This window comes from Arthrobacter burdickii (assembly GCF_030433645.1).
In the GTDB taxonomy this organism is placed as follows: Bacteria; Actinomycetota; Actinomycetes; order Actinomycetales; family Micrococcaceae; genus Arthrobacter_D; species Arthrobacter_D burdickii.
This window is the reverse complement of the sequence record NZ_JAROCG010000001.1, coordinates 1,193,163-1,250,833: the sequence shown is the minus strand read 5'-3', so window position 1 is coordinate 1,250,833 and position 57,671 is coordinate 1,193,163. Positions and strand designations below refer to the sequence as shown.

The window sequence follows — 57,671 nt, the reverse complement described above, 5'->3', positions numbered from 1 at the left end:
TGGACCCTCTGGCAGGACGTCGACCTTCCTGCCGGGAAGGTGCTGGTTCCCGGCGTCGTCTCGCACGCGACCAACGTCGTCGAACACCCTGAGCTGGTCGCCCAGCGCATCGAGCGGTTCGCCGCACTCGTCGGTCGGGAGAACGTCGTGGCCTCCACCGACTGCGGGCTGGGTGGCAGGATCCACCCGCAGATCGCCGCCGCGAAGCTCGAGTCCCTGGGACGCGGCGCGCAGATCGCGTCGAACCGGCTCTTCGCCCGCTCCGGAACACTCGCCTAGCCTCCGGTGGCCACCCTCGTCACCAGGGTGACGGACCCGGCTCGGTGGTCCGGATGGTCTCCGGACAGCCGAGCCGGGTCGTTCCGCGCCGGGGCGGATACCCCGGAAATAGAGAAACCGACGGATGCTAGGCGGTCTGCTCCAGGGGTGCTGACTGGACGGTCTCGCGTTCCTCCAGAGCTCCGGTGACCGAGGCCGTGAGGCTGTTGGCGATGTGGGTGCGGGCGAGTTCGGCAGCGCCGACGCCGTCCCCGGCAACGACGAGCTCGAGTATCTGGTGGTGCTGGTTCAGGTCTATCGTTCGGGGCTCATCCCCGGAGGGGAGTTCGAGGCCGATGCGGCGGTAGCGGTCGGACTTGTCCCACAGATCATCCAGGAGCTTGATCAGGACATGGTTGTGCGAGGCGGCGTAGACGGCCCGGTGGAATTCCCGGTGCACCATGATCGCTTCCTCGCCCCAGACCCGCGTGACGGGCAGGAGCTTCTCGGCGGCTGCGCGCATTGCTGCTATGTCGGCGTCAGTCCGGCGGGAGGCTGCCAGTTCTGTTGCCGATGGTTCAAGTGAGAGACGGACTTCCAGGAGTTCCCGTGCTTCCGAGGCACTCATGGTGGCCACCCTGGAATCCCGATGGGTGTCCATGATGATCAGGCCCTCGCTCGAGAGCCGGCGGATCGCTTCACGCAGGGGCGTGATGCTCATGTGCATGTTGTCGGCCAGCTCGTACTGCGAGATGCGCGAGCCCGGGGCGAGGCCACCGGAGAGGATCAGCTGACGGAGTTCGTTGTACGCGAGACTGCCCTTGCTGGAAAAGACGTTCGTGGTGCTCATCTCACGCTCCGATTCCGAAACCGAGGCGTTGCCCCCGTTCTTCACAGTGTAGTTCCTTCAGGACATCTTATAAGAAGTTCCCCGAGAGGCTTGTGCTTCGCGTCACTGCCGGGCTAGCCTTGATGTAGGTCTTATAAGATATTCGCCTGGCCCTCCCAATCCTGCTTTCAAGGTCAGCCTCGGCACCTCAGTCTTATAAGAAATAAGAAACTACTCAGGAGAGATTCGAAGATGAAAATTGTTTCCGCCCACGTCGGCACCATCCCCATCAGTTCCTCGATCAGGAACGCTTTCATCGACTTCACCAAGATGGACTGCACGATCCTCGCTCTGGTCAGCGACGTCTTCGTCGATGGAGAACCTCTGGTCGGCTACGGCTTCAACTCCAACGGTCGCTACAACGCAACGGGCATCCTGAAAGACCGCATTCTTCCGCGCATCATGGATGCTCCGTCCGAGGATCTTCTCGACGAGGACGGCCAGCTCTCGCCGGAGAAGGCGTGGGACCTGATGATGTCCAACGAGAAGCCGGGCGGCCACGGTGAACGCTCGGTCGCTGTCGGTGTGGCCGACATGGCCCTGCACGATCTCGCCGCGAAGATCGCCGGCGTCCCGCTGTACCGGTGGATCTCGGATCACTACGGTGACGGAAACCCGGACAAGGACGTCTTCGTCTACGCCGCCGGTGGCTACTATGCACCCGGCAAGAGCCTCGAGGACCTCCAGAACGAAATGCGGGGCTTCCTGGCCAAGGGCTACAACGTGGTCAAGATGAAGATCGGAGGAGCCGACCTGGCCGAGGACCTCCGCCGCATCGAAGCCGTGATCGAGGTACTGGACGGCGACGGTTCCCGCCTGATGGTGGACGTCAACGGCAAGTTCGACCTGGAGACGGCGCTGGCGTACGGCAAGGCCATCGACCAGTACGGGCTGTTCTGGTACGAGGAAGTCGGCGACCCGCTGGACTACGCCCTGAACGCCACGCTCTCCGAGCACTACCGCAATCCGATCGCGACCGGGGAGAACCTGTTCTCCCTTCAGGACGCCCGGAACCTTGTCCGCTACGGCGGAATGCGCCCTGACCGCGACTTCATCCAGGTCGATCCGGCCCTGAGCTACGGCCTGACCGAATACCGCCGGATCCAGGACATGCTCGCCCAGCACGGCTGGTCCTCACGCCGCTGCATCCCCCACGGCGGACACCAGTTCTCCCTTCACATCGCAGCAGCCCTCAAGCTCGGCGGGAACGAGTCCTACCCGGGTGAGTTCCAGCCCACCGGCGGCTTCACCGATGACGCCGTGATCGTCGACAGCCGGGTGGCCCCGGGCGATCTGCCTGGCATCGGGCTTGAAGGCAAGGCCGAGTTCTACAAGGTCCTGCGCGCACTCCACAACTGACCAGTGCCCCGGTCCCGGGTGGTGTCACTGCCCGGGACCGCACCCCACCAATATCTTCAGTCCGACGTGCAAAGGAGCACCACGATGTCGTCCCACATCATGCAGAACCCGCAGGATTCCGCCCAGCCCCAGCAGCGATCCCGGTTCGGCCGGCTGATTCGCGAACTCTGGTTCCAAGTCGTTCTGGGCGCCGTCCTGGGCATCGCCGTCGGCCTGTTCCTGCCCTCCGTCGGCAAACAACTCACACCGCTCAGTGACTGGTTCATCGCCCTAGTGAAGATGATCGTCATTCCCGTGGTGTTCTGCGTCGTGTCCCTTGGCATCGCGTCCATGGACAGCCTGCGCAAAGCCGGCCGCATCGGGGTGAAGGCGCTGGGCTACTTCCTCGCCCTCTCGCTGGTGTCCATGCTGATCGGCCTGGTCGTCGCCAACGTCTTCCGCCCCGGGGACGGCATGAACATCGATCCATCGCAGCTGGACTCCAGCAAGGTTCCCGAGGCCGCCAACAAGAGCTTCGATGGCATCGAATTCGTCAGCAACATCATTCCGGAATCACTGTTCGGGGCCCTGACCGGCCACACCATCATCGCCGCACTGATGGTCTCCATCGTGTTCGGTGCCGCCATGAACGTCTCCGGTGACGCCGGTGCCTTCCTCACCCGGGGCATCCAGGCACTGTCCACGGTGATCTTCAAGATCGTCAGCTGGGTCATGCGCCTTGCCCCCATCGGAACGTTCGGCGCGCTGGCGGCCGTGGTGGCCAACTACGGCACCCAGAGCCTGCAGCAACTGGGCTATCTCGTCCTGCTGTTCACCGCGACCTGCGTCCTCTACGTCCTGGTAATCCTGGGCCTCATCGCCCGTGCCTGCGGGCTGAACATCTTCACGGTGATGCGCTATTTCAAGGCAGAACTGCTGATAGCCCTGAGCACCTGCTCCAGCGAAGCGGTGCTTCCGCAGCTGATCAAGAAGCTCGAGGCCATGGGCGTCGGCAAGTCCACCGTCGGCATCGTGATCCCGTCGGGGTTCTCCTTCAACCTCGACGGGTCCGCCGTCTACCTGACCATGGCCTCGGTGTTCCTGGCCCAGGCCGTCGGCATGGACCTCTCCTGGGAACAGCAGCTCGTCATGGTCGGCGTCATGATGCTCACCAGCAAGGGCACCGCGGGCATCGCCGGCGGCGCGTTCATCGTCCTGGCCAGCACCTTGAGCTCGGTGGGAGGAATCCCGCTGGCGGCCCTCGCCCTCATCGTCGGCATCGACCGGCTCCTGAACGAAGGCCGGGTGTTCATCAACGTCCTCGGCAACGTGATGGCAGCCGTGGTCGTCGGCAAGTGGGAGAAGGACTACGATCCGGAACAGGCCCGCAAGGCCCTGCACGCCCAGGCCCCGAAGAAGAACGCAATCGGAGCAAAGACACCGCCCACCGTGGAAACCGACAAGGTCGACGTCCACTGATACTGCACCGGGCAGGGCCGCCGCGCACCGCGGCGGCCCTTCCGCGTGACCGACTGCCGCTGCCGGAAACGCATCCGCACCCTATACAAAGAGGACCTGACCGCACCGTGACCGCCCGCATCCTGATCACCACCGACTACCTCCACCCGGGAGATACCGTTGACCAGCTCCTGCGCGACCACGGTCTCGCGCCGGTCTACTCTCCGTACCGGGGACCACGGACCCTCGAGGAACGCCGCTCGTTGTTCGACGGCATGTCCGGAGCGATCCTCGCCGGCGAACCGGTCACCGCCGACATGCTCACCGATGCCCCTGCCCTGCAGGTCATCGCCCGCAGCGGGGTGGGGTACGACTCCATCGATGTACCGGCCGCCACAGCCCGAAGGATCAGGGTATGCAACGCCCCCGGAACGAACCACCACTCGGTCGCTGAACTGACCATCGGGCTCGTCATCATGGCCGCACGCCGCCTCCCCGAAGTCACCACCGCGGTCCGGCAAGGCCACTGGCCCCGCGAAGCCGGCCATGAACTGCGCGGTTCCACCCTGGGCATCATCGGCTACGGCCCCAGTGGACGCGCCACGGCGAGCCTCGGCGCAGCCCTCGGTATGAGGGTCCTGGTCAGTACCACCCACCCCGATCGCGATAACCCCGCGGTCCAGTTCGCTGATGTCGACACCGTCCTCCGCGACGCCGACTACCTCTCCCTGCACACCCGCGCAGGCCAGGACACCGGCAGACTCATCGATGCACCCCGTCTACAAAGGATGAAATCCACCGCGGTCCTCATCAACACGGCCCGCGGTTCACTCGTGGATGAAGAAGCCCTGGCCGCCGCACTGTCCGACGGCACGATCGCCGGTGCCGCCCTGGATGTGCTCGAGACCGAACCCCTCCCCGGCGACAGCCCCCTTCGGGGACTCGACAACGTGGTCATCACCTCGCACCTCGGCGGACAGACGATCGAGGCACGGGCGCGGGCCGGGCTCGCAGCCGCACGGGCCGTCATCGACGTCCTCGAAAACCGAGAACCCGCACACCCGGTCGACCGCTGAACTCGGACACCGGCGAGGATGGTCCCTCATGCCGGACGGGCTCCACCCCGGATTGTCCAGACAGCGTCTGGACAATCCGGGGTGGAGTCGCCTTGCGACTGCTCCCCATTGCACCTCCAAGAGGTGCAATGGGGAGCAGGACAGCGCGGCCTAGACGAGTTCGGTGGACGCCAGCGATCTCGTCTCGGCGGAGTTCCGCGACGGAGGTGCTGGTGTTGCGGCTGCATGCCCGGCGAGGACACCCGTCCGGTGCCGAAGCTTCAGTCGGTACATCAGGACGCCGGTGATGATGACGGCAGCGACGAAGAGAACCCCGCCCCACTGCAGGTACCACTCGAACGGCGGCACGGAGTTGTAGATCTCCGAGCGCGGCCAGATGAGGTTCAGTGTCATGGCGCCGCCCCACAGGACCGCGAGGATGTTCACCGGCAGTCCCCACTTGCCGAGGCTGAAGCCGGGTTCGGTGCCGTCATCGGGCAGCGGCCACTTCCTGGTCAGGCGGTTCCGCAGCATGGGCACAGTCACCAGCAGGTAGGAGAGGTAAATCAGGACGATGCTGATGCTGGAGAGGATGGTGAAGATGGCCGGCTGGGAGACGTTCACGATCAGCGGGATGACCGCGATGACGCCGATCACGATGGCGGCGACCGTCGGAGTCTTCCGGACGGGGTGCACCTTGCCCAGGTGGCGGCTGAACGGAAGGTTGTTGTCCCGGGCCATTGCGAACATCATGCGGATGGCGGCTGCGTGGACGGCCAGCGTGCAGACCATGACGGCCACCACGATGCACAGCAGGAAGGCTTTGCCGAAGGGGCCGCCCAGCACGGAGAGCACGATGTATTGCAGGCCGCCGTCGGCCGAGCCCAGCTTGGGATCCTTCAGGTCCGGGGCGGCGAGGAGTCCGGTGAGCAGGATCAGTCCGCCCAGCACGAAGGATGCGGTGATAGCCCGCAGGATGGCCTTGGGTGCCGTGCGCTTGGGGTCCTTGGTCTCCTCGCCGAGGGAGCTTGCAGTATCGAAGCCGTACATCACGTAGCCCGATGCCATGGCGCCGATGATGAAGACTCCGAAGAAGCCCAAGGGGTGGTCGGTCCCGAATCCCGTGGTCTCGAAGAGCACGCCGGGTCCGCGGACGATATGCCATGCCAGTGCGAGGATGAGCAACACCGCGGCGACGAGTTCGACGAAGACGCCCACGCTGTTGATCTTGGTCATGAGTTTCACGCCGAAGGCGTTGATGAGGGTGGAGATGCCGATCATGGTGCTCGCGAGGATCACCCCGTTGAGGGCGAAGTCGTAGGTGCCGGTGCCGTCACCGATGAACTGGAACCCGGACCAGATCTGGGGCAGTGTGAGCTGGAGTGCCAGCGCCACGGCGCCCAGGGCCATGATCGAGGAGATCAACAACAGCCACCCGGCCAGCCAGGCGACGGTGCCGGAGGAGAGCCTCTTGGCCCAGTTGTAGACCGAACCGGCCACAGGGTAACGCCCTGCCAGTTCGGCGAAGCACAGGGCCACCATCAGCTGCCCGACGAAGACGATCGGCCAGGACCAGGCGTAGGCCGGGCCAGCCATGGAGTAACCGAAATAGAACAGTTGAAAAACGCCGGTGAGGATGGAGATGTAGCTGACTCCGGCCGCGAAGCTGGCGAACTTGCCGATGCTCCGGTCCAGGGTCTGGGCATAGCCGAACTGGTCCATGCCGCTTGAATCAGTACTCTTGCTGGGTTCCGCCAATTGAAACTCCTAAGTCAGAAAAGCACGATGGTGGCCTGCGACCGCCTTTGGGCGCAGGCGAGACCGGGCGCCGCGCCGTTGCGGCGCCCGGCTGTTTCCCCAATGCTGTTGCCTACTCGGCCGCGCCCTCCCCCGTTTCCTTCGGAGCCGGAGCCGTGCCGAACCAGCCGCTGGGCGCGGGCTGGATGTTCTGCCAGATGTGCTTTGCCTCGCGGTACTCGTTGAGGCCCGCCTGGCCGAGTTCACGGCCGATCCCGGACTTCCCGAAGCCGCCCCACTCGGCCTGCGGTACGTACGGGTGGTAGTCGTTGATCCACACGGTTCCGTGCCGGAGGGCGCCGGCGACACGCTGCGCTTTGGAGGCGTCCGAGGTCCATACCGCGCCGGCCAGGCCGTACTCGGTATCGTTCGCGATCGCGACTGCCTGATCCTCGGTCCGGAACGTCTCGACGGTCAGCACGGGGCCGAACGATTCGTCGCGCAGTACGCTCATGCCGGAGCGGCAGTTGCCGAGTACGGTGGGCGGGTAGAAATAGCCGTCGGCGAGCGGCCCCTCGTCGGGGATGTATCCCCCGCACAGGAGCTCGGCGCCCTCCGCGATGCCGGCCTGGACGTAGGCGTGGACCTGGTCCCGGTGCTTGGCGGAAATGAGTGGCCCGGTCTCGGCGTCGGGATCGAACGGCCCGCCCATCCGGATCTTCTTCGCCCGGTCCACGACCTCGGCCACAAAACGGTCCGCAATCGACTCCTCGATGACGAGCCGCGCCCCTGCCGAGCAGACCTGCCCGGAGTGCAGGAAGATGGCGGTCAGGGCGTTGTCGACGGCGGCGTCCCAGTCCGCGTCCGCGAAGACGACGTTCGGGTTTTTTCCACCAAGTTCGAAGGCGACGTTCTTGACTGTCTCCGCGGCCGCAGCCATGATCGTCTGGCCCGTGGCCAGGCTTCCGGTCAGGGAGACGAGGTCGACGCGCGGGTCGGAGCTGAGTGGGCCGCCCACTGTCGAGCCGGATCCGGTGACGAGGTTGGCGACGCCGGCAGGGACGCCTGCCTCTTCGAGGGTTTCCATCAGGAGGATCGACGTGGACGGCGTGAGCTCGCTGGGCTTCAGCACGAACGAGTTCCCGGCGACGAGTGCCGGCGCCACCTTCCAGGCGGCCTGGAGGAGCGGGTAGTTCCACGGTGCGATGAGGGCACAGACGCCCAGCGGCTCATAGACCACGCGGCTGATGGCGTTCGGCCGGCCCGTGTCGATCACCCTGCCGGCATCGAGGCCGGCGATCTTTCCGTAGTAGCGGAAGCAGGCAGCGATGTCGTCCATGTCGTACTCGGCCTCGACGAGACGTTTGCCGGTGTCGAGCGCCTCCGCCCGGGCGTAGGCGGCCTTGTCCCGCTCGAGCAGGTCGGCCACGCGCAGCAGCACGGCACCCCGCTCGATATCCGTGAGCCTGCGCCACGGGCCACCATCGAAAGTTGCCCGCGCGCTGGCGATCGCCCGCTCGGCATCCTCCGCGGTGGATGCCGCGACGACTGCTACTTCGCGCCCGTCTGCCGGGCAGCGCACGGATGCGGTGCCGCCGTCGGACGCCTGCTGCCAGGTTCCGCCGATGTAGAGGCCCTTGATGGCCTGCGATGTCCCGGCCTGGTGGACGTGCTCAGCCGTGGCAGTCATTGTTTCTCCTTCTAGTGTGTGCATCCGGCATTCCTAGCCCCTGGCCGCAGGGGCGGCGTCGCCGGTGCGCTCCAGCGGGCTGACGCCGTGCCGGTAGAACTCCGCGTGCTGCGGCGCCAGTGGGGTCTTGCCGGCGATCAGGTCGGCCGCCTTCTCGGCGAGCATCATGACCGGCGCGTAGATGTTGCCGTTCGTGACGTAAGGCATGGCGGACGCGTCCACCACGCGGAGGCCCTTGGTGCCGTGGACGGTCATGTCCAGGGGGTTCACGACGGCCATGGGATCGGACTCGGGACCCATCTTCGCCGTGCAGGACGGGTGCAGGGCTGTCTCGGCGTCGCGGGCGACCCAGTCGAGGATCTCCGCGTCCGTCTGCACGGACCGCCCCGGAGAGAGCTCGCCCCCGTTGAAGGGGCCCATGGCGGACTGGCCCAGGATGTCGCGAGCCACACGGACGGCCTCGACCCATTCGCGGCGGTCCTGGTCCGTGGAGAGGTAGTTGAAAACCATGGACGGGTGCACGGTGGGATCGGTGGACGTAATCTTGAGGGTGCCGCGGGCGTCGGAGTACATGGGGCCGATGTGCACCTGGTAGCCGTGCTTGGCATCGGCCTTCTGGCCGTCGTAGCGGACGGCGACCGGGAGGAAATGGAACATCAGGTTCGGGTACGCGACATCCTCGTTGGAGCGGACGAAGCCGCCGCCCTCGAAGTGGTTGGTGGCGGCCGGTCCCTTCCGGCCCAGCAGCCACTGCATGCCGATCCACGGCATACGCCAGACATCCAGGGCCGGCTGCATGGACACCGGCTGGGTGCAGGCGTGCTGGATGTAGACCTCGAGGTGGTCCTGGAGGTTTTGCCCGACGCCGGGCAGGTTGGCCACGGAGTTGATGCCCAGGGAGTTCAGGTGGGCGGCGTCGCCGACGCCGGAGAGCTGGAGCAGCTGCGGGGTGTTGATCGCGCCGCCGGCCAGGATCACCTCACCCGCGTTCACCTGGTGGGTTTTGCCGTTGCGACGGTATGTGACGCCGGTAGCCACGTTGCCCGTGAAGTTGATCTTGGTGGCCAGTGCCCGGGTGAGGACGGTCAGGTTGTCCCGGCCGAAGTTCGGCCGCAGGTAGGCGCGGGATGCCGAGAGCCGCTGGCCCTTGTGCACGTTGCGGTCGAAGGCCGCGAAGCCTTCCTGGCGGTACCCGTTGACGTCGTCCGTCAGCGGGTAACCGGCTTCCTGGGCGGCGGCGAAGAAGGCCTGGAACAGCGGGTTCGTGGCGGGGCCGCGTTCCAGGACCAGCGGGCCGTCATGCCCGCGGAGCTCATCATCCGGGTCGGCGGCGAGTGCGTTCTCCATCCGGTTGAAGTACGGCAGGCAGTGCGCGAAGTCCCAGGTCTCCATGCCGGGGTCGGCGCCCCAGCGCTCGTAATCCAAAGGGTTGCCGCGCTGGAAGATCATGCCGTTGATGGAGCTCGAGCCCCCCAGGACCTTGCCCCGGGCATGTGCCACGCGGCGGCCGTCCATATGGGGCTCCGGGTCCGACTCGTAGCGCCAGTCATAGAGCGGGTTGCCGCTGGGGAAGGTGAGCGCGGCCGGCATCTGGATGAAAAGGTCCCAGGGGTAGTCGCTTCGTCCGGCCTCGAGGACCAGGACGCTGCTCTGGCCTCCATCGCTCAGACGGTTGGCCAGTACGGAGCCCGCGCTTCCGCCGCCGACAATGACGTAGTCGTAGCTGGTTTTTGTCATGCTGCAAACTCTCCTTCTACCTCGCGCCGGTCACAGTGGCCAGGGCGGGTCGTTGTTCTTTCGAAAGCGAAAGGTTGACCATGTCAGCCGGAGGATCCGCGGTATCCCCTGATGTGGCGTAGGTCATATTCAGGGAGAGTAGTGCACCTTGAACGACTGTTCAACAGAAAAACTGGACAAGCGTTCAAAATTTACGGTCATGAAACATCAGGCCTGCGCTGAGGTGCGGGAATGCGCCCTTGCCCTTTCCGTGTGTCGCGCTTCTGCCGGTATGTGACGGGACCTGAGTCAGGCATAACCTCAGGGATTGCATGGTGCCGCCGTGCCGGAGAGTGGTGGTTCGCGGCCGCTATGCCGCGAAGGCGATCTCCTCGGTGCGGGCGATGCTCCGCCGAATGGATTCTTTGTCCACACCGAGGAGCGCGGTCAGCCACATGCCGTTCTGCAGGACGACGATGTCGGCGGCCCGCTCTTTGCATTCCTTGGCAGGCAGCCCAGGCTTGGCCTCTCCTATCAGGGCGGCAAGCCCGTCCAGGTACCGGTCGAAGGCCGCGGCGTTGATCAGGGCGAAATCATCGTCCGCCTTGGCAAGCGCCCACAGATGAAGGCGCAGGGACAGGTACCGCGTGGTCAGGAGTTCCGGGCCCGCAACCCGGCGCAGGGCATTCCGGAGCTGTTCGTCCGGGGGCAGCGCCGGGTCCGGCGCAACCAGAGCGAGGTCGTGTTTGTCCACACTGTGCAGGGCCGCACGGATCAGGCTCATCTTGTCTTCGTAGTAGTAGTTCACCAGCCCGAGAGCGACGCCGGCTTCCCGGGCCACCGCGCGCATATTGACACCTGAGATGCCGTGGCGCGACAGCAGCTCGAGCGCCGCTTCGAGAATGCGCGCCTGCCTGTCGATCTGTTGGCCGGACTTCACGGTGTTTGTACTCACTCGGCCAGAGTATGGCCAAAGGGGTGACGGTGCATCCCGCCGACAGCGGCGCCCCACCCTGCCGCACACGACGGGTTCCGGCGCGGTGGCCGGGCGGGTAGCGGGGCTGCCTCCCGAAATCCACTGATGCCGTTGCCGTCTCCCGCGTGTGCGCTGGTCACCTCTAGTTGATCGGCGCGGGTGGTCGTTCGTCGCTGAGCACGGCGAGGGTGTTGTCTGCTGCGAGCATTGCCATGGCGGTACGGGTCTCCACGGTGGCGGAGCCGAGGTGTGGGACGAGCACGACGTTCTCGAGTTCGAGCAGTCCGGGGTGCACGCGGGGCTCGTTCTCGAAGACGTCGAGTCCTGCGCCGGCGATCTGTTTCCCGCGAAGGGCGGAAGTGAGGGCTGCTTCGTCGACGATGGGTCCGCGGGCGGTGTTGATGAGGTAGGCCGAGTCCTTCATGGCCGCGAGTTGCTCGGCGCCGATCAGGTGGTGGGTGGCAGGCCCGTAGGGGCAGTGGAGGGAGACGATGTCGGAGATACCGAGCAGCTCGTCGAGGTCGACGCGCCGGGCGCCCAGCTCTGCGGCGATCCTCGGATCGATCTCGCTGCGCGACTGGTAGACGATGTCCATGCCGAAGGCTTTGGCCCGGAGTGCGGTGGCCCGGCCGATGCCGCCCATGCCGACGATGCCGAGGGTTTTGCCCTGCAGGCTGCTGCCGAGCAGGAAGGACATGCCCCACTTCCAGGGCTGGCCGGAGCGGATGAGCCGTTCGCCCTCGCCGAGCCGGCGGGTCGCCAGAAGGATCAGGCCGAACGCGATGTCGGCTGTGGCGTCCGTGAGGACGCCAGGGGTGTTGGTGGCTACGATGCCCCGTTCTGTACAGGCCGGCACGTCGATGTTGTCGTAGCCGACGGCCACGTTCGCGACCACCCTGAGCTGGGGGCCGGCGGCGTCGAGCAGCTCGGAGTCGACGCGTTCGGTGAGCAGGCTCACCACGGCGTCGGCACCGGCTACCCGGCGCAGGAGCTCCTCGCGTCCGATCGACTCCTGACCCTGCCAGGCGTCGACCTCGTGCTCGGCGCGAAGCTTCTCGATAGCGGCTTCGGGTACGCGTCCCGTGACGACGACCCGGCTCATGCCGTCTCGATCCACTTGCGCAGGCGGCCGAGGCCGTCGCGGATGTCGGCGACGTCGATGCCCGAGTAGGCGAGCCGGATGTATTGCCGCTCTTCGCCCGGCTGGCGGCGTCCGAAGTGCTCACGGGTGCAGAAGGAGACACCGGTCTCGTGGAGAGCTGTGGAGGCGAAGTCGCCGACTGCCGTGTACCCCATGCGCTGCATGGCCTCGGTGACGTCGGGGAAGAGGTAGAACGTCGACTTCGGCACGGCGACCTGCACGCCGGAGATGTCGTTCACGAGTTCGCAGGCGGCATCGCGTCGCTCGCGCAGGATCTCGAGCATCTGCTGTACGGGTTCCTGGGTGCCACGGAGGGCTTCGATACCGGCCCACTGAACGTAGTGCGTCGTACACGACTCATCGTTGGTGTTGAGTGTGCTCAGAATTCTGGCGATCTCGACCGGGGCGACGGCGCAGCCCAGGCGGGATCCCGTCATGGCGAACTTCTTGCTGAACGTGTAGAGGATCACGGTGCGCTCCATCATGCCGGGGAGCGAGGCGATGGAGCTGGAGACACCCTCGTAGCGCGTCTCGAAGTACGCCTCATCGGAGAGTACCCACAGGTCGTGCTCCTGGGCGAGCTGGGCGATCGCTTCCCGCTCGGCCGGCGTCGATTCAGCCGAGATGGGGTTCTGCAGGTCGTTGTAGATGATCGCGACAGTCTTCGGGGTGATCGACGTGCGCACCTGGTCGAGGTCGATCGCGAAGCCCTCGCTGGTGGGCAGGTAGCGGTACGGCACCGCTGTGCCACCGAGGTACTCGATCTGCGATTCGTAGATCGGGAAGCCGGGGTTGGGATAGAGCACTTCCTGGCCGGGGTTCATGACCGCCTGCAGGAATTTCGTGATCACGGGCTTGCCGCCCGTCATCACCACCACGTTGTCAGGGGTGAACTCGATACCCCGACGGCCCCCGATGTCCTCGGCGAGTGCCTCGCGCAACTGCGGGATGCCGGGACCCGGGCAATAGCCCGTATGGCCGTCGGCGATGGCCCGGTTCATGGCTTCGACGATATGCGGGGCCGTCGGGATGTTGATGTCACCGAGATGGAAGGGGTACACGAGGTTCCCCTTCGACTTCCAGGCCGCTGCGGCCTGGGCGACGCTGAAAGCGGTTTCGGTGCCCAGACGTTCGAGCCGGTTCGCGAGTTGCTGCATGCTGTCTCCTCATCGAGATCGTGATCGATTTTTTTTAGTAATGATTTGCTGCTTCTGCGTCATGGCGGCAGCGGGTGGGCATCTCCTGCCGGCTTCGGTGGATACCAGAGCGGGTCACCAGGCGTCGTACTGGAACGTGAAGTACAGGATGACCGACATGAGCAGAAGGGCAGTGAGAGCGACGAAACAGTCCGTGACCTGTTGACGTCCACGCGGTGCCCGCAAGCGTGCTTCTACGGGTGGTCTCGGGCGCGTGCCCCGACCGACGAGATTCTCATGCCTTGTCATCGCTGTTCAGCACTCCACCACGTTGACGGCCAGCCCACCCATGGCCGTCTCCTTGTACTTGGAGCTCATGTCCTTGCCGGTTTCCCGCATGGTGATGATGACTTCGTCGAGGGACACCCGGTGTACGCCGTCTCCCCAGAGCGCCATTTTGGCGGCATTGATCGCTTTCGCCGCGGCGATGGCGTTCCGTTCGATGCAGGGCACCTGGACCAGACCACCGATGGGATCGCAGGTCAGGCCGAGGTTGTGTTCCATGGCGATCTCGGCCGCGTTCTCGACCTGGGACGGGCTGCCGCCCATCACTTCGGCCAGGCCGGCGGCAGCCATCGACGACGCAGAGCCCACTTCGCCCTGGCAGCCCATCTCTGCGCCAGAGATCGAGGCCTGTTCCTTGTAGAGGACTCCGACAGCACCGGCGGTCAGGAGGAACCTGACCACCACGTCGTCGCGATCGCGCTGGTCGGCGTCCTGCATGCCGGGCGCGAAATGCAGGGCGTAGTACAGCACTGCGGGGATGATGCCCGCCGCTCCGTTGGTCGGAGCGGTGACCACCCTGCCCCCGGAGGCGTTCTCCTCGTTGACGGCAAGAGCTATCAGGTTCACCCATTCCTGCCAGTACGCGGGGTCGTGGTCCTTGTCTTCCTTCAGCAGGCGATCATGCCAGTCGGGGGCGCGCCGACGGACCTTGAGCCCGCCGGGCAGCAGTCCCTCACGGGTGAGGCTGACCTTTGCGCAGCTCTCCATGACCGAATAGATGTGGAGCAGTCCCTGCCGGATCTCCTCCTCCGTGCGGCTGTCCTTCTCATTGGTCAGCATCACGTCGCTGATACCGAGGGAGGTCCGACGGCAGTGTTCCAGCAGCTCTGCAGCGGTGCGGAACGGGAGCGGAAGTTCTTTTTTCGAGGTTTCGAGTTCCTGCCGGGCGGCGTCCTCCTCGCCGTCCCGCACGATGAAACCTCCGCCGACCGAGAAGAACGTGGCCGTATGGAGAACCTGCTCCGCCGGACCGTAGACGGTGAAGGTCATGCCGTTGGTGTGCCGCGGCAGGATCGTCAGGGGGCGCAGGACCATGTCCCCGACCCCGTAGGGCAAGGACACGCTTCCACCGAGCTGCAGGATGCCGGTGCCGGCGATGGTTGCCAGCCGCTCCTCCACTTCCTCGGGCTGGATCACCTCGGGGTGGAAACCCTCAAGGCCGAGAAGGATCGCCGTCATGGTTCCGTGCCCGTGCCCCGTCGCAGCGAGGGACCCGTAGAGGTCGACCCGCAGTGCTGCCACATCGGCAAGGATGCCGGAGGCCTTCAGTTCTTCGCTGAACACCGCGGCGGCCCGCATCGGTCCGACAGTGTGCGAGCTCGAAGGTCCTATCCCGATGGAAAAGAGATCGAAAACTCCTACAGCCATGGTGCAGTTCCTTCGTGTCCAGGGGTCGGCAGATGATCCTGCCGGAAAAGAGCATGGGCGATCCACCTGACCAGGAGCCACGAGAACCGCCGGACGGATCACACGTCCGACCTGTCGCCCGTCGCGGTGGCACCGAGCGATCCGGACAGCTCGGCCGGGACTGGGGACCGTCAGGGGACCTCGGGGGAGGCGTACTCGCGCATCGCATCGAGGAGCCACCGGCCCAGGAAGTCCGCGAAGGAGGCGCGGGGGAAGATCCGGAAGCTCTCCTCCCCGGTCTTCTCGAGGACTACCGGGATGTTGCCCACCTCGGTGCTCAGTGCTGTTCCCGTGGGGAAGCTGCGCGGGTGCAGGTCCAGGGGGCAGCCCTTCTCCAGGACGGCACGGGCCCGGGCGCCGGAGAGTTCGAACGTGGTGCGGTTCGCGGACAGGTCCACCACCTGGCCCGGGGCCCCGCCCAGGGCGGCGGTGAGGGAATCGATGAGGGTTCCACCGAGCGAGTCGTGGGCGTCCTCCGGTGCGACCACCAGGAACTCGGACGGCCCCAGCCAGAGGACCCGAACGCCGTCGGTGCCGCCCACGTCACCGCAGCGGACCGGCAGGCTGCCGGCGACGGCGGCGACCCGTGCGCCCTCCTCGGAGCGGGGGTTCACGCGGAGGCCCACCATGGTCTGGAACGGGCCCTCCTGGAGGACCACCGTCCCCTCGATGGAGCCGGCCTCCAGCGCGGCGGTCAGGTGGGAGGCGGGGCTGCGTCGGATGTCCCGAAGTCCATTGATGCCGTTGAGTGCTGCTGTGTTAGCCATCCTTGCGGGTCCCTTCGGGGTCGAAAAGTACGGTTTCGGCGACGACGACGTCGACCAGCCGGTCGCCTGCGGCGGCCACCAGGGTCTCGCCGATGCGGTTGCGGCCGTTCTTGATCAGCGCCAGGGCGAAGGTCCGCTCCAGGGCGGCGCTGTGGTAGCTGGAGGTGACGAAGCCCTGCATGGGGACGGGACCGGAGGCAGGGTCGGTGCTGATGCCCTGCTCCACTAGCTGGGTGCCTTCGGGGAGCCGGAAGGAACGGTCCACGGGCAACACGCTGACCAGGTGCTTGCGGTCCTCGCGCCCGGCATCGGCCCGGGCATAGGATCGCTTGCCGATGAAGTCCTTGGCCTTGGACACCACCCATTCCATGCCCGCGTCCTGCGGTGTGACGGTGCCGTCGGTGTCCTGACCGACGATCGGGTAGCCCTTCTCGGCGCGGAGTACGTGCATGGTCTCGGTGCCGTAGGGGGTGATGCCGAATTCGGCGCCTGCGGCTGCCACTGCTTCCCAGGTGTTCAACCCGTACCAGGACGGCACGTTGATCTCGTAGGCCAGTTCGCCGGAGAACGAGATGCGGCAGACCCGGGCCCGCACGCCGGAGGCGAGGGTGGTTTCGCGGAAGGTCATGAACGGGAAGGCTTCCGCCTCCAGCCCCCCGTCCGCCTCCAGCTCCGGTGCCAGCTTGGCGATGACGGCCCGGGATCGGGGGCCGACGACGGCGATGGTGCTCCACTGTTCGGTCACCGAGGTGCAGTGCACGTCGAGGTCGGGCCATTCGGTCTGGAGCCATTCCTCCAGCCAGTCCAGTACCTTGGCGGCGCCGCCGGTGGTGGTGGTCATGAAGTAGCGGTCGTCATCGAGACGGAGGGTCACGCCGTCGTCGAAGATCATGCCGTCCGCCATGCACATGACCCCGTAGCGGGCGGAACCCGGGGCGAGCTTCTTGAAGGCGTTGGTGTAGATCCGGTTGAGGAATTCACCGGCGTCCTTGCCGCGGATCTCGATCTTCCCGAGGGTGGTGGCGTCCATGAAGCCTACGGAGTCGCGGACGGCCGCGCACTCGCGCAGCACGGCTGCGTCCATGTCCTCGCCGGCGTGCGGGTAGTACCAGGGACGCTTCCACTGTCCCACGTCCTCGAACAGGGCACCGTGCGCCTCGTGCCACGGGTGGATGGACGTCTTGCGTGCGGGGTCGAACAGTTCGCCGCGCTGGCGGCCGGCCAGTGCCGCGAAGGCGACGGGGGTGAACGGTGCGCGGTACGTGGTCGTGCCGATGTCGCCGATCCCACGGGACGCTTCGCCGGCGGTGCGAAGTGCCGCGGCGATGACGCCGATCGCGTTGACGCCGGAGGTCTTGCCCTGGTCGTTGGCGGTGCTGATGGAGGTGTAGCGCTTGATGTGTTCCACCGAGCGCATGCCGGCGCCGGTGGAGCGCAGGACATCGGCCACGGACTGGTCGCGCTGGAAGTCCACGAAGTGGGAGTGCCACTGGTCCGGCGTACCGGCCTGGCCCGGGACCAGCCACAGCTGGCGGGTCGGGGCGGAGGACTTCGGCTCGCCGATGGCGGACGGCTGCGTGGCGGACTCGAAGCCGGCGGCGGTGGCGGCGGTTACGCCTGCGGAGATGCCTTCGGCCAGGACATCCTCGAGTTCGAAGCTGCCGCGGCCGGAGCCGATGGTCTGCTGGTTCGGGACCACGGTGCTCGGCACGAAAGCGGCCAGCTCATCGTCCCAGCGCAGCTTGCCCTGCCGCTGGGAGTGCAGGTGCACCAGCGGACTCCACCCGCCGGAAACCGCCAGCAGGTCGCAGGCTATCTCTTCGACGGCGTCGGTGAGTTCGCCGTCGTCGGTGATGCCGCGGACGGTGACGGCGGTCAGGCGGCCGTCACTGCCTGCCGTGCCGTCCGCGGTGGTGTTCGCCACCGCGCTGCCGGTCAGCACCCGGGTGCCGGCGTCGGCGGCGGCGGCTGCCACGTCGGTGAGGCCCGGGCGGGCGTCCACGACGGCCGCCACCTCGACGCCGGCGGCGCGCAGGTCCGCCGCGAGGGCGTAGGCGCTGTCGTTGGTGGTGCTGATGACCACGCGCTGTCCGGCGGCGACGGCGTAGCGGTTGAGGTAGCTGCGGACGGCGGAGGCCAGCATGATCCCTGGGCGGTCGTTGTTCTCGAAGACCAGGGGGCGTTCGTGGGCGCCCGGGGCCAGCACCACCTGCGCGGCACGCACGTGCCAGATACGCTGCCGGGAGACTCCGGGTGCTGCGGGGCTGGAGAGGTGGTCGGTGCGGTTCTGGACGGCGATGACGTAGTTGGCGTCGTAGGCGCCGAACGCGGTGGTCCGGTTCAGGACGGTGGTTTCGGAGCCCGAGACGAGTTCGGCTTCGATGTCAGCCACCCACTCCAGGGCCGGCTTGCCTTCGATGACCTCGGCCAGGCCGGGAGCCGTGGACCCCGAGAGGAGGGATCCGCCGAGCTCGGGCTGGTCGTCCATCAGCATCACCCGGGCGCCGGTGCGAACGGCCTCGCGGGCGGCGGCCAGGCCGGCGGGACCGCCGCCGATGACCAGGACATCGGTGTGGACGTACTTCTTGTCGTACTCGGCGCGGTCATCCTCCGGGTCCAGCTTGCCCAGTCCGTTGAGCAGCTCCGCCTTCAGGCCGTCCACCAGGGTGACGGTCGTGGCCGGGAGCATGGACTCGGCCACATGGCCGGGGAACCGTGGGTGCACCTTCACCAGGGCGTTCGATTCCTCGACTCCGGCGGACATGATCCCTCGGGGGCGGTCCTCGTACAGCGAGTTGCCGACGGCGATCCGGCCGTTGGCGAGCAGCGCCGAGGCGAGGGTGTCCCCGGGATGCCCGGTGAACTCCTCGCCGTCCACGGTGAAACGCCAGGAGATGGTGCGGTCGATGCGCCCGCCGGTGGCGAGGCGGGCGTTCTGGGAAGTCACTTGGATGCTCCTTCCGGGGCGGTGGTGCCGGCTGCTGAGGTGGCGGGGGCCGTGCTCGTGCCGGAGATGTCGGGAGCCGCGGTCCCGGTGGTGGTGCTGTCCGGGGCGGTGCTGGCGGTGCCGGACTCAGGTGCCGCGGCGGCCCTGTCCGGACGGGCCGCGCCCATGGGGTAGACGGCCTGGATCTCGTAGGTGACCGTGTCACGGAGCATGTTGAACCACTGGCGGCAGCCGGTGCTGTGGAGCCAGCGTTCGGCGAAGGCACCCTTGGTGTTGTCGCGGTAGAACAGGAACTCGGCCCACTGGCGGTCGTCCAGCGCTGCCGGATTCTCGGGGTAGGGCACGTGGGCCTGGCCACCGTAGTGGAATTCGGTCTCGTCGCGGGAGCCGCAGTTGGGGCATGAGATGAGGAGCATGTCCGGACTCTCTTCTAGTGGGCCACGGCGGCCGCGCCGTGTTCGTCGATCAGGGCGCCGGTCTCGAACCGCTCCAGCGCGAACGGCTTGTTCAGTTCGTGCGGCGTCCCCGTGGCGATGGTGTGGGCAAAGGTGAGCCCGGCCGCGGGAGTTCCCTTGAATCCGCCGGTCCCCCAGCCGCAGTTGACGAACATGTTGTCCACCGGCGTCGTGCCGATGATGGGTGAGGCATCGAGCGTGGTGTCGACGATCCCGCCCCAGGTCCGCAGCACGTGCGCCCGCGCGAAGATGGGGAACAGCTCGACGGCGGCAGCCATCTGGTGTTCGATCACGTGGAAGGATCCGCGCTGGCCGTACCCGTTGTAGGAGTCGACGCCGGCGCCCATGACCAGTTCGCCCTTGTGGGCCTGCGAGACGTAGACGTGCACGTGGTTCGACATGACCACGGTGGGGTGGACCGGTTCGTGCAGTTCGGAGACCAGTGCCTGCAGGGGATGGGACTGGATGGGCAGCCGGAAGCCTGCCATCTCCGCCAGGACCGAACTGTGGCCGGCGGCGCACAGCCCGACCTTCTCGGTATGGATTGTCCCCCGGGTGGTCTCGACGCCCACCACGCGGTTTCCGTCCTTCAGGAACCCCGTGACCTCGCAGTTCTGGATGATGTCCACGCCGAGCTCGTCGCATTTGCGCGCGAAGGCCCAGGCCACGTGGTCATGCTTCGCGATGCCGGCGCGCGGCTGGTACGTGGCGCCCATGACCGGGTAGCGGATGTTGTCGCTGATGTTCAGGATGGGGCACAGTTCCTTGACCTGCTGGGGGTCGAGCCACTCCGCGTCCACGCCGTTGAGCTTGTTCGCTCCGACCCGGCGCATGCTCTCGCGGACATCCCCCAGGGTGTGGGCCAGGTTCATCACACCGCGCTGGCTGAACAGGAAGTCGTATTCGAGCTCTTCGGGCAGGATCTCCCACAGCTTGAGGGCGTGCTCGTAGATGGCCGCGCTCTCGTCCCAGAGGTAGTTGGAGCGGATGATGGTGGTGTTCCTGGCCATGTTGCCGCCGGCCAGCCACCCCTTCTCCAGGACGGCGATGTTGGTCATGCCGTGGTTCTTGGCCAGGAAGTAGGCGGTGGCAAGCCCGTGCCCGCCGCCGCCGACGATCACCGCGTCGTAGCTTTTCTTGGGCTCGGGGTTGTGCCACAGGAATTCCGGGTGCTCCGGAAGAAGATCGGCCATCATGCCACCTCGGTCGCGTCGGAGGAGAGGTTGGGGTAGAGAGGGAACTTGCCGGCCAGGATCTCGACCCGCTGCCGGAGTTCCGCGACGGTCTCGTCGCTGAACTCGCGCTTGAGTGCCGCGGCGATGATGTCCGCGACCTCGGTGAACTCCGTCCTGCCGAAGCCACGCGTGGCCAGCGCCGGTGTGCCGATACGGAGACCGGAGGAGACCATGGGCGGACGCGGGTCGAAAGGCACGGCGTTGCGGTTGACGGTGATGCCGATCCGGTGCAGACGGTCTTCGCCCTGTTGGCCGTCCAGTTCCGAATTGCGCAGATCCACCAGGACCAGGTGCACGTCCGTGCCACCGCTGACCACGGTCACACCTGACTCCGCAACATCGGCGGACAGCATGCGTTCCGCGATGATGCGGGCGCCTTCCAGAGTGCGTTCCTGGCGGTCGCGGAATTCCGGCTCGGCAGCGAGCTTGAACGCGACAGCCTTTCCGGCGATGACGTGCTCCAGCGGGCCGCCCTGCTGTCCGGGGAACACCGCGGAGTTGACCTTCTTGGCGATGGCGGCGTCATTGGTCAGGATCACACCACCGCGCGGGCCGCCGAGGGTCTTGTGGGTGGTGCTCGTGACGATGTGGGCGTGCGGCACGGGGCTGGGGTGGAGTCCTGCAGCCACCAGACCTGCGAAATGTGCCATGTCCACCATCAGGTAGGCACCTACCCGGTCCGCGATGCGGCGGAACTCGGCGAAGTCCAGCTGCCGGGAGTAGGCGGACCAGCCGGCGACGATCAGCTGCGGCTTGTTCTCGACCGCCAGGCGCTCGACCTCGGCCATGTCGATCAGGTGGTCTTCTTCACGCACCCCGTACGGGACGACCTTGTAGAGCTTGCCGGAGAAGTTGATGCGCATTCCGTGTGTCAGGTGACCACCGTGCGCGAGGTTCAGCCCCAGGATGGTGTCGCCGGGCTGGATGAGGGCGAACATCGCCGCTGCATTGGCCTGGGCACCTGAGTGGGGCTGCACATTGGCGAATTCGGCGCCGAACAAGGACGTGAGGCGGTCGATGGCCAGCTGCTCGATGACGTCGACGTGCTCGCAGCCGCCGTAGTAGCGCTTGCCCGGGTAGCCTTCGGCGTACTTGTTGGTCAGGACGGATCCCTGCGCCTCCATGACCGCAGTCGGGGCGAAGTTCTCGGAGGCGATCATCTCGAGAGTGCCCTGCTGGCGTAGCAGTTCCTGCTGCACGGCGGCGTGGACCTGCGGATCGGTCTCTGCGAGCGAGCGGGTCAGAACGTCGACCATCGTTTTCTCCTAAGTCTGCAACTAATATCCGGTTGATATATTAGTGATTGGACACAAGTATTCTACCGACCCCGAAGGGTGTCAACAGCTGGCGGACGGTTCGGGGAATCCGGGCTAGGCGGCGAACAGCGCTTCGCGCACCGCGTGCTCGAAACCACTGACATGGACCCGCGCGAGCTCCGCGGCCCGGGCCTCGTCGCCGTCGATGACCGCGCGCAGCAGGTCTACATGCTCATGCACGTGGCGGGAGAGGTCGGGAAGGCGGTCCAGGACCATGCACCAGATCCGCGTCGCCAGATTGTCGTAGCGGATCAGGACGTCTTCGAGGTGGGGGTTGCCGGCGGCCGCGTAGATGCCCTGGTGCACGCGGGCGTCCAGGCGCAGGGTCTCGACCACCGAAGCGGCACTCGTGTCGAAGGACTCGACCGCGCGGATCACGGCCCGCAACTGCTCCTTCATCGACTCCGACGCCACCCGCGCTGCCCGGGAGGCGGCAAGAGGCTCGAGCTGGGTACGGATCTCGGAGATGAACGCGAGATCGGTGACCTCCACCCTGGTGGCAAAAGTACCCCTCCGCGGATAGGAGACGACGAGGCGGTCCAGCTCCAGCCGCTTCAGGGCTTCACGCACCGGGGTCCGGCCGACGCCCAGCTCCTTGGCGAGGTCGTCGTCGTTGATGAGGTCGCCGGGCCTGATGTCGAGCATCAGCAGCCGGTCCCGGATGCGCTCGTAGGCTACGTCAGCCAACGACCTCTTGGCCGCATCAGCGATTGCCAGAACTTCGAACGCCATGGCGTGAACCCCTCTCCCCTTCGAACCGGGAAGGCTCTTGACCCTTCCCGCGAAACCAGTATACGCTCTCTTCCAGTCCTAATATATCAGTCGTAGACATTGGAATATATCCAGAAGGAGGGGACATGACCCTAGTGGCGACAGATTCATCGACCAGCACGCTGCCTCAGTCGGAGGCCCACGTGGAAGACCAGACGCAGAAGTTCGTACTAACCTTGTCGTGCGTCGAACGTGCGGGCATCGTCCAGGCGGTCACCACCTTTCTCTTCGAACGTGGTTTCAACATCGACGAGCACCAGCAGTTCGATGACGGCCTCCGCCAGACACTGCATCTGCGCTCCGCCTTCTCGGGCTCCTCTGCCTACAACCCGGAGCGGCTCCAGGAGGAGTTCCGCCCGATCGCCGACCGCTTCGACATGAAGTTCAGCTTCCATGACCAGACGAAGCAACGCATCCTCGTGATGGTGTCCAAGTTCGGCCACTGCCTGAACGACCTGCTCTTCCGCTGGCGCGGCGGCAGCCTGGGGGGTGAGATCGCCCTCGTGGTCTCCAACCATGAGACCCACCGGGCGATGGCCGAGGCCGCCGGCCTCCCCTTCATCTACCTCCCGGTCACTCCTGAGACGAAGGCGGCTGCTGAACAACGCCTGCTGGAACTGGTGGACGAGCATGACATCGACCTCGTGGTGCTCGCCCGGTACATGCAGGTCCTGTCCGACGACCTCTGCCGTGCCCTCGAGGGCCGTGCGATCAACATCCACCATTCGTTCCTTCCTGGGTTCAAGGGTGCACGCCCCTACCACCAGGCCTACGATCGCGGCGTCAAGCTCGTCGGCGCAACGGCCCACTACGTGACCGCGGAACTGGACGAAGGACCCATCATCGAACAGGAAGTCATTCGGGTCGACCACAGCTATGGACCGACCGCCCTTTCGACGGTCGGCCAGGACGCCGAAGCACTGGCACTCTCACGCGCGGTGCGGTGGCACTGCGAGCACCGCGTGCTGCTGGACCGGACCAGCACCGTCGTGTTCCGGTAAGCACGAACCACCAGACCAGCAGAGACAACCCATGGATATCAGCAGGAGAAGCCACATGGCATCGACGCCAAACATCGTCATCATCGGAGCTGGCATCGTCGGCACGAACCTCGCCGACGAACTGGTCACCCGGGGGTGGAACAACATCACGGTCCTGGACCAGGGGCCCCTGAACATGCCCGGGGGTTCCACGTCCCATGCCCCGGGTCTCGTCTTCCAGACGAACCCCTCGAAGACCATGGCCGCTTTCGCCAAGTACACCGTCGAGAAGTTCCTGTCCCTGACCGAGGACGGCGTCAGTTGCTTCGACCAGGTCGGTGGCCTCGAAGTCGCCACCACCGAGACCCGCCTGGCTGATCTGAAGCGGAAGCTCGGATACGCCGCTTCGTGGGGGATCAGTGGAAAGATCCTCTCCCCCGCTGAGTGCAAGGAGCTCTACCCGCTCCTGAACGAGGAGGACGTCCTGGGCGGGCTCCACGTCCCCACCGACGGCCTGGCGCGCGCCGCCCGTGCCGTGCAGCTGCTGATCAAGCGCACGGAAGCAGCAGGCGTCACGTACCGGGGCAACACCACGGTCACGGGCATCCAGCAGTCGGGACGTCGCGTCACCGGCGTCGAGACCTCCGAAGGTGTCATCCCCGCCGACATCGTGGTCTCCTGCGCAGGCTTCTGGGGCGCCAAGATCGGCGAGATGATCGGCATGGTCGTCCCCCTCCTCCCCCTGGCCCACCAGTACGTGAAAACCACTCCGGTTCCGGCCCGCAAAGGCCACAACGAACTTCCCAACGGAGCGTCGCTGCCGATCCTGCGTCACCAGGACCGGGACCTCTACTACCGCGAACACGGCGACCGCTACGGCATCGGTTCCTACGCGCACCGTCCGATGCCCGTGGACCTCGAGGACCTGGGCTCCTACGACCCGGACAGCATCAGCGATCACAACATGCCCTCCCGTCTCGACTTCACCCTGGAGGACTTCCTCCCGGCCTGGGAGGACACCAAGCAACTGCTTCCGGCGCTGCGGGAATGCGAGATCGAGGACGGCTTCAACGGCATCTTCTCCTTCACCCCCGATGGCGGGGCCCTGGTGGGTGAGTCCAAGGAGCTCGACAACTTCTTCGTGGCCGAAGCCGTCTGGGTGACCCACTCGGCCGGTATCGCCCGGGCCGTCGCCGAGCTCCTGACCACCGGCAAGTCCTCCATCGACCTGGGTGAATGCGACATCCACCGTTTCGAAGAGGTCCAGCTGACCCCCGAGTACGTCAGCGAGACGTCCCAGCAGAACTTCGTGGAGATCTACGACGTCCTGCACCCGCTGCAGCCCAAGCTGTCCCCCCGCAACCTGCGCGTCAGCCCTTTCCACGCCCGCCACAAGGCACTGGGAGGGTTCTTCCTGGAGTCCGGCGGGTGGGAGCGCCCCTACTGGTTCGAAGCCAACGCGGACCTGCTCAAGGAGATGCCGGCCGAGTGGCAGCCACCCGCCCGTGACGCCTGGTCCGCGATGTTCAGCTCGCCTATTGCAGCCGCTGAAGCCTGGAAGACCCGTACCGCGGTGGCCATGTACGACATGACCCCCCTCAAGCGCCTCGAGATCTCCGGCCCGGGAGCACTGAAGCTGCTGCAGGGGCTCACCACCGGGGACCTGTCGAAGAAGCCCGGCGCAGTCATCTACACCCTCCTGCTGGACGACGCCGGCGGCATCCGAAGCGATATCACCGTGGCCCGGTTGAGCGAAGACACCTTCCAGCTCGGAGCCAACGGAAACATGGACACCGCGTACTTCGAGCGGGCCGCACGCCACCAGACCGAAAGCGGAACCGCCGGCGACTGGGTGCAGGTGCGCGACACGACAGGCGGCACCTGCTGCATCGGCTTGTGGGGCCCCCTCGCCCGGGACCTGATCAGCACTGTCAGCAGCGACGACTTCTCCAACGACGGTCTTCGTTACTTCCGGGCCAAGCAGGTCGTCATCGGCGGCGTCAGCGTGACCGCGATGCGCCTGTCCTACGTCGGCGAACTGGGCTGGGAACTGTACACGAGCGCGGACAACGGCCAGCGCCTCTGGGATGCCCTGTGGAAGGCCGGGCAGCCCTACGGCGTCATCGCCGCGGGCCGGGCCGCCTTCAGCTCGCTGCGCCTGGAGAAGGGCTACCGCTCGTGGGGTACCGACATGACCACCGAGCACGATCCCCTGGAAGCCGGCCTCGGATTCGCCGTGAAGATGACCAAGGAGGACTTCGTCGGAAAGGCCGCCCTGGAAGGCCGCACCGAGGAGAACTCCGCCCGCCGCTTGCGCTGCCTGACGGTCGACGACGGCCGGAGCCTCGTGCTCGGCAAGGAACCGGTCTTCTACAAGGACCAGGCAGTCGGTTACGTCACCAGCGCCGCGTACGGCTACACCGTCGCCAAACCGATCGCCTACGCGTATCTTCCTGCCGAAGTCAGTCTCGGGGACTCGGTCGAGATCGAGTACTTCGGACGGCGCATCCAGGCCACGGTCACCGCGGATCCGCTCTACGACCCCACGATGACCAGGCTCCGCGGCTGATCCACCCGCCGGACCATTCCACGGGCACGCGGCCCGGACTCGTTCCCTCGCAACCGGAGTCCGGGCCGTTGCTCGTCCAGGGCAGCCTCAAACCCTGCCGGTCGACCCAAGCTTCAGCCCAGGAGGACACATGATCAGGTCAGAAACGATCGACGCTTACCTCGCACGGCTTGCCTCGCGCGAACCGACCCCAGGCGGCGGTGCGGCGGCGGCGCTCCACGCCGCCCAGGGGGCAGCGCTCGTCGCCATGGTTGCCAGATACACCACAGGCCCCAAATACGAGCAGCACGACGAACTCGTCCGACGCATCATCAGCGCCTCCGACTCACTGGTCATCGAGGCCCTGGGTCTGGCGGATGCCGACGAGAGTGCGTTCCAGGGTGTCATCGATGCGTATCGACTTCCGTCCGGGACGGATGAACTCCGAGCCGCACGGACGACGTCCATCCAGGAGGCGCTCATCCTGGCGGCGCAGACACCCGCCCAGCTCATCAGGCTCGCCGGCACCATCGTGGAGCTTGCCACGGAGCTCTTCGAGGTCGCGAATGCCACGGTGATCAGCGACGTCGCTGCTGCCGCCGACGCAGCCCGCGCAGCCGCAACCACCGCGCGCGTGAACATCGACATCAACGTGGTGGCCATCAAGGACGTCGCAGCCCGATCGCGGTTGGCCGACCAGACCGACGGCCTCGAGGAGAAGGTCGTCCTGGCAGCGGACTCCCTCATGGGGCGCGTGCGTGGCAGGATTCTCGGTTGAGCGCCGTACTCCTCTCCGGAAAACAGCTGGCACAGACGATTCGGGAGAAGGCCCACCAGGCGGCCCGGGATCTCGAAGCCGACGGGCTCCGCCCCACGCTCGCAGTGGTCGTCGCCACCGACGACGGCTCCACGCACTGGTATGTCCGGTCCATCGAACGTGCCGCCGGCAGTGCCGGCATCGGGTGCCGCATCGTGGACCTCGGCCCCGATGCCACCGAACAGGTCCTGGCCTCGGTCCTGCAGGACCTCAGCGGGGATCCATCCGTTTCCGGCATCATCCTGCAGACACCTCTGCCTCCCGGCGTGGGAACAGATGAACTGGTCGGCCACATCGCCCCGGAGAAGGACGTCGATGGCGCGAACCCGTTGAGCCTTGGCCGTCTTGCCGTGGGCCGTCCCTCGTTCGCCCCGGCTACTGCCCGCGCCGTGATCGAGATCCTCGACCACTTCGACATTCCGCTGGCAGGCCGGAACGTGGTCGTCATCGGCCGTTCCGCCGTGGTGGGAAAACCGCTGTCCCTGCTGCTGCTGGAGCGCGACGCCGCAGTCACCGTCTGCCACTCCAGGTCGGGTCCGCTGGAGAAGTACACCAGGACGGCCGACGTCGTGGTCGTCGCGGCCGGGCGCACGGGACTGCTGAACGGCGGCCACGTCTCGTCCGGGGCCGTCGTGATCGACGTCGGCACCAACGTCCTTCCCGACGGATCCCTCGTCGGGGACGTCGACGAGGGCAGCGTGCGGGGCATCGCCGCGGCCCTGACTCCTGTCCCGGGCGGCGTGGGCTCCGTCACCACGTCCCTGCTCCTCCTGCACACGGTCGCGGCCGCGCGGGAACAGGCGCGTACCCTGGTTCCCGGATCGGCCGGATGATCCATCCCGGGCACGACTGTCACCCCGCGGAACCCGTCATCATCTCCACCGAAGGCCTGGAATCACGTCGAGGGCGGGCCTTCCTGTCCGCCCTCGTGCAACTGCTGGAGCCCTTCTGCACGGTATGGGCTCATTCCGACCGGGAAGCCGACAGGGCTGTGCCGCACGCGCCCGGCGAATGCCCCGACGTCGTCCTCGTGACCGGCCGGGGCGATGCCGGGCACTGCAGGCTCCGGATCCTCCCCGGACCGCAGGACTCCCTCGGAGACGCACCGACGGAGATCACCGTCCTGGATCCGTCGCACCCGGACGCGCCGCTGCACGCTGCTCGGGCCATGGCGCAGCTTCCCGCCCTCGCCGCGGTCCGCGGTCTCGGGCAGCTGTCCGTCCCCCCGTCCCTCCACTGTGTCCCGCTTGCCGCCTATCCCGATCCGGAAGCGGCCTTCCTCGAATTCCATGGGCTCTCCAGCCACCGCGTCTGGCTGGACAGCTCGAACGCTGCCACGGACCCCGTGGCCGGACGCAACCGCTACAGCATCATGGCTGACGATGCGGGCAGCCGTGGACTGAGGGCACAGCATGCGAACGGCGTGACGACCGTGGAATCGAAGCTGGTGGTCACCCGGATCCCGGGTCCCTTCTTCAGCTGGCTGGAAAGGAACTGGCCCAGCGATCAGGCACCGGATCCGGGGGGTCTTCCCGGGCTGGGGTTCGCCCTCGGCTGGCTGGGTTACCTGGGGTACGAGCTCAAGCGGGAGTGTGGCGGGAATACGGTGGAATCACCGCTGCCGGATGCCTCGTTGATCCGCTGCACCCGGGCCGTGGTGTTCGACCACGAAGCACGGTGCGTGTTCCTTCTGGCGGAAGCCGGTCCGGAAGGCCTGCAGTGGTGCAGGAACGCCGCCCTACGCATCCGGAGCCTGCCCTCGGCGCCCCGCCGCCTCAGCAGCCGGTTGCCGGACGTGAAGTTCAGCGCAGCGGATTCCAGCCGGTTCTACCTTCGGAAGATCGCTGCATGCCAGGACGAGATCGTGCAGGGGAACTCCTACGAGGTGTGCCTCACGACCCAGATCTTCGACGATCTCCACGAGAGCCTGGATCCGCTGGACTTCTATCGCCGGCTCCGCCGGGCCAGCCCAGCACCGTTCGCCAGCTTCGTCCAGCTCGGCGCAGTGGCGATCGCGAGCTCCTCGCCAGAGCGGTTCCTCAGCATCACGGCCGAGGGCCACGTACGCGCCGAACCCATCAAGGGGACCCGACGACGGGGTGCGTTCCACCAGGCGGACGTGCAGCTGAAGCATGAGCTCAAGACATCGCCGAAGGACCGGGCGGAGAACATCATGATCGTGGACCTGATGCGGAACGACCTCTCCCGGCATGCAGAACCGGGAACGGTCTCGGTCACGCGGCTCTGCGACGTCGAGACGTACACGACGTCGCACCAGCTGGTCAGCACCATTGAAGCCACCATCGCCCGGGACGGTTCGAGGACGGCCGTCGTCGCGGCTGCATACCCGCCCGGTTCGATGACAGGGGCTCCCAAGATCAGCAGCATGGATATCCTCGACCGATTGGAATCCCTCCCGCGCGGGCCCTATTCGGGTGTGGTGGGCTACTTCTCCCCCGGCGGCGCCGCGGACCTGTCCGTCACCATCCGTAGCGCCGTGTTCTCCACTCCTCCCGGGGACGTCCAGCGGCTGTCCGTGGGTATCGGCGGGGCCATCACGGCCGACTCCGACCCTGCGGATGAGCTGGCAGAGATCCACACCAAGGCCACCGCCATCCTCGGGGTCCTCGGGGCCACCTTTCCCGTATCCGCCGGCGCCGAGCGGGTATCCGCCCGGGCTACAGCACAGCCCGGATGTGGTTCTCGAAATCGGTGACGTGCCGGGTGGTCAGCCGCGCAGCAGCGTCGGAGTCCCCGGCCGCGATGTATTCGAGCAGCTCGATATGCTGCGCGATGTGCTCGGACACCGGCGGGAGCTTCTCGAGCACAAGACTCCAGATCCGCGTCGCGAGGTTGTCGTACCGGATCAGGACGTCTTCCAGATGCCTGCTCCCGGTGGCCCGGTAGATCATCCGGTGGACCCGCAGGTCCAGACGCATGAGATCCTGCTGCGACTGCATCCCCGGCAACAGCTGCCCGACTTCCCGCGCGAAGTCCCGGAGCTCGCTCCGGAGCTGCGGCGAGGCATGTCGCGCAGCCCGCGCAGCTGCCGCCGGCTCCAGGAGCTGTCTGATCTCGGCGATCTCGGCCAGGTCCGTGATGTCCACGCCGGCGGCGAATGTTCCGCGCCGGGGGTAGGCCACCACCAGATGGTCGCTCTCGAGCCGTTTCATGGCTTCGCGGATCGGCGTCCTGCCGACGCCGAGTCGCCGGGAGATGACGTCGTCGTTGAGGGGCTCGCCCGGCTTGATGTCCAGGACGATCAGTTCGTCGCACAGGACCCGGTAGGCGAAGTCGGCGAAGGACTCGTCGTCCTGCCTCAGCGGCGCCGACGGAACCCCCGCCTGCACCGGTGCTCCGCCAGCGTCTGCCATCTCCAGGTCTCCTCCCGATGAGCCCCGGGTCTCGACGCCCCAGCTCCCGATTCATCCTATTCCCGCGCCTGAGCTATAGACGCGGATCCAGTCAAGCGCTAGAGTACCACTGATATATCAAGCATCGTGGGCAGAACATATCAGCGTTAATCCCCTGAACACGAAAGAAGCGTGTGCACGAAACATGAGCCCCCGAAGGTGGAAGGGGTGAACCCACCCCGTTTCCATCGTCGCTGGCGCACTCGTGACTGTCGCACCAGCCAAAGCCGCACCGTTCCGCTCGGTCCAATTCCCGAGCGCCGCGGCCACTCGCAGACTCATGCCTCACCGAGCAAAGGACCCGCTCATGGCTTTTGATAGTGACCTGAAATCCCACGTACCCGAGGAATCGCCTGCGGACAAAGGCATCGGAGGAGACAGGAACCCTGCCGTCCTCGATCCGGAGGAAGGAGGCGCACCGCCCGAGCCCGACGCCGAGTACGAAGAGATTCTCGAAGAGCTGCGCCATGCCAAGACCGAGCAGGCAGTTGCCGATCGCCGGAACCATAGGCTCGTGCTCGACAAGGCCACGTTCGGGATCACCGGCGCCATCGCCATCGCCTTCGTCATCTGGGGCTTTGCCGGACGCGACAGCCTGTCCGAGACGTCCACGGGAGCCCTCAACTGGGTCATGGAGTACACCGGATGGTTCTTCATGCTCACGGCATCTCTCTTCGTGGTCTTCGTCCTGTGGCTGGCCCTGGGCAAGTTCGGCGACATCCCGCTGGGCAAGGACGGCGAAAAGCCCGAATTCCGCACTGTCTCCTGGGTCGCGATGATGTTCGCCGCGGGCATGGGCATCGGGCTGATGTTCTACGGCGTGGCCGAACCGCTCTACCACTACATCTCTCCCCCGCCCGGGACAGTGGATGGAAGGACACCCGCAGCAATCCAGACGGCCATGGCCACCTCGATCTTCCACTGGACCCTGCACCCCTGGGCCATGTATGCCGTCGTGGGTATCGCCATGGCCTACGGGACCTACCGCCTGGGCCGCAGGCAACTGATCTCCGTCGCCTTCACGTCGCTCTTCGGCGTTCGAACGGTCGAAGGGCCGGTCGGGAAGTTCATCAACATCCTGGCCATCTTCGCCACCCTGTTCGGGACCGCCGCATCGTTGGGCCTGGGCGCCCTGCAGATCGGCAGCGGCATGACCTCCAATGGTTGGTTCGGTGAAATCGGCACCCCCGTGCTCGTGGCGATCGTCGCCGTCCTGACCCTGTGCTTCGTCGCTTCGGCCGTCTCGGGCATCAGCCGCGGCATCCAGTGGCTCTCCAACATCAACATGATCCTGGCCGTCGTCCTCGCGTTGATCGTCTTCCTCGTCGGACCCACCCTTTTCATCCTCAACCTGATCCCCTCCGCGGTGGGCGACTACGCGCGGGACCTCGCCGAGATGTCGTCCCGGACCGAAGCGGTCGGTGATGAGTCACTGCGGAGTTGGATGTCCAGCTGGACCATCTTCTACTGGGCCTGGTGGGTGTCCTGGACGCCTTTCGTAGGCCTCTTCATCGCCCGCATCAGCCGCGGCCGCACGATCCGCCAATTCGTCACCGGTGTGCTGCTGGTGCCCAGCCTCGTCAGCGTCATCTGGTTCGCCATCTTCGGAGGCGCAGCCTTCGACGTCCAGCAGAAAGCCGACGCAGCCAACACCCCCGGCCTGGTCACGATGGTCGACGGGACACCGTCTATCAACTTCGACGGAGCACTCTTCGACCTGATCAAGAACCTGAGCATGCCTGGCTGGGCTACCGCTGCCGTCATCGTGCTGGCCATGGTCCTGGTCGCCATCTTCTTCATCACGGGCGCCGATGCTGCCTCGATCGTGATGGGATCGCTCAGCTCCAATGGCGCCGAGCACCCCCGTCGGGGAGTGGTCATCTTCTGGGGCTGCCTCACCGGCACCGTGGCGGCGGTCATGCTGCTCGCCGGCGGCGATCAACCATCGGAAGCTTTGAACGGTCTGAAGCAGATCACCATCGTGGCAGCTCTACCGTTCGTCATCGTCATGCTGCTGCTCTGCTTCGCCCTCACCAGGGACCTGCGTCGGGATCCTCTCTCCCTGCGGCGCCGCCTGGCCACCTCCGTCGTGGAGCGGGCCATACGTACCGGCGTGGAACAGCACGGCGGCGCGCAGTTCGACCTCGTGACGAAGCACGAGTGCGCGGAAAAGTGCTCCGACTCGGATTGTCCCGGAGGACCCGCGACGGGGATCATCCCAACCGTCGAGCCCCGGCGTTCCGGTTCGCACACTCAATAACTGCGCACCTCGAGTAAGCAACCCACCTCGGCGGCATGCGGCCTGCTCCGGCCCGTGCCGCCGAGGCGCGTCCGCCCTCCGACGCCGGGCAAAGGCTCCGGACAGGCGGGCATGTCGCCGCCACCTGTCGCTTCCGCGACGACCTCCTGGACCTGCCGGCCCGTCGGCAACGAATCGCGTCCATGGAGTCTCAGTGGTCGTCGTCGGGCCGGGCGGTGAGTATCCGATCGGCCCTGACCTGCAGGATGCCGAGCGACTCCTGGATCAGGGGCGATGCGATGCTGCCCCTACGTACCGCAGCGACAATGCGCCGTGAGGGTTTCCCTCTCCCCGTGATGCGCATCCGGACCACGTTCTCGGCACCATGCAGGGGTGCCAGTCGCGGCAGCAGGCCCACGCCCAACCCCGCACCGACGAACGCGATCAGGGTCTCCCATTCAACGGCCTCATGGGCGACCCGCGGTGTCGCCCCGACCGCCGTGAACGCCGCGGTGAACAGGGAATGGTAGGTGGACCCGGCCGCCTCGGTGATCCAGGGTTCCGACGCCAGCTCGTCGAGCGTCACCGCCTCCCGCGACGCCAACGGATGGTCGGAGGGAATGATCACGTCCAGGGGATCGTCGAGCAGAACAGTCTGGTCGAAGCGCGGATCGTCCTCGACATGGGCGTCCGAATGGGCGTCGGACTGCATGGCGACGACGACCGCGAGGTCGATCCGCTCGGCAACCAGCAAGTCGAAGCAGCGGTCCGGTTCGGCCTCGAGTACCTGTACCTTCAGCAGGGGGCGTGTCGAGCGCAGGGTGGCGGCCAGTGGCGCGAGCAACTGGGCGGCCGCCGTGGAGAATCCGCCGAGGCCGAAACTGGACTGGACCTGGTCGCCGGCTTCCAGGGCCGCGGCGCGCAGGCTCTCCCATTGCGCAGTGAGAGCGTCCGAGCCTGCCACGAGGAAGCGACCCGTGGCGGTCAGCCGCACGCCCCGGCCGTCCTTCGTCAGCAGCTGCATTCCCAGTACGCGCTGGAGTTCACGCAATTGCGCGGAGACGGCGGAGGGAGAGAATCCGGTGAGCTCCGCGGTTGCGCCGACAGTGCCGCACCGGGCGAACACCCGCAGTGTTGTGAGCCGGGGATCGATCATGCACCTATTGTGCACTGTTATCTCCAGAATCTTGCGCTTTTGTTGCAACGCGATTGTGACTAATCTCATGCCAACACCATCTTCGGTAACGCCCTTCGTGCCCACTGGCCCGGTGCCTCCACGAAGCGCATACTTGCCCAGCCCTCTCGGGAGGAACCCATGTCTGCTCCAGTGAACGCGCCGCTCAACCCACGCGGGAAACTCGTATCCTCCTTGCCTGCCGAGCAGCTGGCCGAGATCACCGAGTTGTTCGATTTCCGGCGTGTGGGATATTCCCTCGACGCCCCCTTCTACACGGATCCGACGATCTTCAGCGTCGACATGCAGGCCATCTTCGGCCGGCACTGGATCTTCGCCGCCAGCATCGCCGAGCTCCCGGAGCCGGGCGACTACGTCACCGTCGACTACGGGCCCTACTCCCTGATCGTGCTGCGCAATGACGACGGCGGCGTGAACGTCCTGCACAACGTGTGCCGCCACCGCGGCGCCCGCGTCCTGACCGAACCCGCGGGGACCACGGGAAACCTGGTGTGCGGCTACCACTCCTGGACCTACTCCACCGACGGTAACCTGATCCACGCCTCCGCACCGGGGGAGACGAAGTTCGACAAGGGCTGCTTCGGCCTCAAGCGAGCCCACAGCCGCGTGGTCGCCGGACTCGTCTTCGTCTGCATTGCCGACGAACCGCCGACGGATTTCGACGAGACCTCCAAGATCTTCGAGCCCTACCTCGCACCCCACGATCTGGCGAAGACGAAAATCGCCTACCAGCAGAACATCATCGAAGAGGGCAACTGGAAGCTCGTCATGGAGAACAACCGTGAGTGCTACCACTGCGACGGCCACCCGGAGCTCGCTTGTTCCCTCTTTCCCACCTGGGGCCTGACGGAGGGGCTGATCCCGGCCCACCTCGAGGAGGTGTGGGACCGCAACAAGGCAGCGCAGTCCTCGCTCGAGGAGCGTTGCCGCCGCTATGGCCTTCCCTACGAGGTCGTCGAGGAGCTCGACACCCGCGTGGCGGGAATCCGTATCTCCAGGGAATCGCTCGACGGCGACGGCGAATCGTTCTCCCCCGATGGGCGCAGGCTCTCGAAGAAGCTGCTCGGTGACCTGCGGGACTTCCGCCTCGGTCGCTGCTCGATGCACCTGCAGCCCAACAGCTGGTTCCATTTCCAGGGGGACCACGTCATCACGTTCGCCGTCTTCCCCGTCAACGAACATCAGACACTGGTACGCACCACCTGGCTGGTGGCCGACGACGCCGTGGAAGGCGTCGACTACGACCTGGAGAAACTCACCTACACCTGGAAGCAGACGAATCTGCAGGACAAGGCGTTCGTGGAACTGTGCCAGAAGGGCGCCGGCAGCCCCGCCTACGAGCCCGGCCCGTACATGAAGAGCGAATACCAGGTGGAGGCGTTCATCAACTGGTACGTGCAGCGCGTGCAGGAGCACTTGGCATGACCGAACTCCTCACTGACAGGGCAATCCGGGAGCCACAGCGCATCCGCGGTCTCGAGATGCCGTGGAATCGGGTGATGGGGAGTACCGAGGGACCCGCCCGCGCCGCCCACGCCCTGGGCCCCTGGCATCCGCAGGAGTTTCTGGCCGAATGCGTCGAGACCGTCCCCGAGGTGGGCGGCATGATGACCTTCGTGTTCCGCCGCTGCGACGGTGCACCCCTCGCGTTCCGTGCGGGCCAGTACGTGAACATCGCCTTTCCCGTGAACGGCGAGGACCAGGACGCGGTGGACCGCAGTTACTCCCTGTCCAGTTCGCCCACCCAGCCGTGGACCTTCGACATCACGGTCAAGCGCGACACTACTGGACTGGTCTCACCCTGGGTGCACGAGAACGTTCGACCCGGCACCGTCCTCGAGATGCTCGGACCGGTCGGGGCATTCCACCTGCCGGACGCGGACCGCCGGGCACGGTATCTCCTGCTGGCCGCCGGTGCAGGCATCACCCCCATCATGTCGATGGTGCGGACCATCCACTCGCTGCCCGGACAGGCCGATGTCGTGGTGCTCTACCACGGAGCCGAGGCCGGAGGATTCGCCTTCCACCAGGAGCTGGCCTACATCGAGTCCGTCGACTCGCGCGTGAAGGTCTTCTACGCCCTGGGCGACCGCAGTAGACCCGAAAGTTGGGAATGGCTCAGCGGGAGGCTGACGGCGGCCATGCTCGACGAGGTGGCGCCCGATGCGAATGGCCGCCAGGTCTATGCCTGCGGCCCCGAGGGCTACCTGAACACCGCCACCGAACTCCTGCGGAAGGTCGGCGTCGACGACACCTCCATCAACATGGAATTCTTTTCCGGAGACCGCCAGACGCTCCTCGAATACCAGGCAGAGGTCGCGCTTGCAGGGGACATTGCCGAGGAAATCGCCGAGGAAATCGCCGATTCCGCTGAGGACTACTATGAAAGCCAGCCCTCGGCCTTCGGGCTCTACGAGCCCGGCTACGACGCCGACGGAACCCTGAAGGCCACGGGGCTGCCACTGGAAACCGTCGACCCGGGCGAGCCCCGCCCCGGAGCCCCCGAGGGCGGGCCGGACGCGGAGGGCGGCTCCCCCGATGTCTCGAGCTTCGACACGGTCGGAACTGGAGACCTCACCCTGTCCTTTCTGCGCACCGGCATCAACGTGCGCATCGACCCCACGGAACACATCCTCGGGGTGGCCCAGCGTGCGGGCGTTCGAATCGGCGCGAACTGCAAGGAAGGCATGTGCGGCTCCTGCAAGATCGTCAAGCTTTCCGGGGAGGTCGAGATGAACCACCAGGGCGGAATCCGGGCACGGGAAATCGATGCAGGCAAGTTCCTGCCCTGCTGCTCGACCGCGCAGACCGATCTGGTGATCGACGCGTAGGGGCTTCTAACCGCTTCAGGGCCCTGATGGCGGACCCTCCCGCCGGACGCTACATTCGACACTGTCCGGGCAGGCAGCCAGAACACGAACGGGCCGTCCTGCGCGAGGCATCAGTGCGTTCCGCGACAAGGAAGCGAGTGGCATGGCGAAGCTCGATCTACGGACGAGGCTGATCGGCAAGGCGATCGCCGGGCTGTCCCCCGCCGGCAGCAGTGATGAGCGGATCATCGCCGGCCAGCAGCGGTCCATCGGCCACAACCCCCTGATCGACTGGCTCCTGGGAGGTCTTGCGCCCGGCGTGACCGTTCGTGAGGACACTGCTGCTGGGGCGGCCGGGAGGATCCCCGTACGGGTGTACCGCCCGGCGGGCCTCGCCCGGCCCTTGCCGCTCGTCATCCTCATGCACGGCGGTGGCTGGGCGACCGGCACGCTCGACACCTATGACTGGCTGGCGAGCAGCATGGCCCAGCAGGCACAGGCCGTCGTCGTGTCCCTCGACTATCGCCTCGCACCTACGCACCGGTGGCCCGCCGCCGCGGAGGACTGCTATGCCGCCTTCCTCGAGATCGTCGACCGTGCCGCGGAGTGGGAAGCGGACGCGACCAGGGTCGCAGTCGTCGGAGACAGTGCCGGGGGAAACCTGGCAGCGGTGGTCACGCTGATGGCGCGGGACCGTTCAGGTCCGGCGATCACCTTCCAGGGCCTGATCTATCCTGCGACGGACCTGACCCTCGGCAGCAGGTCGATCGAGGAGAATGCGACCGCGCCGATCCTGACCAAACGGGACATCACCGCATTCCGGGACCTCTACGCGCCGGACCCGCAGGACCACTCCAACCCCTACGCCTCGCCCCTGTTCGCAGATGAATTCAGCGGCCTGCCGGCGGCGTTGGTCCAGGTCGCCGAGCACGACCCGATCCGGGACGACGGACTGCGCTATGCTGCCGCGCTCACGGAGGCCGGCGTCCAGGTGCGTGTCACCACGTATGTCGGGATGCCGCACGGCTTCCTCGCGTTCCCGCGCATCTGCCGGAGTGCCCCGCAAGCCCTCGAGGAATTGTGCGCCGAGCTGCGCCGGCACCTCAGCACCGCAGATCGAGGGCACTTCGCGGATTCCGGCTCCGACACGCCCTGACGCACGGACTCCGGGAAGCCCGTCGAGCCCCCGCTGGAGCGTCGGCTCCCCCGCCCTGCCGGTAGCCTTGGGGGTGATGGAGCCACAAGCACAGACCCCCGACCAGCCGCACCGCACCCAGCCGGTTTCCTTCGTCCGGCGGGGTTCGCGCCTCCAGGGCAGGCGCCGTGAGGCCTGGGACGAACTCGCGGAAGCCTTCCTGATCGACGTGCCGCGGGTGGAGAACGCCGACACCTCGGTGGCCCCCGGCTTCGTGCTCGACGTCGAAGCGACGTTCGGGCGGTCCGCGCCCCTGGTCGTCGAGGTCGGTTCAGGGCTGGGCGAGGCCATCACACATGCGGCCGAACTCGATCCGGACCGCGACTACCTCGCCCTGGAGGTCTACCGTCCGGGTCTCGCCCAGACCATGCTGCGCATCAGCCAGAAGGACCTGACCAACGTGCGGACCGCCCAGGTGAACGCCGCGGAGGCCTTTGCGGGCATGATCCCAGCGTCGTCCGTCGCCGAGCTCTGGACGTTCTTCCCCGATCCCTGGCACAAGGCACGCCACCACAAGCGCAGGCTCGTCAAGGACGACTACGTGGACCTCGCGGCCCGGGTCATCGAACCCGGCGGCATCTTCCGCCTCGCCACGGACTGGTCCAGCTACGCGGTGCAGATGCGTGCCGTCTTGGACGCGAGCGGGCAGTTCGAGAACCTGCACGACGGCGAGCGCTCCGGTGCCGACAGTCCCCTCACCCAGGTGTGGGAGAGCGGGGTGGAGTCCGTGGTGGGCGGCGCCCCGGTGCGGGAGGGCCGCGATCCGGTGAGCACCGGCAACACAGGCGTCAACGAGGGGGTCGACGAGCTCGGTGGGTGGGCCCCCCGCTTCGAGGGCCGCACACTCACGAGTTTCGAGAACAAGGCGATCAAGGCCGGGCGGATGGTCTTCGACCTCACCTACCGCCGCCGCTGAGCGGGCGGCATGGGATGGTGCAGCCGCACGGCGTCCGGCCGTGGGGAAAGCCGATGACGGACGCCCCCTGGTCGGGCCACCCGAAGAATTCGCCCGCCTACCGGCGGATCCTGCTCGCCCTGCTGTTTGCCGGGCTGGCGACCTTCGCGCAGTTGTACTCCCTGCAGGGAGTACTGACCGGGCTTGCGTCCGAATTCAGGGTCTCGCCCGCGGAGGCGGCGCTCTCGGTCTCCGCGGCGACACTGGGCCTGGCGCTCGCCGTTCTTCCCTGGTCCGCCGTCGCGGACCGTGCGGGGCGCAGGCGGACGATGACCTGGGCCATCGGCGCCGCCGTCGTCCTCGGTTTCCTCGCCGCCCTGGCACCCACCTTCGGCCTGCTGATCGCCCTCCGCTTCCTCGAGGGCGTGGCGCTCGGCGGTGTCCCCGCCACCGCGCTCGTGTACCTGCACGAGGAAGTACAGAAGCTCCATGCCGCTGTGGCCGCGGGCACCTACATCGCCGGCACGACGCTGGGCGGACTGGCAGGACGACTCGTGGCCGGGCCCGTCGGGGATGCGTTCGGGTGGCGGGCAGGCGTGCTGAGCGTCAGCATCATGGCGGGAGGCGCCGCCGTCGCCTTCGTCCTGCTCGCTCCCCGGCCGCGCGGTTTCCACCCCGTCGTCCGGGGGCAGGGCCCGTCACTCGTCCGACGTGTCGCCACCAACCTGCGCTCCCCCCGGCTCCTGGCCGTCTACGCGCAGGGGTTCCTCCTCATGGGCGGATTCGTCGCGGTCTACAACTACCTCGGATTCCACCTCGAGGCACCGCCGTTCCTGCTGCCTGCATCCCTGGTGAGCCTGCTGTTCCTCGCCTACCTCTCGGGCACGGTGACCTCGCGGCTGGCCGGAGGCCTGAGCGTCCGGTTCGGACGCCTTCCCGTCCTCCTCGCGGCGGTTCCCGTGATCCTGGCCGGGCTCGCGATAACACTCGCGGGGTCCATCCCCCTGGTGGTCCTCGGCCTCGTGATCTTCACGGGCGGCTTCTTCGCCGCCCATTCCGTCTCCTCCGGCTGGACACCCGTCCTTGCGAGCACCGGACGTGCCCAGGCGTCCGGGCTCTACAACTTCGCGTACTACGCCGGGTCGAGCCTCCTCGGCTGGCTGGGCGGCCTGTTCTTCGGCCAGTCCGGCTGGCCGGGGGTTGCCGCGTTCAGCGGCACACTGGCCCTGGCGGCAGGCCTCCTCGCCGTCATCGGGTTGCGTGGTGCGCCCGGCAGCGCCCCTCCCGCCCGCCGGACCGCCTGACGGCACTCCCCCCGCCCGTCGGACCGATCGACGGCACTCCCCTCGCCCGTCGGCGGTCGCTCATCCCGGCTCCGTCGGAGTAGATTCACTGGAGTCGGAGCGACCGGGCGATCCGGGATGCGAGCACCAGGAGAACGCAGGACCATGGGTATTTTCAGGCGCCGGGCCGCCGCGGGCCGGCGCATCGGCAGGGGAATCGGCAGGGACCCCATTGCGGACTTCTGGCAGTGGTGGGCCGACGACGGCGAGGACCTGCTGACTACCGCGACGCGTGCCGGCGACTTCGACGCGTACGTCGATGTGATGACCACCCGGGTCAAGGCGATCGCCCGCGGCCTCGAATGGGAGACGCGGACGGGCACCGAGGCGGAGCACACCCTCTGCGTCTCGAGCGGCGGGAATCCGTCGCTGCGCCCTGTGGCTGAGCGCTGGTACCGGGCATCGCCCCCCGCGAGCAGGCGGTGGGAGTTCGTTCCCGCCCGCAGCGCCAAACCGGACATGCTCGAGTCCACCATCACCTACCGCGGCAGGTCGTTCGACTTGCGCCGCACCCGGATCCACACGTCCCTGACCCGGGCCGGCGACGGTTTCATCGTGTCCGTCCACAACCCCGGTTTCACGGGCCAGTGGGACGACGAGCACGGCCTCTGCGTTCTGATGCTCGAATGGCTCCTGGGAGAGGATGACGTCGAACGCTGGGTCCGCCGCGTGGACTGCATCGTCCACGACGTGGTGGACAGCATTCCGGCGGCCGACCTGCCCGCCCGGGTGGCCGAGCTCGCCCGTACCGCACCCGAGCCGGGGTGGCTCCTGATGGAGGGGAAGCTGGGCTCGGGCCATCCCATCCTGGTGCGTGTGCTGCGGCCGCTGCGCTGGATCGACCATCCGAACTTCGACCTGCACTCGGGACTGCGCGTCGCGTTCGACGCCGATGAGCGGGGACTGCCGCGGCCTGCGGTCCTAGCGGAGCTGGACGATCTCGAGGATGGGCTGGTACAGGCCCTCGGGCAACGCGGCATGCTCGTGGCCGCCGAGACCTCGAAGGGTGCCCGGACGTTCCACTTCTACTCCGATTCGGAGGACCAGAACGGGCGGGACGTCTTCGACACCGCAGCTCGCGGCCGCCGTTCCGTCACCGCGAGGCACACGCTCGACCCGGGCTGGCGGAAAGTGCAGGATTTCGCGTGATGGCAGGTGCTGCCGGCATCGGGCACAGCCATCGGCTACACGCCGGCGATGGCGCAGCGGCGCCCAGCGCACACCGTTCCCTGCATCACGGAATGCGGACTCCCGCAAGGGCCACGGCGCATCCTGCTGCCCGTGGAAGAATGCGCAGGTACCGCACGCGACTTCGCTCGGGACGATGAGGCGGGGTGAACCTGGTCTTCAACGGGGAGGAAGTGCGATGGTAGGAGCTGCATGAGGCTGGATGTTGTGACGCTACAGGTTGCGTTCGGGGTGATCGCACTGACCCTGCTGGTCCTGTTCTACGGGGTCGGCGTACGTCGCAGCCACTCGACCTACAGCAGGTGGTGGTGCGCGGCAATCGCCTGCTTCCTCACCGGGACCGGTCTCTATCTGTTCGACGGCACCCCCCATCAGGTCTGGGCGAACCCGGTCGGCAACGCCCTGCTGGTGGCAGGCTCCGCATGCGTGTGGGGCGGCGCACGGGCCCTCCGGGGGACGGCACCCGGACCATGGCAGATCCTGCTCGCGCCGGTCATGACGGTTGTCGCGTCAGCGTTCGACAGCCCTTCGACCAATACCTGGTCCGGCGGAGGTTTCCTCCTGGCGTTCATGACGGTCTTCATCGGCCTGGCCGCCACCGAGATATGGCGGCTGGACCCGAACACGACTACCACGCAACGCCCCCTGGCGGTCGCTTCCGGCGCCCTGGGGCTGTACTACCTCTGCCGGTGGGTTGCCTTCCTGACCGCCGGCCCTTCATCACCGGTCTTCCAGTCCTACTTCGGGACCATCCCCACCACGCTCTTCACGATGGTCCTGCTGATCGTGGTGTCCTTCACCATGGCGACACTCAGCAACGAACAGGCCCTCAGGGAACTACGGGCGCAAGCCAGCCATGACGAACTGACCCAGATCCTGAACCGCCGGGGGTTCCTCGAGCTGGCAACATCCGAGATTCGCCGCCTCCCCACCAGGAACACACCCTGCACCCTGGTCCTGGCCGACATGGACCACTTCAAACAGGTCAACGACACGCACGGGCACCCCGCAGGAGACGCTGTGCTCCAGGCGGTCGCAGCAGCCTGCATCCGATCGGTGCGATCCACGGATCTGGTGGGACGCTACGGCGGGGAGGAGTTCATCCTCCTGCTCCCCGGAGCAGGAATGGACAGTGCGGAGGCGGTGACCGACGCCATCAGCAGCATCCTGCGCACGAGCCAGCCCGGCTTCGATTTCCCCCTGCCCACCATCAGCTATGGAATAGCGGCCCTGGCACCGGGGCCGGACCGGATCACCAACGCCATCGCCGCTGCCGACGCCGCCCTGTACACCGCCAAGAGGCGGGGCCGTGACCGCGCCATCAGAGCGGAACACCACTGAGCCATGGCTCCCTGCGCGTCCGGTCCGTGGCCTCCGGTCCGTGACCTCTGGTTCGCGGTCGACCTGATCTGGACGGTCAGCCCATCCGACCAGGGAGCCGCGTGTCAGAACGCCGACGACGGCAGGTCCCTCTCGCCCTCCCGGATAGCGGTGACGATGCGCCCGGCGACTGCCACCGGGTCCTTGCCCTTCGGAAGCTTCGGGGCGTCCCCGGCGATGGGCCTCGACGCCAGCCCGGTCTCGGTGTGCGGCGGACGGGCATCCAGCACCCGGACACCCTGCTTCCGGAGCTCCAGCGTCAGCGCCTTGCCGTAGGCACTGAGGCCGGCCTTGGTGGCCGAGTACGCGGCCATGCCCGCCGTCGGGCTCTCGGCGACGACGGCGCTGATCTGGGCCACGAACGAGTCCCTGCCCAGCTTCGGGGCCACATCGCGCATGAGCCGCATGTAGCCGAGGAGGTTGACGAGCACGAGTTCGTCGAGGGTGTCGTCGTCCACCTCGACGGCGGGACCGAAGGCGACGACCCCGGACGCGAAGACCACCCCGTCGAGCTCCCGTCCGTAGACGGCGGCAGCGATGTCCGCGGGACCGGTCAGCTTCCCCAGGTCGGCGGCAGCGCGACCGACGACGGCGTCGCCGAGTTCCTCCGCGAGCTGCGCAAGCTTTTCCTCGGACCGGCCGGAGAGCGTGAGCTGGGCGCCCTGGGCCGCCAGCTGGCGCGACAGCTCCGCGCCGAGCACCCCGGTAGCGCCGACGACGAGGACGTGGGACCCGCTCAGCTCTGTCATCGCCCGAGTGTAGCAACGCCCTCCCAGGCTTCTCCGTGCTTCGCATCCCCCGCTCATCGATAGCGCCACCGGCGGCAAGCGGGGCGCCAGTACAGTGGGGACATGAGCGAGATACGGAGCTGGCAGCCGATGGTGGACACGAATGCCGCGCGCCTCCTCCGCACGACGGGCCGGACGCCGGCGGAGTGGGCGACTGCGGCACGCGAGGCGGGGATCACCGGCCGCGACGAGCTGTCCCACTGGCTGAAGGACCAGGGTGTCACCGGGTACAACCTGATGAGCGTCGACTGGGAGGTCTTCGGGCTCCCGGAGTTCTTCCTCCGATCCGCCGACGAACTCTATGACGGCCAGTACGCGGACCGGCCGCACCTGAAACCCATCGCGGACCGGCTCCTCCTGTGGGCCGCCGAGACCCCCGGGACCGTCATCCAGATGCGCAAGACCTATGTGTCACTGCAGACGTCGCGCCGGAAGTTCGCGCAGGTCACGCCCACCACCAGGACCGCGGTGGACCTGTTCTTCCGCCTGGCGGTGCCGGATCTCCCGGGGCTCGAACCGGTCCGCACCAGTGACCCGTTCGCGTGGCGCATCCGGCTCCGCCGGGAGGAGGACGTCGACGACGCAGTCCTCCGGGCCCTCAGTGCTGCCCTGGAGGATAGCCTCGGGAGTTCCTCCGCTTGAGGTCCTCGAGCTCCTGCTGGGCGGCCGCCTCGGCTTCGAGCTCCTCGAAGGCCTGCTGGAGTCGCGGCGATGACGGGTCGGTCCACGACAGCTCCTCGCGGGCCTGGGCCTGCGCCTCGAAGCGCCTGACCTCGAGTTCGGCGCTGCGGCGCGCGGCGTCGATCGCCGCTGCCTCCCGCGACGAGGAGGCAAGCGCATCGTGGACGCCGATGGCCGCCTGTGCCGCCGCGCGGCGGGCGCGCAGGGCGTCGTAGTCCATCGCGTTCTGCCTCACGCGCTCCTCCAGCCGCTGCACGTCGTCATGGAGCCGGCGGGCCTGCTGCCCCGCTTCCTGCAGCTGCTTCGTGAGTGTCTCCAGGCGTCGTCGTGCCGTCATCGACTCACGGATCGCTGCGCGGGCGGCGTCGTCGTCACCGCGCTGCACCGCGGCGGCAGCTGCCGCCTCGACCCTGTTGAGGTAGTCGGCGGCGTCATTGGCTGCCAGCCCTACGCGGTGGTGGTGGGCCGCGACGTCGGCCGCCCCGCGCCGCGCCTGGTCGAGCAGCCTGCGTTGTGCCAGCTGCGCGTCCTGCGCCTGGACGCTCGGATCCTGCCTGGACTCGGCCGCCGCGGAGCGGTTGGCCTGCATGATGCGCGTGATGCGGCGTCTGATCGACACGTCGGACCCCCGGGGACTGGTTGGAAGAAGGTTACCTGGTGAAACCGATTACCAGGCCTGCCGGTTCCCGTAGCTGTCCCGCCAGGTGGTCATCGCGGAGATCTCCGTGCGCAGGCGATGCGTGGCCTGCTCGAGCTGGAGAGTGTCGATGGAGCGCGAGGTCTGGAGGAGGGAACGGCGCAGGTCGGCCGAGAGCTCGTCGAGGGCATGTGCCTGCGCAGCGAGGTCCGCGGTCCATTCCTGCTTCAGCGCACGGTTGGGCTCGCGGTCCGCGGCCCGCAGGAGGTGGTCCAGCGATGCCGCTGCCTGATCGATCTCCGCGGCGGCGCGCGGGAGGTCACCGACGGGACGGCCCTGTGCCGTCGCCTCGGCCAGGGCCAGATGCGTAGCACGGGAGGAGCGCTTGAGCTCGCCGATCAGCCGGGCAGGCTCCCGGGTGAGCCGGTCCGGCGCGTAGGCGCGTGCGGCGAGGAGACCCCGGTCCTTCGTGCGCTCGATGATCCTCGACCGCTTGACCTTGCGGACGACCAGCCAGCCGGCCACGCCCGTGCCCGCGCCGAGCGCGGTGAGCACGCCGGCGCCGATCGCAAGGGCCTCGACGAAAACTTCAAACATGGGACATCTCCGGGGTGGATTCCATCTGACCAGTCTGCCCGCGTCCCCTGACAAATTCCACCAGGGACCGACGTCGTGCGGACCTAGCGCGCCGTCCGGACTGCGTCCGGTCGCCACACGACGAGTGCCTGGCTGCGCGCGCGGGGACGCTGTCCGCGGGCCAGCGTGACCACGTCACCGGCGAGCCCGGCGGCGAAGATCCTGCTGGATTCGGCCTGGACCCGGCGCGCGGCCAGTTCGGAGGACAGTTCGGTGACGCGCGACTGCAGCGCCGACACCTGGTTCTCGAGTTCGAGGATGCGACGGATGCCCTCGAGCGACACCCCTTCCTGCGACAGCCTCTGGATCTCGCGCAGCGTGCTGACGTCCTTCTGGGAGTAGCGCCGGGCGCGGCCCGGTGCCCGGCTGGGCGTCACCAAGCCCAGCCGGTCGTACTGCCGGAGCGTCTGCGGGTGCATGTCGGCGAGCTCGGCGGCCACGGAGATGACGTAGATGGGCACTGTGTGGTCCATTGCATGCCTCCTTCCGCTGCCGGTGCTCCCGGCGGTTGCTCAAATGTACTGTTACAGCCGCGCCTTCGCAGCGAGGCCCGCACGCGGATCGGCGTCCTTCGTCGCGTCCCGGAACGCCTCGACGGCGGCTTCGGCTTCCTTCGACAGGTTCTGCGGGACGACGACGTCGACGGTCACCAGGAGATCACCCGTCGCCTTCGCGGTCTTGACGCCCCGGCCCTTGAGCCGGAGGGTCCTTCCGGACGGTGTTCCGGCGGGGATCCTCATCTTCACCAGCTCACCGGTGAGGGTCGGCACGTCGATCTGCGCGCCGAGCGCCGCCTCGGGAAAGCTGACGGGCACGTGCACGCGGATGTTGTCGCCGTCGCGCGTGAAGAGCGGGTGGTCCTTCACGTTGACAGTGACCATGAGGTCGCCCGGTCCGGCCTGGCCGGGCTGTCCCTTCCCCTTGACGCGCACTTTCTGCCCGTCCCGGATGCCGGCAGGGATGCGCACGTCGATCTGCTCGCCCGAGGGCTCGCGGAGACCGATCGTGGTCCCGTTGATGGACCCGGCGAACGAGATGGACGTGCTGGCGGTGCGGTCGGCGCCCTTCTGCGGACGCGTCGACTGGAATCCGCCGGGGAAGCCACTGCCACCCATGCCCCCGCCGCCGAACAGGTCGGCGAATTCGGGAGGCAGGTTGCCGTTCGAGAAGCCGGTGCGCTGGCGCGTGCCCGTGGTCTGACCGAACAGGTTGCCGAAGATGTCCTCGAATCCGGCGCTGCCGCCGGCGCCACCACCTGCGCCGCCCGCGGAGAACCGTGCACCGCCGCCCATCGCGCGGATGGCGTCGTACTGCTGGCGCTGCTCGGCGTCGGACAGGACGGAATAGGCCTCCGATACGTCCTTGAACGTCTTCTCGGAGGCTGCGTCACCCTGGTTCTGGTCAGGGTGGTACTTGCGTGCGAGCTTCCGGTACGACTTCTTGATGTCTGCGTCGGACGCATCTTTGGAGACACCCAGGATCTTGTAGAAATCCTTCTCGACCCAATCCTGACTAGCCAATTGGCGTCTCCTTTCGTAGGTACTGCTGAAGATGTAGGGGCCGGACGGGTCCGGCCGTACCCCGAGTGCCCGGCCTTTTCCTCTCAACCGGTCAGTTCGGGGAAGACGGGTGGGGCTGTCTTCTGTAGGGCCTTTAATATTCCGGAGCGAGCTCTGCGAGCGCAGGAATTTCGTTGGCCCGGGAAGACTGCCCCACCCGGCGTTCCAGTTACTCCGGAACCGCCACGATGACCTGCGCGGCCCGGAGGACGCGCTCACCCTTGCGGTAGCCGGCGCGGAGGATCTGGCTGACGCTGTCGGCCTGGACGTCCGCGCTCGGCTGCTGCATGAGCGCTTCGTGGACGTTCGGGTCGAACGCGACGCCGACCTCGTCGATGCGGGTGAGCTCGTACGCCTTGAGGACGTTCTCGAGCTTGCCCGCGATCGCCGCGAACGGACCCTCTGCCAGATCGCCGTGCTGGCGTGCGGCGTCGATGTCGTCGAGGACGGGCATCAGCGAGTTGATGACGCCGATGACGGCCTGGTCCCGCGCGACATCGCGGTCACGCTCGACGCGCCGCCGGTAGTTGACGTACTCGGCCTGCAGGCGGAGCAGGTCGTTGCGGAGTTCCGCGACGACGTCCACCGCCGGGTCGGTCCCGCCGTCGGCGCCGGCCTCGTTCAGGATGGCCTCGGCCTGAGCCAGGGCATCCCCCTCGGAGGCACCACCGGCGGGCGCGGCCTGCCCTCCGGCCGCGGATTCCTCCGCGGCCGGAGCGCCGGCGTCGTTCTGCTGCCCACGGACTTCGCCCGTCTCGGGGTCGATCTTCCGGTCGTCGGACGAGCTCACCGGCTCTGACTGGTGCTCTTCTTCATTTCCGTGGTGCGGCATGGCTACTTCTTCTCGCTGGCGTCTTCGTCAACGACCTCGGCGTCGACGATGTCCTCGTCGCTGGCTGCGGAGGTTGACTGGTCATCGGCTGGGGCGCTGCCGGCGGAGCCGGCGTCCTGCTGCGCCGAGGCGTAGATCGCTTCGCCGAGCTTCGACTGGGAAGCCTGCAGCTTCTCGAAGGCCGACTTCACCTCGTCGTCGTTGTCCTGCGACTCGAGCGCCTTCTTCAGTGCGTCGACGTCGGCCTGCACATCGGTCCGGACGTCCTCGGGCAGCTTGTCCGAGTTGTCCGCGATCAGCTTGTCCACCGAGTATGCGAGCTGCTCGGCACCGTTGCGGGTGTCAGCGGCCTCGCGGCGCTTCTTGTCCTCGGCTGCGTGCTCCTCGGCCTCGCGCACCATGCGGTCGATGTCCTCCTTGGAGAGGGACGAACCACCGGTGATGGTCATCGACTGCTCGGTGCCCGTGCCCTTGTCCTTGGCGGACACGTGCACGATGCCGTTGGCGTCGATGTCGAAGGTGACCTCGACCTGCGGGACGCCACGGGGAGCCGGTGCGATACCGGTCAGCTCGAAGGTGCCCAGCGGCTTGTTGTCCCGGGTGAACTCGCGCTCGCCCTGGAAGACCTGGATCGCCACGGACGGCTGGTTGTCGTCGGCCGTGGTGAAGGTCTCGCTGCGCTTGGTGGGGATGGCCGTGTTGCGCTCGATGAGCTTGGTCATCATGCCGCCCTTGGTCTCGATGCCGAGGGACAGCGGGGTGACGTCGATCAGGAGGACGTCCTTGCGCTCGCCCTTCAGGACACCGGCCTGCAGGGCGGCGCCGACGGCGACGACCTCATCGGGGTTGACGCCCTTGTTGGGCTCCTTGCCGCCTGCGAGCTCCCTCACGAGTTCGACGACAGCGGGCATGCGGGTCGAGCCGCCGACCAGGACGATGTGGTCGATGTCGGCCACCTTGATGCCGGCCTCGGCGATGACGTCGTGGAACGGCTTCTTGGTGCGGTCCAGCAGGTCCTTGGTGAGGTCCTGGAACTTCGCGCGGGACAGGTGCTCGTCGAGGTGGACGGGACCGTCCGCCGTGACGGAGAGGTACTGCAGCGAGATGTTGGTGGACGTCGCCGAGGACAGTTCCTTCTTGGCCTGCTCGGCAGCTTCCTTCAGGCGCTGGAGGGCGATCTTGTCCTTGGACAGGTCGGCGCCCTTGGCCTTGGCCTGCGAGAGCAGGTAGTCGACGACGCGCTGGTCCCAGTCGTCGCCGCCGAGGCGGTTGTCACCGGCGGTCGAACGGACCTGGATGGTGGAGAAGGCGTCCTCGTCCTTGCCGACTTCGAGGAGCGAGACGTCGAACGTTCCGCCGCCGAGGTCGAACACGAGGATCAGCTCGTCTTCCTTGCCCTTGTCGAGGCCGTAGGCGAGAGCTGCCGCGGTGGGCTCGTTGACGATACGCAGGACCTTCAGGCCTGCGACCTCACCGGCCTCCTTGGTGGCCTGGCGCTCGGCGTCGTTGAAGTACGCGGGGACGGTGATCACGGCGTCGGTGACCTTCTCGCCGAGGTAGCTCTCGGCGTCCGTCTTGAGCTTCTGGAGGATACGCGCGGAGATCTCCTGCGGCGTGTACTTCTTGTCGTCGATGGCGACGGTCCAGTCGGTGCCCATGTGGCGCTTGACCGACGAGATGGTGCGGTCGATGTTGTTGACGGCCTGGCGCTTGGCGATCTCGCCGACCAGGACCTCACCGGACTTGGAGAAAGCGACGATCGACGGCGTGGTGCGTGCTCCCTCTGCGTTCGCGATGACGGTGGGTTCTCCACCTTCGAGAACCGAGACGACCGAGTTGGTGGTTCCGAGGTCAATGCCTACTGCACGTGACATGCAATTTCCTTTCGACTGCCCGGGATTTGCGAGGCGCTCATCCGCCGGGCGCGTAGATTGAGCGTTCTGCACTCAAGTATAGACGCGGGGCGTCGCAGGTCAAAATGAAGTTGAGTCTGACAGACTCAACTTCTCCTGCTCAGGCTGCCGGCACTGCGGTGATGAGCCCCTCGCGGAAGGCGTCGACGAAGAGGGCGTGGTCCTGGCGCACAGTGTCGGCGTAGGTCTCGCCGAAGTCGGTGATGTCCTCGATGAACTCGTCGCGCGCAGGGTCGACGGCGGCCAGGATGGCCGTCTCGGTGCGGAACGGCACCAGGTCGTGGTCGCTGTCCTCGTCCGTCGAGCAGTGGATCTTCGCCGTCGCCTTGCCGAGGGCTTCGAGCACGGGCTTCATCTGCTCGGGCTCGGTGAGGTCGTCCCAGGACAGGTCCCGCTTGTACGGCGAGAGTTCGGAGACCACGAACGAGACGCCCCCGATGCTCGTGTAGCCGAGGAACGGATCGGTGTGCGGCTGCAGCGACCTCTGGCTGATGACGGCGCGGTGGCCGTCATCCGTGAAATAGCTGTGGACCCGATCGTCGTCGACGATCCGGCTCGGCGCAGCGATGTTCGACTGCTTCATCGTCAGGATGATGTCGTTCTCCTGCGCCTCGTCGAACCCCTCGATCAGCACGTTGTAGGTCGGCAGCCCGGCGCTGCCGATCCCGAAGCCCTTCTTGCCGACGATGCCCTTGACCCGGTAGAACACGCGACGGCGCGCTCGCCCGCTGTCGGGGATGGTGTCGAGGTAGCGGTCGAACGCGTCCGCCACCTCGGCGTGCTCCTCGTCATCGAGGATCCGGATGGAGCCGTCGTCGCGGAACTGGCGCTCGTAGCCCTCGATCGTGGTCAGCGAGTCGAGCAGGCCCGTCCGCCGCGCCGCACGGGCCTCCTGCAGCACGCTGTGGATGGTGCCCTCGGTGTTGTCCAGCCGGAAGGCGAAGGCCGACTGCTCGTCCTCCACGTAGTCCTCGACGGCACCGAGGTATGCATCGAGGTAGGTCCGCGCGAGATCGCGCACCGTCCGGGTCGGCAGGGCCTTCTGCCAGCACAGGAGGGTCAGCGAGGCGACGAAACGGCGCAGGTCCCAGGAGAAGTGGCCTACGTAGGCCTCGTCGAAGTCGTTGACGTCGAACGTCAGCCGCCCCTCGTTGCTCATGTAGGTGCCGAAGTTCTCGGCGTGCAGGTCGCCGTGGATCCAGACCCGTCCCGTGCGCTCGTCCGCCCACCGGTCGTGGAGTTCCCCCATGTCGGTGTAGAACAGCGACGCGCTGCCGCGGTAGAAGGCGTAGGGGTCCGCCGCCATCTTGCGGAAACGGGCACGGAAGGCGAGCGGATCTGCCCCCATCAGGTCCTGGTGGGCCTCGACGAGGGTGCTGACGATGTGCTGCTGACGCGGATCTGTGGCGGTCATCCGCCCACGGTACGCGCAGCCGCAGAATAGCTGCACCCCTGCACCCTTATCTGCGCCAGCCATCTGCGGCCGGCGGCGCGCGCACGAAGCGGACCGGTGGCATACTTCCGGCATGGACCTTGAACAGTGGTGGACGGCCGTGACGCCTCGGACGCGGGACTGGCTCATCGAGAACAACGGCAGCGCCCTGACGCCGGAGGTAGCGGCCGACATCAGCCGCGCCGGCGGCCTGATCGCGTCCGACTCGTGGTGGATGGGCGAACGCGGGACTGATGGCATCTTCCTCTCCGATGCGGCGATCGACTGGATCGAGGAACGGGCGAACGACGAGCAGTAGTCCTAGGTGGACGGGCCGAGGGACGGCTGCCGGCTGCCCTCCCGGTGCTGATCCGCTTGCCGGGCCGCCGCATTGGTCGGGGCGAAAGCGAGGATCAGCAGCGCTCCGCCGATGATGCCCAGGCCGATCCATCCTGCGGCGGCGAGCCGTTCCCCGACGACGACGACGGCGAGGATCGCCGCGATCGCCGGTTCCGTGAGGGTCACAGTGGTGGCGGTACTCGCGGAGATGCGGGTGAGGCCGAACCCGAACAGCAGGTAGCCGAGGAACATCGGCACCAGCGCCATGTACGTGGCTACCAGGAACGCCTCCGTGGTGGCGATGAGCGGGGCGCCGGTGATGAGGAGGACCGGCATCAGCAGAAGGCCTCCCCCGCCGAAGACGGCACCCATCGAGGCGGCCCGGCTGATCCGGCGGGTCATGAGGCGATGGACCACCCACGAGTAGGTGGCGTAGGTGCCGCCTGCCACCAGGCCCAGTCCCGTGCCGATGACGGTCCCCGCGGCGTCCCCGGCCGGGCCCTGCATCTTCGACAGGCACAGCAGTGCGCTGCCCAGGACGCCGAGTCCCGCGGCCAGCATCCACCACCGGCTCAGCGGGTGACGGTCGATGAGCCGCTCGAGGACTCCGGAGGCCAGTGGCGCGGAGGCCAGGGACACCACCGAGCCGACGGCGACGCCGGCGTAGTGCATGGAGCTGTAGAACGCGAGGGGATAGATCCCCACCGCCACCGCGCCCAGGAGGACTGCCGGCAGGTTCGCGCGCAGCGCCGGAAGGGCAGCTCTCAGCGCCGGGAGGGCGATGAGGGCCTGCAACAGGCCGCCGATGCCCAGGGCGGCCGCCCCGATCGCCAGGGGGCCGGCACCCGGGGCGAAGGTTGCAGCTGTTCCCGTCGTCCCCCAGAGCAGGGACGTGGCACTGATCGCGCCGAGGCCGACGAGGCGGTTCCGGTTCACAGGGAATCGACCAGTCCGCGGGCGATGGTCCTGGCACGCTCAAGGCGGTCCGGCCGGCCTTCGAGGCCTGCCCGGCTCATCGCTCCCTCGAGCAGGAACGTCAGGTGCTCAGCGGTGTTCCGCGCCACCGGCGGAGGCACGATGCCGGTGAGGTGTCCGGCAAGGATGGCCTCCACCTGTTCCTTGTGCCTGCGCACCGCCTCACGGCCCGGGGAGCCGACCGGGAGTTCGGCGGCCGCATTGAGGAGGCCGCACCCCCGGAAGCCGCGCAGGTAGGCGGCCGACGCGTGATCGATGTAGGCGTCGAACACGGCCATCACCCCGTCCATGGGGCCGGCGGCGTTCCCGGACCGGCGACGGTACAGCTCCAGCCACTCCTCGTGACGGGCGTCGATGTACGCGAGCACCAGGTCCTCCTTCGAGGCGAAGTTGTTGTACAGGCTCATCTTCGCCACCCCTGCTTCCGCAGTGATCGCGTCGATACCCGTTGCCGTCATGCCATCGGCATAGAACAACCTCGACGCCGCACCGAGCAGGCGCTCCCGCGCCGATCCCTTGGTCCCCTGCATTCCGCATCCCCTTCGCTCTAGGTAGATCAGTCTACCTAGAGTGAAGGGGATACGGGCGGGATCAGCGGCCTCCGGGTCCCTGCGACTGGGTGTACTCGCCCGCGGTGACGGTTCCGAGTTCGTCGGCTCCGTCCAGGGTGCCCTCGGTGATGCCCTCCGTCGCCGTGGTGGTGCCACCGGTGTAGACGGTGTAGGTCTCCCCGTCCGTGATCGACGCCGAGGAGAAGATCAGCGATGCAGTGTCCTTGGTGGTGACGAAGGAGCCCACGACGGTGCCGTCCGCCGAGGCGATCTGGACGGCCGTACCCGCGGGGACCGACGAGGCGAAGGTGAGCTGCACACCCGACTGCGTCGACGACGAACCCGGCGTCACGGCCATGCCGGCACTGCCTGCCGCGGCGACGGTTCCGCCGTCGACGGTCAGTTCGCCGTTCACGTCGAGTGCGCCGTTGCCGTCGCCGGTCGGTCCGTTCACGACGACGGTGCCTCCCGTGATGCTGGCATCGCCATTGGAGTCGAGGCCGTCGCCCTCGGAGTTGATGGTCAGGGTTCCACCGGTCACGCTGACCGTGTAGTCGCCCACCTCCATGCCGCCGCCGCCCATTCCGCCCCCGCCACCGGTGGTGCCGGACGATCCGCCCGCCGCGTTCACGCCGTCGTCGCTGGAGGTCACTCCGACGGTGCCGCCGTTGACCGCGATGTGCTGCGCTTCCATCCCTTCGACGGATTCGGTGACATTCACCGTTCCCGCATCGACGGTGAGGATGGTGGCGGCCTTGACGCCGTCGTCGCCCGAGGACACCACGAGCTGCCCGCCGTACACAGTGAACCAGCCGCGGCCGTCCTCGTCCGCGTTGGTGGACTTCACGCCATCGCCGCCGGCCGTGACGTCGTAGGTCCCGCCGAGCAGGGCCACGTAGTCCTTGCCCTCGATGCCGTCGTCCACGGCCTCCACGGTGACGTCGCCGGCCGCCAGCACCAGGCCGTCCTTGGAGACGATGCCGTTGTTGGCATTGCCGTTGACGGTGAGGGCTCCGGAGCCGGCGATGGTGAGGTCAGCCGTCGAGTACAGGGCCGCGTTCGGGGCGTCCGTGCCGGTGTCCGCGTAGCTGTCGGCATCGGTCAGGGTGTTGGTGCTGCCCTCCTCCAGGTACACGAGCGCCTCGTTGGCACTCGTGACCACGAAGGGCGATCCGGTGCTGCTCGCCAGCTCGACGCCGTCGAGGATGACGCGCACCACGTCCTCCTCCCCCGCGGCGACGACGACCTGGCCGTCGGTGAGGCTTCCGGACAGGCGGTAGGTCCCGGCTGCGGTGATGGTGACGGTGTCGCCGTCGACGGTGACGCCGTCCCCCGTCGCGCTGCTCGCACCGTCCGCGAGGGTGACCGGGATTTCTTCTGCCGCATCCCACGTGAGGTCGTCGGCGTCGTAGTGGGTGTCCTCGGTGATGGCATCGGCGGCGACGACGGCGGTCGCGTCCGTCGTATCGCTTGCCGTCTCAGCTGTCGCGTCATCCGCTGCAGGTGCTTCGGCGGTCGCCCCTGCCGTCGCCGGGTCCTGCGTGGTGGTCGTGGAGCCGGCGTTCGGAGTGCCGGTGCCGCAGCCGGCGAGGGACAGTGCGAGCGCGAGTGCGGCGACGGAGGTCTTGAGGGTGGTGCTGGATACGGAACGGCGAACGATAAGCATGGGAAGTCCTTTGGTCAGGGCGGAAGGTCGGAGCGAGCGGGTCAGCGGGACAGGGGGCGGAGCGGGAGGGAGGTGGAGATGGTGCGGTGCCAACGGTTGGCGGGAAGCGCCGGGTCGAGGGCGGCCATGCCGGTGGCGAATTTGGAGATCCGGCTCGGCCGGATACCGGAAGCCCAGAGGTGGCGATCGAGGGCGCTTGCCGCGCTGCCCGATTTCGTCTCGAGGATGACCGCGCCGTCGAGCTCGTGGGGGCGTCCTCCGGGCCTGCGCCAGGTGACACCGAGGTCGATCGTCGCCCGGCTCTCCGATTCCGGCAGGTACAGCGTGATGCGGCGGTAGCGGGTCTCGATTACAGGCTCGAGGACACCGGAGGGCACCGAGCCGATGGAGCAGGCCAGCGTCTCGTTGACGTAGTCGAGGCCCTCGGGGGTGAGGCGGTGGCTGTCGGAGAGCGCGTAGGGGATGCGTTCCTTGACGGTGGCCGCACGGGCGCCCTCGGTCTTCACTTCGAGGAAGCTGGTGCCACTGTCCACGTACGTGCGGGTGCGGATCTTGTACCGGCGGCGCCTGCCATGGGCTGCGAGCAGGTAGCTGTCGAGGTCGGGGGTGTCGAAGTAGACGGAGTCGTAGGTGAAGGAACGGCGTCCGAGCATCTCGAGGACGCGGACCTCGGCGGCGAAGGCGTCGAGAACGCTGCCTGCCAGCCGGGTGCCGACGACGTACTTCCGGTCCACCCTGGTCTGCAGGGCGGCTGCGCCGATGAGCTCGTCGAGGCTGATGGAAGGCCGGGCATCGAGGCCCGCGAAGTCGCCGGCGGTCACGACACCCTCGCCTGTGCGCTTCCTGCCACGCTGTCCTGGTCGTGCCGTGTCGCGGGGGCGGTCGCGGGAACGTGTGCCGGGTCCGCGGCGGGCGTGGGCTCGGGCAGGTCGGTGTAGTAGGTGGTGCCCGCCGAGCCGCTCTCCGGGAGCGCGGCGATCGACGGCGTCACCGGTGTCAGCGGCGTTTGGCGCCCTGCCGGGGCGGACACCACTTCGAAGCGGACCTCGACGATGGTCTTGTCATTCACGAGGTCCAGTTCGGACACCGTGGCGGTATGGATCCGGGCGTTGAGGACCTCCGCCAGGCGCACCTGGAGTAGTGCTTCGTCACCAATGGCCTGGTCCAGCACCACGGTCTGGTGCCGGTACCCGGGCAGCACCCGGGAGGAGTCGCCGATGACCATGACCGCGAGGATCAGGCCCATGAGTGCCAGCGGGAGCCAGAGCGGTTCTGCGCCGAGGCCAGCGATGAGGCCGAGGGCCAGGGCGGAGAAGTAGTAGGCCACCTCGTGCTGGGCGAGCTCGGTGGAGCGGAGACGGATGATCGAGAGCACGCCGAACAGCCCGAGTCCCAGCCCGACGCCGGCCGCCGAGCCCGAGAGGGCCGTCGCCACCGCGAGGACTCCGACATTCATGCCGAGGTAGGAGACCACGAGGTCGCGACGGCGGTGGCGGCGTAGGTACAGGCCGAAGGTGAGGAGGGTGATCGCCAGCAGGTCGGCGGCGATGAGGATCAGGATGTTCATGGGATCTTCTCCAGGATGTGGATGGATGGTCTTCTTCTACGATGCGAGCGCATGCTGTGCCGGGACTGTGCCGGGGCACAGCACGGCATATGAGCACTCAGGACGAGGATCAGGCGACGCGGCGGCCCCGTGGCGCGGCCGGTGGCGGCACTGTTGTGAAGGTCGGCACCGCTTCGGGTGCAGGCACTGCCCGCGGGACAGGCCCGGCTTCCGTTCCGCTGCCCCGAGGGAGCGCGGGCCGGGGGACGCGGAGCGTGGGGGCCGCGCCCCTGCCCGAGAGGAAGCGTTTCTGCACGGTGAAGCTGGTGATGAAGAGAGCGGCTTCGGTGAAGACCTTCGCCGCGACCTCCGGCACCCCCGCGTCGGTGAGCAGGAAGATTCCGGCATAGTTCGCGGCCAGCAGGGCGACGACGAGCGTGAAGTACCGCAGGGCGGCGGCGGACAGGGGCCGGTGCCGGCCCTCGGCAAAGACGAGGCGCCGGTTCGCCAGGAAATTGACCGACGAGCTGAGGACCCTCGCTCCCACGACGGCCAGGAGCAGGGAGTCCGTCAGCAGGCCGAGGACCACGAAGGCTGCCAGGTCGATCCCGAAGGCGGCCAGCGAGGACAGGGAGAACGCGAGCAAAGGGGCGTAGATGCGTGCCGAGTCCACGAGTGGCCGGAAGTGGGAGGAGCTGTTGCCGGTGAGGTAGATGGTCGAGATCGGAATGCTGTCGATCCGGTGGCCCGCCTGGCCGGCCTGCAGCAGCAGGTTCAGTTCGTACTCGTAGCGGTCCCCTCGCACCGACTGCAGCCACGGGAGCATCGCCGCGGGGTACCCGCGGAGCCCCGTCTGCGTGTCCTGCAGCCGGACGCCTGCCGCAAGCCGGAACAGGATACGCGTAAGGGCGTTGCCGAGGCGGCTCCGGACAGGCACGTCGCCGTCGAACGCGCGCTCCCCCAGGACCATCGTGGAGCCGGTCCAACGCGTGGAGCCGCCCGTTCCGCGGAGGCGGGCGGCCACGCGGAGGATGTCCGGCACGGCGTGCTGCCCGTCGCTGTCGGCGCAGACCACGCCCTCCCCCGGGTGGTGGCGCTCCGCATAGCCGAAGCCGGTCTTGAGCGCCTGCCCCTTGCCGCGGTTGTGCGGGTAACCGATCACGGTGGCACCGGCGTGGCGGGCGTCGTCGAACACGGTGCCGAAGCGGGGACCGCTGCCGTCGTCGACCACGAGGACCAGAAGGCGGGGATCCGCGGCGAGCAGGTCGCCGACGAGTTGCGGGAGCTTGCCGTCGGGTTGGTAGCCGGGGATGAGGATGATCACCGGTGCCCCCTACTGGCCGATGTACAGGATGTCGGAGGTGGCGCGTTCCTCGCCCTTGCCGAGCGGGTTGTTCACCAGTTCGCCGTCGAAGTACATGGTGGAGGACCCTCCACCGTCGATGTTGTACGCGGTCGTGGCTCCGAGTCCCTGCA

The 57,671-nt window shown here is 67.3% G+C and carries 50 protein-coding genes (2 of these 50 cut by a window edge); 19 read left to right on the top strand and 31 right to left on the bottom strand.

What is annotated here, in order from left to right:
• Positions 1-279, top strand: partial view of a cobalamin-independent methionine synthase II family protein gene (locus P5G52_RS05860; protein WP_301225521.1) — the 3' end only. It extends 960 nt beyond the left edge of the window; the window shows 279 of its 1,239 coding nt (coding positions 961-1,239); the start codon falls outside the window, past its left edge; it ends in the stop codon at positions 277-279.
• A 127-nt stretch (positions 280-406) separates the two neighbouring features.
• Here the strand turns inward: P5G52_RS05860 and P5G52_RS05855 are convergent, their stop codons facing one another.
• The gene (locus P5G52_RS05855) at positions 407-1,108 is read right to left on the bottom strand and encodes a GntR family transcriptional regulator (protein ID WP_301225519.1); all 702 of its coding nucleotides are present in this window, start codon (positions 1,106-1,108) and stop codon (positions 407-409) included.
• Positions 1,109-1,339: 231 nt separating this feature from the next.
• On the opposite strand from P5G52_RS05855, the gene P5G52_RS05850 reads away from it, so the two are divergent.
• The 3 genes from P5G52_RS05850 to P5G52_RS05840 all read left to right on the top strand — a co-directional run bounded on the left by P5G52_RS05850 (position 1,340) and on the right by P5G52_RS05840 (position 5,019).
• Positions 1,340-2,506: a mandelate racemase/muconate lactonizing enzyme family protein gene (locus tag P5G52_RS05850; RefSeq protein ID WP_301225517.1), complete on the top strand. Its 1,167-nt coding sequence runs from the start codon at positions 1,340-1,342 to the stop codon at positions 2,504-2,506.
• 84 nt (positions 2,507-2,590) lie between these two features.
• Positions 2,591-3,964 (top strand): cation:dicarboxylate symporter family transporter, encoded by a 1,374-nt coding sequence (locus tag P5G52_RS05845; RefSeq protein WP_301225515.1) that lies wholly within the window; start codon positions 2,591-2,593, stop codon positions 3,962-3,964.
• A 107-nt stretch (positions 3,965-4,071) separates the two neighbouring features.
• Positions 4,072-5,019: a phosphoglycerate dehydrogenase gene (locus P5G52_RS05840; RefSeq protein WP_301225513.1), complete on the top strand. Its 948-nt coding sequence runs from the start codon at positions 4,072-4,074 to the stop codon at positions 5,017-5,019.
• Positions 5,020-5,169: 150 nt separating this feature from the next.
• On the opposite strand, the gene P5G52_RS05835 is transcribed toward P5G52_RS05840, so the two are convergent.
• From P5G52_RS05835 to P5G52_RS05775, 13 genes are all read right to left on the bottom strand, one after another.
• Positions 5,170-6,720, bottom strand: a complete 1,551-nt coding sequence (locus P5G52_RS05835; RefSeq protein ID WP_301228666.1) for an APC family permease — start codon at positions 6,718-6,720, stop codon at positions 5,170-5,172.
• A 148-nt stretch (positions 6,721-6,868) separates the two neighbouring features.
• Positions 6,869-8,425 carry an aldehyde dehydrogenase family protein gene (locus P5G52_RS05830; protein WP_301225511.1) on the bottom strand — a complete coding sequence of 519 codons (1,557 nt, stop codon included), beginning with the start codon at positions 8,423-8,425 and terminating at the stop codon, positions 6,869-6,871.
• 33 nt (positions 8,426-8,458) lie between these two features.
• Entirely contained in the window at positions 8,459-10,162 is a 1,704-nt protein-coding gene (betA, locus tag P5G52_RS05825; protein WP_301225509.1) for a choline dehydrogenase, read from the bottom strand.
• A 349-nt stretch (positions 10,163-10,511) separates the two neighbouring features.
• The gene (locus tag P5G52_RS05820) at positions 10,512-11,096 is read right to left on the bottom strand and encodes a TetR/AcrR family transcriptional regulator (protein ID WP_301225507.1); all 585 of its coding nucleotides are present in this window, start codon (positions 11,094-11,096) and stop codon (positions 10,512-10,514) included.
• Positions 11,097-11,259: 163 nt separating this feature from the next.
• Complete coding sequence (locus tag P5G52_RS05815) at positions 11,260-12,219, bottom strand: 2-hydroxyacid dehydrogenase (RefSeq protein ID WP_301225505.1); 960 nt, start codon at positions 12,217-12,219, stop codon at positions 11,260-11,262.
• The gene (locus P5G52_RS05810) at positions 12,216-13,415 is read right to left on the bottom strand and encodes a pyridoxal phosphate-dependent aminotransferase (protein ID WP_301225503.1); all 1,200 of its coding nucleotides are present in this window, start codon (positions 13,413-13,415) and stop codon (positions 12,216-12,218) included. The genes P5G52_RS05815 and P5G52_RS05810 overlap by 4 nt, the downstream gene beginning before the upstream one ends.
• A 294-nt stretch (positions 13,416-13,709) precedes the next feature.
• Positions 13,710-15,107, bottom strand: a complete 1,398-nt coding sequence (locus tag P5G52_RS05805; protein WP_301225501.1) for an L-serine ammonia-lyase — start codon at positions 15,105-15,107, stop codon at positions 13,710-13,712.
• 170 nt (positions 15,108-15,277) lie between these two features.
• A complete protein-coding gene (locus P5G52_RS05800) occupies positions 15,278-15,913 on the bottom strand; it encodes a sarcosine oxidase subunit gamma (RefSeq protein ID WP_301225499.1) in 636 nt (211 codons plus the stop codon).
• A complete protein-coding gene (locus P5G52_RS05795) occupies positions 15,906-18,860 on the bottom strand; it encodes a 2Fe-2S iron-sulfur cluster-binding protein (RefSeq protein ID WP_301225497.1) in 2,955 nt (984 codons plus the stop codon). The genes P5G52_RS05800 and P5G52_RS05795 overlap by 8 nt, the downstream gene beginning before the upstream one ends.
• Positions 18,857-19,276: a sarcosine oxidase subunit delta gene (locus P5G52_RS05790; RefSeq protein ID WP_301225495.1), complete on the bottom strand. Its 420-nt coding sequence runs from the start codon at positions 19,274-19,276 to the stop codon at positions 18,857-18,859. The genes P5G52_RS05795 and P5G52_RS05790 overlap by 4 nt, the downstream gene beginning before the upstream one ends.
• A gap of 14 nt (positions 19,277-19,290) precedes the next feature.
• Positions 19,291-20,511, bottom strand: a complete 1,221-nt coding sequence (locus tag P5G52_RS05785; RefSeq protein WP_435868646.1) for a sarcosine oxidase subunit beta family protein — start codon at positions 20,509-20,511, stop codon at positions 19,291-19,293.
• The gene (gene glyA, locus P5G52_RS05780; RefSeq protein ID WP_301225492.1) at positions 20,508-21,806 is read right to left on the bottom strand and encodes a serine hydroxymethyltransferase; all 1,299 of its coding nucleotides are present in this window, start codon (positions 21,804-21,806) and stop codon (positions 20,508-20,510) included. The genes P5G52_RS05785 and glyA overlap by 4 nt, the downstream gene beginning before the upstream one ends.
• Positions 21,807-21,920: 114 nt before the next feature.
• Positions 21,921-22,598: a GntR family transcriptional regulator gene (locus P5G52_RS05775; RefSeq protein WP_301225490.1), complete on the bottom strand. Its 678-nt coding sequence runs from the start codon at positions 22,596-22,598 to the stop codon at positions 21,921-21,923.
• A 125-nt stretch (positions 22,599-22,723) separates the two neighbouring features.
• On the opposite strand from P5G52_RS05775, the gene purU reads away from it, so the two are divergent.
• From purU to P5G52_RS05750, 5 genes are all read left to right on the top strand, one after another.
• Positions 22,724-23,638 carry a formyltetrahydrofolate deformylase gene (purU, locus tag P5G52_RS05770; protein ID WP_301225488.1) on the top strand — a complete coding sequence of 305 codons (915 nt, stop codon included), beginning with the start codon at positions 22,724-22,726 and terminating at the stop codon, positions 23,636-23,638.
• Between the two features lie 55 nt (positions 23,639-23,693).
• Positions 23,694-26,186 (top strand): GcvT family protein, encoded by a 2,493-nt coding sequence (locus tag P5G52_RS05765; protein WP_301225486.1) that lies wholly within the window; start codon positions 23,694-23,696, stop codon positions 26,184-26,186.
• Between the two features lie 130 nt (positions 26,187-26,316).
• Positions 26,317-26,943 carry a cyclodeaminase/cyclohydrolase family protein gene (locus P5G52_RS05760; RefSeq protein ID WP_301225484.1) on the top strand — a complete coding sequence of 209 codons (627 nt, stop codon included), beginning with the start codon at positions 26,317-26,319 and terminating at the stop codon, positions 26,941-26,943.
• Positions 26,940-27,815 carry a bifunctional 5,10-methylenetetrahydrofolate dehydrogenase/5,10-methenyltetrahydrofolate cyclohydrolase gene (locus P5G52_RS05755; protein WP_301225482.1) on the top strand — a complete coding sequence of 292 codons (876 nt, stop codon included), beginning with the start codon at positions 26,940-26,942 and terminating at the stop codon, positions 27,813-27,815. The genes P5G52_RS05760 and P5G52_RS05755 overlap by 4 nt, the downstream gene beginning before the upstream one ends.
• A complete protein-coding gene (locus tag P5G52_RS05750) occupies positions 27,812-29,698 on the top strand; it encodes an anthranilate synthase component I family protein (RefSeq protein ID WP_301225480.1) in 1,887 nt (628 codons plus the stop codon). The genes P5G52_RS05755 and P5G52_RS05750 overlap by 4 nt, the downstream gene beginning before the upstream one ends.
• Here the strand turns inward: P5G52_RS05750 and P5G52_RS05745 are convergent.
• Positions 29,661-30,356 carry a GntR family transcriptional regulator gene (locus P5G52_RS05745; protein WP_301225478.1) on the bottom strand — a complete coding sequence of 232 codons (696 nt, stop codon included), beginning with the start codon at positions 30,354-30,356 and terminating at the stop codon, positions 29,661-29,663. The genes P5G52_RS05750 and P5G52_RS05745 overlap by 38 nt on opposite strands.
• 346 nt (positions 30,357-30,702) lie before the next feature.
• Between P5G52_RS05745 and P5G52_RS05740 the strand changes: the two genes are divergently transcribed.
• The gene (locus P5G52_RS05740) at positions 30,703-32,655 is read left to right on the top strand and encodes a BCCT family transporter (protein ID WP_301225476.1); all 1,953 of its coding nucleotides are present in this window, start codon (positions 30,703-30,705) and stop codon (positions 32,653-32,655) included.
• A gap of 190 nt (positions 32,656-32,845) precedes the next feature.
• Here the strand turns inward: P5G52_RS05740 and P5G52_RS05735 are convergent, their stop codons facing one another.
• Positions 32,846-33,790, bottom strand: a complete 945-nt coding sequence (locus P5G52_RS05735; RefSeq protein ID WP_301225474.1) for a LysR family transcriptional regulator — start codon at positions 33,788-33,790, stop codon at positions 32,846-32,848.
• Between the two features lie 159 nt (positions 33,791-33,949).
• Between P5G52_RS05735 and P5G52_RS05730 the strand changes: the two genes are divergently transcribed.
• The 7 genes from P5G52_RS05730 to P5G52_RS05700 all read left to right on the top strand — a co-directional run bounded on the left by P5G52_RS05730 (position 33,950) and on the right by P5G52_RS05700 (position 42,601).
• A complete protein-coding gene (locus tag P5G52_RS05730) occupies positions 33,950-35,254 on the top strand; it encodes an aromatic ring-hydroxylating oxygenase subunit alpha (protein ID WP_301225472.1) in 1,305 nt (434 codons plus the stop codon).
• Positions 35,251-36,660: a ferredoxin reductase gene (locus tag P5G52_RS05725; protein ID WP_301225470.1), complete on the top strand. Its 1,410-nt coding sequence runs from the start codon at positions 35,251-35,253 to the stop codon at positions 36,658-36,660. Before P5G52_RS05730 ends, P5G52_RS05725 begins: the two co-directional genes overlap by 4 nt.
• Before the next feature lie 142 nt (positions 36,661-36,802).
• Positions 36,803-37,795 carry an alpha/beta hydrolase gene (locus P5G52_RS05720; RefSeq protein ID WP_301225468.1) on the top strand — a complete coding sequence of 331 codons (993 nt, stop codon included), beginning with the start codon at positions 36,803-36,805 and terminating at the stop codon, positions 37,793-37,795.
• 76 nt (positions 37,796-37,871) lie between these two features.
• On the top strand, positions 37,872-38,750 hold the full coding sequence (gene trmB / locus P5G52_RS05715) for a tRNA (guanosine(46)-N7)-methyltransferase TrmB (RefSeq protein ID WP_301225466.1): 879 nt from the start codon (positions 37,872-37,874) through the stop codon (positions 38,748-38,750).
• A gap of 53 nt (positions 38,751-38,803) precedes the next feature.
• Positions 38,804-40,033 carry an MFS transporter gene (locus P5G52_RS05710; protein ID WP_301225464.1) on the top strand — a complete coding sequence of 410 codons (1,230 nt, stop codon included), beginning with the start codon at positions 38,804-38,806 and terminating at the stop codon, positions 40,031-40,033.
• Between the two features lie 144 nt (positions 40,034-40,177).
• Positions 40,178-41,221, top strand: coding sequence for a DUF695 domain-containing protein (locus tag P5G52_RS05705; RefSeq protein WP_301225463.1), 1,044 nt, complete (start codon positions 40,178-40,180; stop codon positions 41,219-41,221).
• Positions 41,222-41,452: 231 nt separating this feature from the next.
• The gene (locus P5G52_RS05700; RefSeq protein ID WP_301225462.1) at positions 41,453-42,601 is read left to right on the top strand and encodes a GGDEF domain-containing protein; all 1,149 of its coding nucleotides are present in this window, start codon (positions 41,453-41,455) and stop codon (positions 42,599-42,601) included.
• Between the two features lie 104 nt (positions 42,602-42,705).
• On the opposite strand, the gene P5G52_RS05695 is transcribed toward P5G52_RS05700, so the two are convergent.
• Entirely contained in the window at positions 42,706-43,389 is a 684-nt protein-coding gene (locus P5G52_RS05695; protein ID WP_301225461.1) for an SDR family NAD(P)-dependent oxidoreductase, read from the bottom strand.
• Between the two features lie 102 nt (positions 43,390-43,491).
• Between P5G52_RS05695 and P5G52_RS05690 the strand changes: the two genes are divergently transcribed.
• Positions 43,492-44,070, top strand: a complete 579-nt coding sequence (locus P5G52_RS05690; RefSeq protein ID WP_301225459.1) for a hypothetical protein — start codon at positions 43,492-43,494, stop codon at positions 44,068-44,070.
• On the opposite strand, the gene P5G52_RS05685 is transcribed toward P5G52_RS05690, so the two are convergent.
• From P5G52_RS05685 to P5G52_RS05655, 7 genes are all read right to left on the bottom strand, one after another.
• Positions 44,027-44,728 carry a PspA/IM30 family protein gene (locus tag P5G52_RS05685; RefSeq protein WP_301225457.1) on the bottom strand — a complete coding sequence of 234 codons (702 nt, stop codon included), beginning with the start codon at positions 44,726-44,728 and terminating at the stop codon, positions 44,027-44,029. The two genes, P5G52_RS05690 and P5G52_RS05685, sit on opposite strands and share 44 nt — an antisense overlap.
• Before the next feature lie 48 nt (positions 44,729-44,776).
• Entirely contained in the window at positions 44,777-45,343 is a 567-nt protein-coding gene (locus P5G52_RS05680; protein ID WP_301225455.1) for a hypothetical protein, read from the bottom strand.
• An 83-nt stretch (positions 45,344-45,426) separates the two neighbouring features.
• Positions 45,427-45,855 (bottom strand): heat shock protein transcriptional repressor HspR, encoded by a 429-nt coding sequence (locus tag P5G52_RS05675; protein ID WP_301225453.1) that lies wholly within the window; start codon positions 45,853-45,855, stop codon positions 45,427-45,429.
• 51 nt (positions 45,856-45,906) lie between these two features.
• On the bottom strand, positions 45,907-46,902 hold the full coding sequence (locus P5G52_RS05670; protein WP_301225451.1) for a DnaJ C-terminal domain-containing protein: 996 nt from the start codon (positions 46,900-46,902) through the stop codon (positions 45,907-45,909).
• Positions 46,903-47,110: 208 nt separating this feature from the next.
• On the bottom strand, positions 47,111-47,773 hold the full coding sequence (locus P5G52_RS05665) for a nucleotide exchange factor GrpE (protein ID WP_301225449.1): 663 nt from the start codon (positions 47,771-47,773) through the stop codon (positions 47,111-47,113).
• A 2-nt stretch (positions 47,774-47,775) separates the two neighbouring features.
• Positions 47,776-49,647, bottom strand: a complete 1,872-nt coding sequence (gene dnaK, locus P5G52_RS05660; protein WP_301225447.1) for a molecular chaperone DnaK — start codon at positions 49,645-49,647, stop codon at positions 47,776-47,778.
• 139 nt (positions 49,648-49,786) lie between these two features.
• Positions 49,787-51,100, bottom strand: a complete 1,314-nt coding sequence (locus P5G52_RS05655; protein ID WP_301225445.1) for a DUF2252 domain-containing protein — start codon at positions 51,098-51,100, stop codon at positions 49,787-49,789.
• Positions 51,101-51,212: 112 nt separating this feature from the next.
• On the opposite strand from P5G52_RS05655, the gene P5G52_RS05650 reads away from it, so the two are divergent.
• Positions 51,213-51,437: a hypothetical protein gene (locus tag P5G52_RS05650; RefSeq protein WP_301225443.1), complete on the top strand. Its 225-nt coding sequence runs from the start codon at positions 51,213-51,215 to the stop codon at positions 51,435-51,437.
• Positions 51,438-51,439: 2 nt separating this feature from the next.
• Here P5G52_RS05650 and P5G52_RS05645 read toward each other — a convergent pair whose 3' ends face one another.
• The 7 genes from P5G52_RS05645 to P5G52_RS05615 all read right to left on the bottom strand — a co-directional run.
• Positions 51,440-52,393, bottom strand: a complete 954-nt coding sequence (locus P5G52_RS05645) for a DMT family transporter (protein ID WP_301225441.1) — start codon at positions 52,391-52,393, stop codon at positions 51,440-51,442.
• Positions 52,390-52,962: a TetR/AcrR family transcriptional regulator gene (locus P5G52_RS05640; protein ID WP_301225439.1), complete on the bottom strand. Its 573-nt coding sequence runs from the start codon at positions 52,960-52,962 to the stop codon at positions 52,390-52,392. Before P5G52_RS05640 ends, P5G52_RS05645 begins: the two co-directional genes overlap by 4 nt.
• Positions 52,963-53,023: 61 nt before the next feature.
• A complete protein-coding gene (locus tag P5G52_RS05635; RefSeq protein WP_301225438.1) occupies positions 53,024-54,649 on the bottom strand; it encodes a carbohydrate-binding domain-containing protein in 1,626 nt (541 codons plus the stop codon).
• Positions 54,650-54,690: 41 nt separating this feature from the next.
• On the bottom strand, positions 54,691-55,470 hold the full coding sequence (locus tag P5G52_RS05630; protein WP_301225436.1) for a polyphosphate polymerase domain-containing protein: 780 nt from the start codon (positions 55,468-55,470) through the stop codon (positions 54,691-54,693).
• The gene (locus P5G52_RS05625; protein ID WP_301225435.1) at positions 55,467-56,216 is read right to left on the bottom strand and encodes a DUF4956 domain-containing protein; all 750 of its coding nucleotides are present in this window, start codon (positions 56,214-56,216) and stop codon (positions 55,467-55,469) included. Before P5G52_RS05625 ends, P5G52_RS05630 begins: the two co-directional genes overlap by 4 nt.
• 109 nt (positions 56,217-56,325) lie before the next feature.
• Entirely contained in the window at positions 56,326-57,519 is a 1,194-nt protein-coding gene (locus P5G52_RS05620) for a bifunctional glycosyltransferase family 2/GtrA family protein (protein WP_301225433.1), read from the bottom strand.
• A 9-nt stretch (positions 57,520-57,528) separates the two neighbouring features.
• Positions 57,529-57,671, bottom strand: the end of a protein-coding gene (locus tag P5G52_RS05615; protein ID WP_301225431.1) for a phosphodiester glycosidase family protein. The gene runs 886 nt beyond the window's last position; the window shows 143 of its 1,029 coding nt (coding positions 887-1,029); its start codon lies off the right edge, out of view; its stop codon occupies positions 57,529-57,531.

Coding starts and splice junctions, on each gene's coding strand:
- P5G52_RS05855 (WP_301225519.1), bottom strand. CDS start 1,108: ATGAGCACCACGAACGTCTTTTCCAGCAAGGGCAGTCTCGCGTACAAC.
- P5G52_RS05850 (WP_301225517.1), top strand. CDS start 1,340: ATGAAAATTGTTTCCGCCCACGTCGGCACCATCCCCATCAGTTCCTCG.
- P5G52_RS05845 (WP_301225515.1), top strand. CDS start 2,591: ATGTCGTCCCACATCATGCAGAACCCGCAGGATTCCGCCCAGCCCCAG.
- P5G52_RS05835 (WP_301228666.1), bottom strand. CDS start 6,720: ATGGACCAGTTCGGCTATGCCCAGACCCTGGACCGGAGCATCGGCAAG.
- P5G52_RS05830 (WP_301225511.1), bottom strand. CDS start 8,425: ATGACTGCCACGGCTGAGCACGTCCACCAGGCCGGGACATCGCAGGCC.
- betA (WP_301225509.1), bottom strand. CDS start 10,162: ATGACAAAAACCAGCTACGACTACGTCATTGTCGGCGGCGGAAGCGCG.
- P5G52_RS05815 (WP_301225505.1), bottom strand. CDS start 12,219: ATGAGCCGGGTCGTCGTCACGGGACGCGTACCCGAAGCCGCTATCGAG.
- P5G52_RS05810 (WP_301225503.1), bottom strand. CDS start 13,415: ATGCAGCAACTCGCGAACCGGCTCGAACGTCTGGGCACCGAAACCGCT.
- P5G52_RS05805 (WP_301225501.1), bottom strand. CDS start 15,107: ATGGCTGTAGGAGTTTTCGATCTCTTTTCCATCGGGATAGGACCTTCG.
- P5G52_RS05800 (WP_301225499.1), bottom strand. CDS start 15,913: ATGGCTAACACAGCAGCACTCAACGGCATCAATGGACTTCGGGACATC.
- P5G52_RS05790 (WP_301225495.1), bottom strand. CDS start 19,276: ATGCTCCTCATCTCATGCCCCAACTGCGGCTCCCGCGACGAGACCGAA.
- P5G52_RS05785 (WP_435868646.1), bottom strand. CDS start 20,511: ATGATGGCCGATCTTCTTCCGGAGCACCCGGAATTCCTGTGGCACAAC.
- glyA (WP_301225492.1), bottom strand. CDS start 21,806: ATGGTCGACGTTCTGACCCGCTCGCTCGCAGAGACCGATCCGCAGGTC.
- P5G52_RS05775 (WP_301225490.1), bottom strand. CDS start 22,598: ATGGCGTTCGAAGTTCTGGCAATCGCTGATGCGGCCAAGAGGTCGTTG.
- purU (WP_301225488.1), top strand. CDS start 22,724: ATGACCCTAGTGGCGACAGATTCATCGACCAGCACGCTGCCTCAGTCG.
- P5G52_RS05765 (WP_301225486.1), top strand. CDS start 23,694: ATGGCATCGACGCCAAACATCGTCATCATCGGAGCTGGCATCGTCGGC.
- P5G52_RS05760 (WP_301225484.1), top strand. CDS start 26,317: ATGATCAGGTCAGAAACGATCGACGCTTACCTCGCACGGCTTGCCTCG.
- P5G52_RS05750 (WP_301225480.1), top strand. CDS start 27,812: ATGATCCATCCCGGGCACGACTGTCACCCCGCGGAACCCGTCATCATC.
- P5G52_RS05745 (WP_301225478.1), bottom strand. CDS start 30,356: ATGGCAGACGCTGGCGGAGCACCGGTGCAGGCGGGGGTTCCGTCGGCG.
- P5G52_RS05740 (WP_301225476.1), top strand. CDS start 30,703: ATGGCTTTTGATAGTGACCTGAAATCCCACGTACCCGAGGAATCGCCT.
- P5G52_RS05735 (WP_301225474.1), bottom strand. CDS start 33,790: ATGATCGATCCCCGGCTCACAACACTGCGGGTGTTCGCCCGGTGCGGC.
- P5G52_RS05730 (WP_301225472.1), top strand. CDS start 33,950: ATGTCTGCTCCAGTGAACGCGCCGCTCAACCCACGCGGGAAACTCGTA.
- P5G52_RS05725 (WP_301225470.1), top strand. CDS start 35,251: ATGACCGAACTCCTCACTGACAGGGCAATCCGGGAGCCACAGCGCATC.
- P5G52_RS05720 (WP_301225468.1), top strand. CDS start 36,803: ATGGCGAAGCTCGATCTACGGACGAGGCTGATCGGCAAGGCGATCGCC.
- trmB (WP_301225466.1), top strand. CDS start 37,872: ATGGAGCCACAAGCACAGACCCCCGACCAGCCGCACCGCACCCAGCCG.
- P5G52_RS05710 (WP_301225464.1), top strand. CDS start 38,804: ATGACGGACGCCCCCTGGTCGGGCCACCCGAAGAATTCGCCCGCCTAC.
- P5G52_RS05705 (WP_301225463.1), top strand. CDS start 40,178: ATGGGTATTTTCAGGCGCCGGGCCGCCGCGGGCCGGCGCATCGGCAGG.
- P5G52_RS05700 (WP_301225462.1), top strand. CDS start 41,453: ATGAGGCTGGATGTTGTGACGCTACAGGTTGCGTTCGGGGTGATCGCA.
- P5G52_RS05695 (WP_301225461.1), bottom strand. CDS start 43,389: ATGACAGAGCTGAGCGGGTCCCACGTCCTCGTCGTCGGCGCTACCGGG.
- P5G52_RS05690 (WP_301225459.1), top strand. CDS start 43,492: ATGAGCGAGATACGGAGCTGGCAGCCGATGGTGGACACGAATGCCGCG.
- P5G52_RS05680 (WP_301225455.1), bottom strand. CDS start 45,343: ATGTTTGAAGTTTTCGTCGAGGCCCTTGCGATCGGCGCCGGCGTGCTC.
- P5G52_RS05675 (WP_301225453.1), bottom strand. CDS start 45,855: ATGGACCACACAGTGCCCATCTACGTCATCTCCGTGGCCGCCGAGCTC.
- P5G52_RS05665 (WP_301225449.1), bottom strand. CDS start 47,773: ATGCCGCACCACGGAAATGAAGAAGAGCACCAGTCAGAGCCGGTGAGC.
- dnaK (WP_301225447.1), bottom strand. CDS start 49,647: ATGTCACGTGCAGTAGGCATTGACCTCGGAACCACCAACTCGGTCGTC.
- P5G52_RS05655 (WP_301225445.1), bottom strand. CDS start 51,100: ATGACCGCCACAGATCCGCGTCAGCAGCACATCGTCAGCACCCTCGTC.
- P5G52_RS05650 (WP_301225443.1), top strand. CDS start 51,213: ATGGACCTTGAACAGTGGTGGACGGCCGTGACGCCTCGGACGCGGGAC.
- P5G52_RS05640 (WP_301225439.1), bottom strand. CDS start 52,962: ATGCAGGGGACCAAGGGATCGGCGCGGGAGCGCCTGCTCGGTGCGGCG.
- P5G52_RS05635 (WP_301225438.1), bottom strand. CDS start 54,649: ATGCTTATCGTTCGCCGTTCCGTATCCAGCACCACCCTCAAGACCTCC.
- P5G52_RS05625 (WP_301225435.1), bottom strand. CDS start 56,216: ATGAACATCCTGATCCTCATCGCCGCCGACCTGCTGGCGATCACCCTC.